The 43,598-nt window shown below is 70.1% G+C and carries 37 protein-coding genes, 5 tRNA genes, 1 pseudogene and 1 riboswitch (1 of these 44 only partly in view); of the genes and pseudogenes, 6 read left to right on the forward strand and 37 right to left on the reverse strand.

Features of this window, described 5'->3' with window-relative positions; genetic code table 11:
• From rpsA to B3G12_RS06825, 4 genes are all read right to left on the reverse strand, one after another.
• Positions 1-802 carry the 5' portion of a 30S ribosomal protein S1 gene (gene rpsA / locus B3G12_RS06810; protein ID WP_055084751.1) on the reverse strand. Its footprint begins 695 nt before the window's first position, so only the first 802 of its 1,497 coding nucleotides appear in the window; the start codon lies at positions 800-802; the stop codon falls past the left edge of the window.
• A gap of 201 nt (positions 803-1,003) precedes the next feature.
• The gene (locus B3G12_RS06815; RefSeq protein ID WP_145009206.1) at positions 1,004-2,401 is read right to left on the reverse strand and encodes a GNAT family N-acetyltransferase; all 1,398 of its coding nucleotides are present in this window, start codon (positions 2,399-2,401) and stop codon (positions 1,004-1,006) included.
• 136 nt (positions 2,402-2,537) lie between these two features.
• Positions 2,538-5,432 (reverse strand): DNA polymerase I, encoded by a 2,895-nt coding sequence (polA, locus tag B3G12_RS06820; protein WP_145009208.1) that lies wholly within the window; start codon positions 5,430-5,432, stop codon positions 2,538-2,540.
• Between the two features lie 59 nt (positions 5,433-5,491).
• Positions 5,492-6,046: an ANTAR domain-containing response regulator gene (locus B3G12_RS06825; protein ID WP_260983367.1), complete on the reverse strand. Its 555-nt coding sequence runs from the start codon at positions 6,044-6,046 to the stop codon at positions 5,492-5,494.
• A 238-nt stretch (positions 6,047-6,284) separates the two neighbouring features.
• Between B3G12_RS06825 and B3G12_RS06830 the strand changes: the two genes are divergently transcribed.
• Positions 6,285-6,369, forward strand: a tRNA-Leu gene (locus B3G12_RS06830).
• A gap of 269 nt (positions 6,370-6,638) precedes the next feature.
• On the opposite strand, the gene pyk is transcribed toward B3G12_RS06830, so the two are convergent.
• The 20 genes from pyk to arsB form a co-directional block, all read right to left on the reverse strand.
• Positions 6,639-8,147, reverse strand: a complete 1,509-nt coding sequence (gene pyk, locus B3G12_RS06835; protein WP_144942637.1) for a pyruvate kinase — start codon at positions 8,145-8,147, stop codon at positions 6,639-6,641.
• Positions 8,148-8,376: 229 nt separating this feature from the next.
• Positions 8,377-9,843, reverse strand: a complete 1,467-nt coding sequence (locus B3G12_RS06840; RefSeq protein WP_144942636.1) for a glutamate synthase subunit beta — start codon at positions 9,841-9,843, stop codon at positions 8,377-8,379.
• On the reverse strand, positions 9,836-14,548 hold the full coding sequence (gltB, locus tag B3G12_RS06845) for a glutamate synthase large subunit (protein ID WP_258924117.1): 4,713 nt from the start codon (positions 14,546-14,548) through the stop codon (positions 9,836-9,838). Before gltB ends, B3G12_RS06840 begins: the two co-directional genes overlap by 8 nt.
• Before the next feature lie 333 nt (positions 14,549-14,881).
• Positions 14,882-15,739, reverse strand: a complete 858-nt coding sequence (gene lgt, locus B3G12_RS06850; RefSeq protein WP_055084760.1) for a prolipoprotein diacylglyceryl transferase — start codon at positions 15,737-15,739, stop codon at positions 14,882-14,884.
• Complete coding sequence (gene trpA / locus B3G12_RS06855) at positions 15,736-16,593, reverse strand: tryptophan synthase subunit alpha (RefSeq protein WP_144942634.1); 858 nt, start codon at positions 16,591-16,593, stop codon at positions 15,736-15,738. Before trpA ends, lgt begins: the two co-directional genes overlap by 4 nt.
• Entirely contained in the window at positions 16,590-18,767 is a 2,178-nt protein-coding gene (locus B3G12_RS06860; protein ID WP_344203858.1) for a bifunctional phosphoribosylanthranilate isomerase/tryptophan synthase subunit beta, read from the reverse strand. The genes trpA and B3G12_RS06860 overlap by 4 nt, the downstream gene beginning before the upstream one ends.
• A 117-nt stretch (positions 18,768-18,884) precedes the next feature.
• Positions 18,885-19,130: an HGxxPAAW family protein gene (locus tag B3G12_RS06865; RefSeq protein ID WP_055084765.1), complete on the reverse strand. Its 246-nt coding sequence runs from the start codon at positions 19,128-19,130 to the stop codon at positions 18,885-18,887.
• Positions 19,131-19,257: 127 nt separating this feature from the next.
• A complete protein-coding gene (locus tag B3G12_RS06870; RefSeq protein ID WP_055084767.1) occupies positions 19,258-19,926 on the reverse strand; it encodes a Trp biosynthesis-associated membrane protein in 669 nt (222 codons plus the stop codon).
• 32 nt (positions 19,927-19,958) lie between these two features.
• Entirely contained in the window at positions 19,959-21,518 is a 1,560-nt protein-coding gene (locus tag B3G12_RS06875; protein ID WP_144942632.1) for an anthranilate synthase component I, read from the reverse strand.
• The gene (gene hisI, locus B3G12_RS06880; protein ID WP_144942631.1) at positions 21,519-21,899 is read right to left on the reverse strand and encodes a phosphoribosyl-AMP cyclohydrolase; all 381 of its coding nucleotides are present in this window, start codon (positions 21,897-21,899) and stop codon (positions 21,519-21,521) included. It abuts the gene before it with no gap.
• A complete protein-coding gene (hisF, locus tag B3G12_RS06885) occupies positions 21,899-22,663 on the reverse strand; it encodes an imidazole glycerol phosphate synthase subunit HisF (protein ID WP_144942716.1) in 765 nt (254 codons plus the stop codon). The genes hisI and hisF overlap by 1 nt, the downstream gene beginning before the upstream one ends.
• Positions 22,664-22,714: 51 nt before the next feature.
• Entirely contained in the window at positions 22,715-23,560 is an 846-nt protein-coding gene (gene hisG, locus B3G12_RS06890; protein WP_144942630.1) for an ATP phosphoribosyltransferase, read from the reverse strand.
• A 106-nt stretch (positions 23,561-23,666) separates the two neighbouring features.
• Entirely contained in the window at positions 23,667-23,930 is a 264-nt protein-coding gene (locus B3G12_RS06895) for a phosphoribosyl-ATP diphosphatase (protein ID WP_145009215.1), read from the reverse strand.
• Between the two features lie 49 nt (positions 23,931-23,979).
• The gene (gene ribH, locus B3G12_RS06900; protein WP_290499781.1) at positions 23,980-24,459 is read right to left on the reverse strand and encodes a 6,7-dimethyl-8-ribityllumazine synthase; all 480 of its coding nucleotides are present in this window, start codon (positions 24,457-24,459) and stop codon (positions 23,980-23,982) included.
• Positions 24,456-25,268, reverse strand: a complete 813-nt coding sequence (locus B3G12_RS06905; RefSeq protein WP_290499782.1) for a GTP cyclohydrolase II — start codon at positions 25,266-25,268, stop codon at positions 24,456-24,458. Before B3G12_RS06905 ends, ribH begins: the two co-directional genes overlap by 4 nt.
• Positions 25,265-26,560 carry a 3,4-dihydroxy-2-butanone-4-phosphate synthase gene (gene ribB / locus B3G12_RS06910; RefSeq protein WP_290499783.1) on the reverse strand — a complete coding sequence of 432 codons (1,296 nt, stop codon included), beginning with the start codon at positions 26,558-26,560 and terminating at the stop codon, positions 25,265-25,267. The genes B3G12_RS06905 and ribB overlap by 4 nt, the downstream gene beginning before the upstream one ends.
• A 28-nt stretch (positions 26,561-26,588) precedes the next feature.
• Positions 26,589-27,971, reverse strand: coding sequence for a bifunctional diaminohydroxyphosphoribosylaminopyrimidine deaminase/5-amino-6-(5-phosphoribosylamino)uracil reductase RibD (gene ribD, locus B3G12_RS06915; RefSeq protein WP_290499784.1), 1,383 nt, complete (start codon positions 27,969-27,971; stop codon positions 26,589-26,591).
• On the reverse strand, positions 27,968-28,675 hold the full coding sequence (pnuC, locus tag B3G12_RS06920; protein WP_145009219.1) for a nicotinamide riboside transporter PnuC: 708 nt from the start codon (positions 28,673-28,675) through the stop codon (positions 27,968-27,970). Before pnuC ends, ribD begins: the two co-directional genes overlap by 4 nt.
• 143 nt (positions 28,676-28,818) lie before the next feature.
• Positions 28,819-28,990, reverse strand: a riboswitch (FMN riboswitch).
• 57 nt (positions 28,991-29,047) lie between these two features.
• Positions 29,048-29,488 carry an arsenate reductase ArsC gene (locus B3G12_RS06925; RefSeq protein WP_144942625.1) on the reverse strand — a complete coding sequence of 147 codons (441 nt, stop codon included), beginning with the start codon at positions 29,486-29,488 and terminating at the stop codon, positions 29,048-29,050.
• Positions 29,485-30,618 (reverse strand): ACR3 family arsenite efflux transporter, encoded by a 1,134-nt coding sequence (gene arsB / locus B3G12_RS06930; RefSeq protein WP_414672731.1) that lies wholly within the window; start codon positions 30,616-30,618, stop codon positions 29,485-29,487. The genes B3G12_RS06925 and arsB overlap by 4 nt, the downstream gene beginning before the upstream one ends.
• 55 nt (positions 30,619-30,673) lie before the next feature.
• Here arsB and B3G12_RS06935 point away from each other — a divergent pair, with 55 nt between their 5' ends.
• The gene (locus B3G12_RS06935) at positions 30,674-31,030 is read left to right on the forward strand and encodes an ArsR/SmtB family transcription factor (RefSeq protein ID WP_052160694.1); all 357 of its coding nucleotides are present in this window, start codon (positions 30,674-30,676) and stop codon (positions 31,028-31,030) included.
• A gap of 46 nt (positions 31,031-31,076) precedes the next feature.
• Here B3G12_RS06935 and rpe read toward each other — a convergent pair whose 3' ends face one another.
• From rpe to B3G12_RS06965, 6 genes are all read right to left on the reverse strand, one after another.
• Positions 31,077-31,742 carry a ribulose-phosphate 3-epimerase gene (gene rpe / locus B3G12_RS06940; protein ID WP_144942623.1) on the reverse strand — a complete coding sequence of 222 codons (666 nt, stop codon included), beginning with the start codon at positions 31,740-31,742 and terminating at the stop codon, positions 31,077-31,079.
• Between the two features lie 158 nt (positions 31,743-31,900).
• Positions 31,901-33,508 (reverse strand): RsmB/NOP family class I SAM-dependent RNA methyltransferase, encoded by a 1,608-nt coding sequence (locus B3G12_RS06945; protein WP_290499785.1) that lies wholly within the window; start codon positions 33,506-33,508, stop codon positions 31,901-31,903.
• On the reverse strand, positions 33,505-34,428 hold the full coding sequence (gene fmt / locus B3G12_RS06950; RefSeq protein ID WP_144942712.1) for a methionyl-tRNA formyltransferase: 924 nt from the start codon (positions 34,426-34,428) through the stop codon (positions 33,505-33,507). Before fmt ends, B3G12_RS06945 begins: the two co-directional genes overlap by 4 nt.
• Before the next feature lie 23 nt (positions 34,429-34,451).
• Complete coding sequence (gene def, locus B3G12_RS06955; RefSeq protein ID WP_145009223.1) at positions 34,452-35,099, reverse strand: peptide deformylase; 648 nt, start codon at positions 35,097-35,099, stop codon at positions 34,452-34,454.
• A gap of 59 nt (positions 35,100-35,158) precedes the next feature.
• A complete protein-coding gene (locus B3G12_RS06960) occupies positions 35,159-36,079 on the reverse strand; it encodes a cytochrome (RefSeq protein WP_290499786.1) in 921 nt (306 codons plus the stop codon).
• 159 nt (positions 36,080-36,238) lie between these two features.
• A tRNA-Val gene (locus B3G12_RS06965) sits at positions 36,239-36,310 on the reverse strand.
• A 261-nt stretch (positions 36,311-36,571) separates the two neighbouring features.
• Between B3G12_RS06965 and B3G12_RS06970 the strand changes: the two genes are divergently transcribed.
• The 3 genes from B3G12_RS06970 (at position 36,572) to B3G12_RS06980 (ending at position 36,876) form a co-directional block, all read left to right on the forward strand.
• Positions 36,572-36,644 (forward strand) — tRNA-Gly (locus B3G12_RS06970).
• Positions 36,645-36,701: 57 nt separating this feature from the next.
• Positions 36,702-36,772: transfer RNA gene (locus tag B3G12_RS06975), tRNA-Cys, on the forward strand.
• A gap of 29 nt (positions 36,773-36,801) precedes the next feature.
• Positions 36,802-36,876: transfer RNA gene (locus tag B3G12_RS06980), tRNA-Val, on the forward strand.
• Between the two features lie 52 nt (positions 36,877-36,928).
• Here B3G12_RS06980 and B3G12_RS06985 read toward each other — a convergent pair.
• On the reverse strand, positions 36,929-37,609 hold the full coding sequence (locus tag B3G12_RS06985; RefSeq protein WP_290499787.1) for a MerR family transcriptional regulator: 681 nt from the start codon (positions 37,607-37,609) through the stop codon (positions 36,929-36,931).
• Positions 37,610-37,688: 79 nt separating this feature from the next.
• Here B3G12_RS06985 and B3G12_RS06990 point away from each other — a divergent pair, with 79 nt between their 5' ends.
• Entirely contained in the window at positions 37,689-38,042 is a 354-nt protein-coding gene (locus B3G12_RS06990) for a hypothetical protein (protein WP_290499788.1), read from the forward strand.
• 42 nt (positions 38,043-38,084) lie between these two features.
• Here B3G12_RS06990 and B3G12_RS06995 read toward each other — a convergent pair whose 3' ends face one another.
• From B3G12_RS06995 to B3G12_RS07020, 6 genes and pseudogenes are all read right to left on the reverse strand, one after another.
• The gene (locus B3G12_RS06995; protein ID WP_290499789.1) at positions 38,085-38,393 is read right to left on the reverse strand and encodes a hypothetical protein; all 309 of its coding nucleotides are present in this window, start codon (positions 38,391-38,393) and stop codon (positions 38,085-38,087) included.
• Positions 38,394-38,431: 38 nt separating this feature from the next.
• A pseudogene (locus B3G12_RS07000) lies at positions 38,432-38,602 on the reverse strand (ornithine cyclodeaminase family protein); the annotation flags it as partial.
• A 97-nt stretch (positions 38,603-38,699) separates the two neighbouring features.
• A complete protein-coding gene (gene nrdE / locus B3G12_RS07005; protein WP_144942618.1) occupies positions 38,700-40,859 on the reverse strand; it encodes a class 1b ribonucleoside-diphosphate reductase subunit alpha in 2,160 nt (719 codons plus the stop codon).
• A complete protein-coding gene (nrdI, locus tag B3G12_RS07010) occupies positions 40,856-41,350 on the reverse strand; it encodes a class Ib ribonucleoside-diphosphate reductase assembly flavoprotein NrdI (RefSeq protein WP_244944659.1) in 495 nt (164 codons plus the stop codon). Before nrdI ends, nrdE begins: the two co-directional genes overlap by 4 nt.
• A 133-nt stretch (positions 41,351-41,483) precedes the next feature.
• Positions 41,484-41,720, reverse strand: coding sequence for a glutaredoxin-like protein NrdH (gene nrdH / locus B3G12_RS07015; RefSeq protein ID WP_144942617.1), 237 nt, complete (start codon positions 41,718-41,720; stop codon positions 41,484-41,486).
• A 776-nt stretch (positions 41,721-42,496) separates the two neighbouring features.
• Positions 42,497-43,567: an App1 family protein gene (locus tag B3G12_RS07020; protein WP_144942616.1), complete on the reverse strand. Its 1,071-nt coding sequence runs from the start codon at positions 43,565-43,567 to the stop codon at positions 42,497-42,499.
• Positions 43,568-43,598 lie beyond the last annotated feature (31 nt).

Here is a 43,598-nt window from a genome sequence, read left to right on the forward strand (position 1 = left end):
GCTCGCGGTCCATGTCGACGTCCAGCACCTCGACGGTGACTTCCTGACCGACCTCGACGACCTCGGAGGGGTGGTCGATGTGCTTCCAGGACAGCTCGGAGACGTGCACCAGGCCGTCGACGCCGCCCAGGTCCACGAACGCACCGAAGTTGACGATCGAGGAGACGGTGCCCGTGCGGACCTGGCCCTTTTGCAGCTGCTGCAGGAAGTTGGCGCGCACCTCGGACTGGGTCTGCTCGAGCCAGGCACGGCGGGAGAGGACCACGTTGTTGCGGTTCTTGTCCAGCTCGATGATCTTGGCCTCGAGCTGCTGACCGATGTACGGCGCAAGGTCGCGGACACGGCGCATCTCCACGAGGGAGGCGGGCAGGAAGCCGCGCAGGCCGATGTCCAGGATGAGGCCGCCCTTGACGACCTCGATGACGGTGCCGGTGACGACGCCGTCGTCCTCCTTGACCTTCTCGATGTCGCCCCAGGCGCGCTCGTACTGAGCGCGCTTCTTGGAGAGGATCAGGCGACCTTCCTTGTCCTCCTTGGTGAGGACCAGAGCCTCCACCTCGTCACCCACGGCCACGACATCGTCGGGGTTGATGTCGTGCTTGATGGACAGCTCACGCGAGGGGATGACACCTTCGGTCTTGTACCCGATGTCCAGGAGGACCTCGTCGCGGTCGACCTTGACGACGGTGCCTTCCACGAGGTCGCCGTCGTTGAAGTACTTGATGGTCGCGTCGACAGCGGCGAGGAAGTCCTCTTCCGTTCCGATGTCGTTGACGGCAACCTGCTGGGTGGTGGTGGTCATGTAGTAGGGACTCCGATGGAATTGGTTTGATGGTTTGCCGTTCCCGGTTCCGCCCGATGGGACGTGGGCCGGGAACTCATGTGGTGCTTCGGGCGTGCGAATACACGCACCGCTCCAGTCTAGAGCCCGACCACGTCGGGTTCAAGCCTGGAACGGCGCGTGCATGCGGAGGCGGGGCGTCGCCCGGCAGCGCCGATCGGCTCAGAACGGGGAGATGCAGTACGGGTCGGTGGGCGTGGACATCAGGGCCTGGATGTCCCGCAGCGCGTCCGCGTCCCGCACCTTCAGCAGACCCCCGTGGTACAGCGTGGAGGCCTTCACCGCGCCGAGGTAGAGGGAGCCCAGGCTGTCCACGTTCAGCGCGACGTCCGCGCCCTCCGGCAGATCGACGGCGGGCATCGACTTGCCCTCGAGGTCGTCCTGCGTGCGGGGCCGCTCCCCCACACGCTCGACCCGGGTCTCGGTCCCGGTGGTGTCGATCTCGTAGAGCCCGTCCGCGAAGCCCATCGAGTCCACGATCGAGACCGTGATCCGGCGGTGGGAGGTGTAGTGCCGCGCGGACAGCGCCGCCACGGGATCCAGGACGCGCAGCCACACGCGCTCGAAGCGCTTGCGCACCGTGTACTTGGACATGTCCACCATGCTCCACATCAGCGGGTCCTCCATGGGGGCGCTGCCATAGCGCACCTCCGTGACAAGGTCCAGGTTGCACAGGTATTCCCACAGGGCGATCCGGCCCTGCCAGCTGGGGGAGACGAGGTCCACGACCTTGAGGGCCCCCTCGAAGCCCTGAGTGGGCAGAAACTTGTAGCTCACGTAGCCGTCCGCCTGCCCGGCGTCGTCGTAGTGCACCGCGGTGCGGATCTCGGGATCCGCCTTGCCCGCGTGCCAGTCCCACGCGCCAGAGACCAGGCCCCACCACTTGTCCTGGCGGGTGACTGAACCGGCCGTGCCCTCGTGGAACCGCGCGAAGATCTCCGGGGCGAGCCGGGCCACGGCCTCGTTGTCCGCCATCTCCACCGCGCCCACCGTGGGCGCCTTGAGCTGCAGCCGCGTGTGGGCGTCCACAGTGATCTCGGTGTTGAACGTGCTCGCACCGAAGCCGAAGCGACCGTAGATCGTCGCCTCGGACGCCGTCAGGGCCGCCACGGGGAAGCCCCGCTCGTGGGCCTCGGTGAGGTCGTCCGTCATCAGCCGGCGCAGCAGCCCCCGCCGGGCGTGCGTGGGGCGCACCGTGACCTCGGAGATCAGCCACGCGGGGATGCCGACACCGGGGCACACCGTGAGTTCCGAGTCCCATGAGCAGAAGGTGGCCACCGGGCGGTCCGCGCCCAGGGCGGCGGCCGGGACGGGGTCCGCGGTGTAGGCGGCCCGCAGCCGGACGCCAGAGTTCCGCATGGAGTCCAGGATGTGGCCGGTGGCCTCCCGTGTGGGCTCCGGCCCGTGGAAGCCGTGGTCCACCGCGCGGTTCCACTGCTCGGCCTCGGGGTTGGCATCAACACCGCCCTCCCTCACGAAGAACTTGCGGAGCACGTAGTTGCTCCCGCGCGCGCTGTAGGTCGTCTCACTCGGCTGGTCGGTCGGGGGTGTGGTGGTCATGGTGCTCCTCCTTGTACGGGATCGTCTCGCGGGTGGAGTCCGCGGGACGGCCGGGGGACGTGCGTGGAACGGTGTGCGGACCGCGCTGCAGTGCTCGCGCCGGTCAGCACCGGGCGGGCCGGTGCCGGGGTGTGCGTCAGTGGGCGGCCTGGTGCCAGGTGCGCCCGGTGCCCACATTCACGTCCAGGGGGACGGTGAGGTCCGCAGCGCCGGCCATCTCGGTGCGCAGAATCGCCTCGACGGCCTCGGACTCGCCGGGGGCCACCTCCACGATCAGTTCGTCGTGGACCTGCAGCAGCACGCGGGAGCGCAGCCGGGCCTCGCGCAGTGCGCGGTCCACGCCGATCATGGCCTTCTTGATGATGTCCGCCGCCGAGCCCTGGATGGGCGCGTTCAGTGCCATGCGCTCTGCGGCCTGGCGGGCCTGGCGGTTGTCGCTCGTGAGGTCCGGCAGGTAACGGCGGCGCCCGTCGATGGTCTCGGTATAGCCCTTGGAGCGGGCCTCCTCGACGACGCCGCGCAGGAAGTCCCGCACACCGCCAAAGCGCTCGAAGTACCCGCTCATCATGGTGCGGGCCTCGTCCACGCCGATGTGCAGCTGCTGCGAGAGGCCGTAGGAGCTCAGGCCGTAGACCAGCCCGTAGCTCATGGCCTTGACCTTGGAGCGCATGGCCGGGGTGACCTCCTCCGGCGCCACCTCGAACACACGGGAGCCCACGAAGCGGTGCAGGTCCTCCCCCGCGCGGAACGCCTCGATCAGTCCCTCGTCCCCGGAGAGGTGGGCCATGATCCGCATCTCGATCTGGGAGTAGTCCGCCGTCATGAGGCACTCCAGAGGCCCCTGGGCGTCCTCCCCCACCACGAACACGTCCCGGATGCGCTGGCCCTGTTCGGTGCGCACCGGGATGTTCTGCAGGTTGGGCCCGGTGGAGGACAGCCGCCCGGTGGCGGCAACGGTCTGCTGGTAGGTGGTGTGGATGCGGCCGTCCTCGGCGATCGCGTCCCTCAGTCCGGCCACGATCTGCTTGAGCTTGGAGTACTCGCGCCAGTTCATCAGCGCCACGAGGAAGCGTGAGCCCTGCGTCTCGGGGTCCACCCGGCCCAGCAGGTCAGCCACGGCCGAGGCGTCCGTGGTGTAGCCGGTCTTCGTCTTCTTGGTCTTGGGCAGGCCCAGCTCGTCGAACATCACGGCCTGCAGCTGCTTGGTGGAGCCCAGGTTGATCTCGTGGTCGATCTGCGCCTGGGCGAGCTCGAAGGCCTGGTCGATGGGCTGCTGCAGGTCCTCGTGCAGCCGGTCGATCCCGTGCCGGTCCACGGCGATCCCCGCCGCCTCCATGCGGGCGAGGATCACCGCGAGCGGCATCTCCAGCTCCGTGAGCAGCGGCAGCTGCCCGTCCGCCTCGAGCAGTCCCCGCAGGTGCTCGCTCAGGGAACGGCACGCACCACCCAGGGTAGCCTGGCGCACGAGCTCCGCGTCCGGGGTGCCGTCGAGCTCGTCCTGCTCGCCGGCGGTGTCGAGGTCCAGTGCGGTCTGTCCCTGGTCCTTCGCGCCGGACGTCTCCGCCGCGGCCACCGCTGCCACCTCGACGTCGAGGTGCTGGGCCAGCTGCGCCTCCAGCTCGTAGCTGCGCAGTGCCGGGCGCACCAGGTACCCGGAGAGCTGGACGTCGTCCACCACTCCGGCGAGCTCGATCCCGCGCTGGGCCAGGCCACGGTAGAGGTCCTTGAGACCGTCCACGATCTTGGGCGCCGCCGGGTCTGCGAGCCATTCCTCGACGGCCGTCGAGAGGGACGGGTCCGCGGTGACCAGGTCCACGGCCGCGCCGTCCGCCCCCGTGAGCATGAGCGTCGTGACCTCCCTGCCGGAGGGGGCTTTGGGATCGAGCGCCAGTCGCCGCACGACGGCGGCCGCGCCGTCCGCGAGCCCGTCCCGCCACGCGGTGAACTCCGCGGCGGTGCGCACCCGGGTGACGTCCGTGACCTCGGGGACCGTGGCGACGTCGTCGCCCTCCGAGGCGGTTCCGAAGGCGTCCAGCAGGCGCCCGCGCAGCTGGGAGCCGAACTCGAGCTCGTCGAAGATCTCCGCGACGCGCTCCGGCTCCGCGTGCGGCAGGGCGGCGTCCGCGAGGTCGATCTCCAGCGGCAGGTCCGTGAGCAGCCGGTTGAGCTTGCGGTTGCGGCGCACGAGGTCCTCGTTCTCGCGCAGCGCTTCGCCCTTCTTGCCGGTGATCTTCCCGGCGTGCTCCAGCAGGGATTCCACGGGTCCGTAGGCGGTGATCCACTTGGCGGCGAACCCGGGGCCCACGCCCGGCACACCCGGTAGGTTGTCCGCGGTCTCCCCCGTCAGCGCGGCGAGATCCGGGTAGTTCTGCGGGGCGACCTTGTACTTCTCGAAGACCGCCTGCGCGTCCATGCGGCGCAGGTCCGACGGCGTGCGGCCCGGGTAGACCACCGTCACGTGATCCGTGATCATCTGGAACGCGTCCCGGTCACCCGAGAACACGAGCACCTCGAAGTCCTCGGCTGCGGCCGTGGTGGCGAGCGTGGCCAGGACGTCGTCCGCCTCGTGGCCCTCGCTCGTGACGATCGGAATGCCAACAGCCTCGAGGATGCGGCGGATGTTGGGGACCTGCCCGTGGAACTCCTCCGGGGTCTCGTCCCGGCCGCCCTTGTACTCCCCGTACTCCCGGGAGCGCAGGGTAGGGCCCTCGAGGTCGAAGGAGACGACCAGGTGGGTGGGCTTCTCCTCGCGCACGAGCTTGACCATGGTGTTCACGAATCCGTAGACGCCCTCGGTGTGGACACCCTCGGACGTCACGAAACCGGGGCCCCCGCCGTACTCGGCCGCGCGGGAGAGCGCGAAGAACGCGCGGAACGCCAGGGAGTGCCCGTCGATCAGCAGCAGTCGCTTCTCCGGCCGCGAGACGGGCTCCGGCAGCGGGACCTCCCGCGGGGAGTCGGTCTTCTCGCCGATCACCACGGTGCGGATGGCGGGATCGTCCTGGGCGGCCTGCTGCTTCGTCTCAGTCACGGGTCCATCCTAGGGCCAGCCCCCGACGCGCGCGGGTCGCACCGGCGGTGGACGCCGGTTCAGGCTACCTGGCTGATGATGGCCTCGGCCACTTCGCGCATGGACAGGCGCCGGTCCATCGAGGTCTTCTGGATCCAGCGGAACGCCTCGGGCTCGGACAGGCCCATCTTGGTCTGCAGCAGGGATTTGGCCCGCTCCACGAGCTTGCGAGTGGCGAACTGCTCCTTCATGTCCGAGACCTCGTCCTCGAGCGCCCTGATCTCCTCGAACCGGGAGATGGCGATCTCGATGGCCGGGACCACGTCCTCGACCGTGAACGGCTTGACCACGTACGCCATGGCACCGGCCTCGCGGGCGCGCTCCACCAGTTCCCGCTGACTGAACGCGGTGAGCAGCACGACCGGTGCGATCCGCTGGCCAGCGATCTGCTCCGCGGCCGTGATTCCGTCCATCACAGGCATCTTCACGTCCATGAGCACGAGGTCCGGGCGGTGCTCGGTGGCCAGGGCGACGGCACGCTCACCGTTCTCCGCCTGCGCCAGGACCCGGTAGCCGGCATCCTCGAGCATCTCGACGATGTCCATTCGGATCAGTGCCTCGTCCTCCGCCACCACGACCGTCCTGGCCGCGGTGCTGGCGGCGGCGGGCTCCTCGGCCCCGGCCTCCGGGGCAGTGGGCTCCGGGGTGTTCGGTGCATCCGTCACGGGATCTCCTTGGTTCGGGATGGGGTGGTCTCGGTGGTTCCGGGCCGCTGCACGAGGAGCGAGGCGACCGGCTCCAGCCTAACCCCCATCGTGTATGCTGTGAGCCGCACCGGCGGCGGTCGCCCCATGTCAGGAGCCCCGCGGTCAGGCCCAAGTGGCGGAATTGGCAGACGCGCCGCACTCAAAATGCGGTATGGAAACATGTGTGGGTTCGAGTCCCACCTTGGGCACCACAGAAACCGCTCTGCGGAGCGGTGCGGGAACGGCCTCGTTGACGCGGGGCCGTTTTTTCGTGGGTACGTCCTGTTCCTCGCCTACGCCGCGACGTTGCTGTGGCGCCCCCTGTCCCCCGTTTTGATGGCCACCGGTGTCTCGCGTTCCCCGCTCGCGCCGGGCACGACGACGGCGCGGGGCCCGGATCCTCTCGATCCGGCACTCCGCGCCGTCGGCCCGGTGCTCCCGCCGCGTGTCAGCCGCGGCGGGTCACCACTCGGTCAGCGGCTCACGGCTCACGCCAGGACGCGGAGCCCTGGAGCTTGTCGATCCCCCACGGGCGCACCTTCTCGTGCTCCTCGCGCTGCGGGGCCTCTCCGGCGTCCTGCAGGTCGCCCACGCGGTGGACCTTGACCAGGTTGGTGGACCCGGCGTGTCCGGGAGGCGATCCGGCGCAGATGACGACCATGTCCTCGGTGCTCGCGAGCTCGTGCTCGAGCAGGTAGTGGTCCACCTGGCGGGTCATGTCGTCCGTGTGCTCCACGCGCTCCACCCGGATGGGCTGCACGCCCCACAGCAGCTGCAGCCAGGACTGCACGCTGCGCTCGGGGGTGAAGGCCAGGATCGGGCGGTCCGGGCGCAGCCGGGACAGGCGGCGCGCGGAGTCACCGGACTGGGTGAACGTGCAGATGTAGCTCACATCCAGCTGCCGGGCGATGGTCACCGCCGCACGGGTGATGGCGCCGCCGCGCGTGCGGGGCTCGGTGCCCAGCGGGGGCATGCGGTCCATGCCCTGCGTCTCGGTGGCCACAATGATGTTCGACATGGTCTCGAGCGTCTTGATGGGGTACTTGCCCACCGAGGTCTCGCCCGAGAGCATCACGGCGTCCGCGCCGTCGAGCACGGCGTTCGCGCAGTCGGAGGCCTCGGCGCGCGTGGGGCGCGGGTTGTCGATCATGGACTCGAGCACCTGGGTGGCCACGATCACGGGCTTCGCCCAGCGGCGGGCGAGCTCGATCGCTCGCTTCTGCACGATCGGCACGGCCTCCAGCGGCAGCTCCACGCCGAGGTCGCCGCGGGCGACCATGATGCCGTCGAACGCGTCGATGATCTCGTGCAGCGCGTCCACGGCCTGGGGCTTCTCGATCTTGGCGATCACGGGGAGCGTGACGCCCTCCTCCGCCATGATCTCGTGCACGCGGTCGATGTCCTTGGCGTCGCGCACGAAGGACAGCGCGATGATGTCGACGCCGCGCTTCAGGGCCCAGCGCAGGTCCGCCTCGTCCTTCTCGCTCAGCGCGGGGACGTTGACGGCCACACCCGGCAGGTTGATGCCCTTGTGGTCGGAGACGGGACCGGGGACGACGACCTCGGTGGTCACGTCCGTGTCGGAGACGGCGGTGGCGCGCAGCGCGACCTTGCCGTCGTCGATGAGCAGCGGATCCCCCACGTTCACGTCTCCGGGCAGGCCCTTGTGGGTGGTGGAGCAGATCTCCTTGGTGCCGGGGATGTCCCGGACCGTGATGGTGAACGTGTCGCCAACCGCGAGGTCGTGGGGACCGTCCGCGAAGTTGCCGAGACGGATCTTGGGGCCCTGCAGGTCCGCGAGGATCGCCACGGTGGTGTCGAGCTCCTGGCTCGCGCGGCGCAGGTTCTCGTAGGAGGCGTTGTGGACGTCGTGGTCGCCGTGACTCATGTTCAGGCGAGCCACGTTCATCCCGGCCTCGATCGCCCGGGTGATGTTTTCGTACGAGGAAATGGCGGGGCCGATCGTGGCCACGATCTTCGCTCGACGCATGGGGTGACTCCCTTTCGAATGGCGGATGGTTGGCGCACATGACAAAGCGGCCGGGCCCTGCAACGAAGTGCTGCATGGCCGCGGCCGCTCCGCCGATGACTTCCCCCACTCTAGCAACGCGCGCCGGGAAAGGGTACGACCTCATTCACGGGCCCGTGCACCGTGCGTCACTTCCCCCCCCGGGCGCGCAGCCACTCAGCCGGGCTGCCCGCACACGAGGGCCGGCGTCTCACACGCTGAGGTCGATGGCGCGCTCCGAGGGCTCCACGGGCTCCGGCAGCCGGGTCTGGCCGGTCAGGTGGCGCTCCACGTGGGCTGCGCACGCGCGGCCCTCCGCAATGGCCCACACCACGAGGGACTGCCCCCGCCCGGCGTCACCGCACGAGAACACCCCGTCCACCGCGGTCATGTAGGTCTCGTCCCGGTCCACGTTGCTGCGCCGGTCCAGGGCCACGGGCAGCTGCTCGGTGAGCTCGTCCGACTCGTTGCCGGTGAAGCCCAGCGCAAGGAACACGAGGTCCGCCGGCAGCACCTTCTCCGTGCCGGGCGCGGGCACGCGGGAACCGTCCTCGCGGTACTGGGTCTCGGCGACCTTCAGGCCGGTGAGCCTGCCCTGCTCGTCGCCCACGAACTCGACGGTCGAGGCCAGGTACGTGCGCTCACCGCCCTCCTCGTGGGACGTGGAGACCTCGAAGACGCGCGGCATCATGGGCCAGGGCTCCTCGTCCGCCCGGTCCACCGGGGGCTTGCGCCCGATCGCAAGCGACGTCACGGACGCCGCACCCTGGCGCAGGGCCGTACCGATGCAGTCGGAACCCGTGTCTCCGCCGCCCAGGACGATCACGTTCTTGCCCCTCGCATCGATCAGGTCCGGGACCTCCCGGCCCGCCACGTGCTTGTTCGAGCGCACGAGGTAGTCCATGGCGAAGTGCACGCCGTCCAGCTCGCGGCCGGGGATCTCGAGGTCGCGGGGCCGCGTGGCACCGGTGGCGACGATCACGGCGTCGTAGCGACGGCGCAGCACGTCCCACGTGATGTCCCTGCCGATCTCCACGCCGGCGCGGAACTTGGTGCCCTCCTGGCGCATGATCTCCAGGCGGCGCTCCAGGACCGACTTCTCGAGCTTGAAGTCCGGGATGCCGTAGCGCAGCAGACCTCCGATGGCGTCGTCGCGCTCGTAGACCGCAACGGTGAACCCGGCCTGGGTGAGCTGCTGCGCGGCGGCGAGGCCTGCCGGCCCGGAGCCCACCACGGCCACCGTCTTGCCCACGAGACGCTGCGGGATGTACGGGGTGATGAGGTCGTCGTCGAACGCCTTCTCGCCGATCGCGTACTCGACCTGTTTGATGGTCACGGCCGGCTGGTTGATGCCCAGCACGCACGAGGACTCGCACGGCGCGGGACACACGCGGCCCGTGAACTCCGGGAAATTGTTTGTCGCGTGCATGCGCTCGGAGGCCTCGGCCCACTGCTCGCGCCACACGAGGTCGTTCCACTCCGGGATCAGGTTGCCCAGCGGACAGCCCTGGTGGCAGAACGGCACGCCGCAGTCCATGCAGCGCCCGGCCTGCTCGTGCATGGTGCCCGCCTCCTGTCGCTGCTGCACCTCTTTCCAGTCCATGAGCCGGACGGGGACCGGCCGCTTGGGGCGGTCCTCACGCGTGCGGACCTTGAGAAAACCACGGGGATCAGCCACGGCTGGTCACCTCCAGAATCTTGTGCCAGGTGCCGTCGCCGTCCGGGTCGTCCCCAGCGGCTTCGGCCTCGTTGCGCAGCGCGAGCACCGCGGAGTAGTCGCGCGGCAGCACCTTGGTGAAGCGCTCCGCGATCGCCCGCGGATCGGCGAGCAGCTCGCGGGCGAACTCCGAGCCGGTCTCCTCCCCGTGGCGCTTGACCAGCGCGGTCAGCAGCTCGCGGTCCTGCGCGTCCAGGTGCTCGAGCTGCAGGTCACCGCTCTCCCGCGCCTGCTTGTTGACGTCCAGCTCGTCCAGGTCCAGGACGTAGGCCACGCCACCGGACATGCCCGCGCCGAAGTTGCGCCCGGTCTCGCCCAGAACAACTGCGACGCCACCGGTCATGTACTCGCAGCCGTGGTCCCCGATGCCCTCGACGACCGCCGTGGCACCGGAGTTGCGGACCAGGAAGCGCTCACCGACCACGCCGTTGAAGAACATCTCGCCGCTCGTCGCGCCGTAGCCGATCACGTTGCCGGCAATCACGTTCTCGTGGGCAACGAACCCGGCGTCCCGCGGCGGGCGGACGACGATCCGCCCGCCGGACAGGCCCTTGCCCGTGTAGTCATTCGCGTCGCCCTCCAACCGGAGCGTGATCCCGCGCGGGATGAACGCCCCGAGGGACTGCCCGGCCTCACCGGTCAGGGTCACATCGATCGTGTCGTCCGGCAGCTCCTGCAGGCCGAGCGCATTCGTGACCGTGTAACCGAGCATGGTGCCCACCGCACGGTCCGTGTTGATGACCCGCTCCTGGATCCGCACGGGCTCCGCGGACTCGATCGCCGGTCCCGCCAGCGGGATGAGCCGGTTGTCGAAGTGCTTGTCGAGTTCGTGGTCCTGGGTGGTCGTGTTGCGCAGCCCGTCCTTGACGCCCTCGGCGCGGAAGGAGTCCAGCACCGGGCTGAGGTCCAGGCCCTTGGCCTTCCAGTGCGCCACGGCCTCCTGGGTGCGCAGCACCTCGGCGTGGCCCACGGCCTCCTCGATGCTGCGGAAGCCGAGCTCCGCGAGCAGCTCACGAACCTCCTGGGCGATGAACTCGAAGAAGTTCACCACGTGCTCGGCCTTGCCGGTGAAGCGCTGGCGCAGCTCCGGGTTCTGGGTGGCCACGCCCACGGGGCACGTGTCCAGGTGGCACTTGCGCATCATGATGCAGCCCTCCACCACGAGCGGCGCGGTGGCGAAGCCGAACTCCTCCGCGCCGAGCAGCGCGGCCACGACGACGTCGCGCCCCGTCTTCAGCTGCCCGTCCGCCTGCACGACCACGCGCTCCCGCAGCCCGTTGAGCCGCAGCGTCTGCTGGGCCTCGGCAAGGCCCAGCTCCCAGGGCATCCCCGCGTGCTTGAGGGAGTTCAGGGGTGCCGCGCCGGTGCCGCCGTCGTGGCCGGAGACCAGCACGACGTCGGCCTTGGCCTTGGTCACGCCCGCCGCGACCGTGCCGATCCCCCGCTCTGAGACGAGCTTGACGTGCACGCGCGCACGGGGGTTCGAACGCTTGAGGTCGTAGATCAGCTGCGCGAGGTCCTCGATCGAGTAGATGTCGTGGTGCGGGGGCGGAGAGATCAGTGACACACCCGGGGTGGAGTGGCGCGTGCGCGCGATCCACGGGTAGACCTTCTGTGCCATCAGCTGACCGCCCTCACCGGGCTTCGCGCCCTGGGCCATCTTGATCTGGAGGTCGTCCGCGGAGGCGAGGTAGAGGCTCGTGACACCGAAGCGCCCGGAGGCCACCTGCTTGACCGCCGAGCGGCGCTCGGGGTCCACGAGCCGTTCGGGGTCCTCACCGCCCTCGCCCGTGTTGGACTTGCCGCCCAGCCGGTTCATGGCGATCGCGAGCGTCTCGTGGGCCTCCATGGAGATGGAGCCGTAGCTCATGGCACCGGTGGAGAACCGCTTGACGATCTCGCTCACGGGCTCGACCTCGTCGATGTCCACGGGCTCGCGCGTGGAGGCGAAGCTCATGAGCCCGCGCAGGGTCGCGATCTCCTTCGCCTGACTGTTCACGCGGGACGTGTAGGACTTGAAGATGTCGTAGCGCCCGGTGCGCGTGGCGTGCTGCAGCCGGAAGACGGTGTGCGGGTCGAAGAGGTGGCGCGGCCCCTCGCGGCGCCAGTCGTACTCGCCGCCGGTTGCCAGGTCACGGTGGGGCTCGGTGACCCCGTCCTCCGGGTAGGCCAGCCGGTGGCGGGACTGGGTCTCTGCGGCGATCACGTCCAGGCCGACGCCCTCGATCTGGGTGCGGGTGCCCGCGAAGTAGTCCTCCACAAGCTCGCTGGAGAGTCCCAGCGCCTCGAAGGTCTGCGCGCCGCAGTAGGACTGCACCGTGGAGATGCCCATCTTGGACATGATCTTCTGCACGCCCTTGCCCAGGGCCTTGAGGAGATTGGCCACGGCCTGCTCCTCGGTGACGCCCTTGACCTGACCGCGCCGCACGAGCTCCTCGGCGGACTCCATGGCCAGGTAGGGGTTCACCGCAGAGGCCCCGTAGCCGAGCAGCAGGGCCACGTGGTGGACCTCGCGGACGTCGCCGGACTCCACGATCAGCGCGACCTTCGTGCGGGTCGCCGAGCGCAGCAGGTGGTGGTGCACGGCGGAGGTCAGCAGCAGGGACGGGATCGGGGCCCAGACGGCGTTGGAGTCACGGTCGGAGATGATCACGAACTGAACGCCGCGGTTGACCGCCGCGGAGACCTTCTCGCAGATCTCAGCGATCCGGCTCCGCAGGGACTCCGCCCCGTCCATGGGCCGGTAGAGCCCCCGCACGCGCAGGCTCAGCGGCACGCCGTCCTCGTCGTCCAGGTGCACGAACTGGTCCAGCTGGTCGTTGTCGATCACCGGGAAGGTCAGGTGGATCTGACGGGTCCGCGTCTGCTGCGTGGAGAGCATGTTGGCCATGGGCCCCACGGACCCGGCCATGGAGGTGACCAGCTCCTCGCGGATGGCGTCCAGCGGCGGGTTGGTGACCTGCGCGAAGGACTGCACGAAGTAGTCGTAGAGCAGCCGGGAGCGGTTGGAGAGCACGGCCACGGGGGTGTCGGTGCCCATGGCGTAGATCGGCTCGGCCCCGGCCAGCGCCATGGGGCCGATGATCATCTTCAGCTCCTCCTCCGTGTAGCCGAAGGTCTTCTGGCGCAGCCGCACCGAGTGCGCCGGGTGGGTCATGTGCTCGCGCTCGGGCAGCTCGGCGATCGGCAGCACGGACTCGCGGACCCAGTCCTGCCAGGGCTTCGCGGCAGCGAGCTCGGCCTTGATCTCGCTGTCCTCGATGATCCGGCCCTCGTCCGTGTCCACGAGGAACATCGTTCCCGGCGAGACGCGGCCCTTCCGCACGATCCGGCGGTCCCCCACGTCCACCACGCCCACCTCGGACGCGAAGATCACCAGACCGTCCTCGGTCTGCCAGAACCGCCCGGGGCGCAGCCCGTTGCGGTCCAGCACGGAGCCCACGCGCACGCCGTCCGTGAAGGACACGCACGCCGGGCCGTCCCACGGCTCCATGAGCGTGGAGTGGTACTGGTAGAACGCCTTGAGCTGCGGGTCCATGGTGTCGTGGTTCTGCCACGCCTCCGGGATGAGCATCAGCATGGTCTCGGTCACGGGACGGCCCGAGAGCTGCAGCAGCTCCGCGACCTCGTCCAGTGACTGCGAGTCGGAGGCGCCCTCCGAGCAGATGGGGAACAGGTCCTCGGGCTGGCGGCCCAGCACCGCCCCGGACATCGACGACTGCCGGGCGCGCATCCAGTTTCGGTTTCCCACCACGGTGTTGATCTCGCCGTTGTGGGCCAGCGTGCGCATGGGCTGCGCGAGCGGCCAGGACGGGAACGTGTTGGTGGAGAACCGTGAGTGCACCACAGCCAGCTTGGTCGTGTAGCGCGGGTCCGAGAGGTCCGGGTAGAACGGCTCGAGCTGCGCGGTGGTCAGCATGCCCTTGTAGACGAGGGTGCGCGAGGAGAAGGACGGGAAGTACACGCCGAACTTGTTCTGTGCGCGCTTGCGCACGCGGAACGCCTTCTGGTCCAGCTCCCGCTGCGCGGCCACGGGGTCGTACGACGTCGCGTCGCGGGCGAACAGGGATGCGGCGCGCTCGTTGTGGCTGCGGTCCGAGACGAAGAGCTGCACGAACGTGGGCATCACGGCGCGCGCGGAGGCGCCGATGGCGTCGTCGACGATGGGGACGTCGCGCCAGCCGAGCACCGTGAGCTGCTCCATGCGCGCGAGCTCCTCGAGGGAGCGCTTGAGGTCCTCCAGGTGCTTGCCCCCGGCAGGCATGAAGGCTGTGCCGACCACGTAGGCACCCTGCGGCGGCAGGGGGAAGTCGACCTCCTGGCGCAGGAACTCGTCCGGGATCTGCGTGAGCATCCCGGCGCCGTCGCCCGTGCCCTCGTCACCGCCCACAGCACCGCGGTGCTCGAGGTTGCGCAGGGCCGTCAGGGCGGCGTCGACGATCTCGTGCGAGGCCACGCCGTCGAGGGTCGCGACCACAGCGAGGCCGCACGCGTCCTTCTCGTCCTCGCGGTGGTACAGGCCGCTGTCCTGGGGGACGGCGGAGAAGCGCTCGAACGGGGAGACGACCGGCGCGCCGCCGTCCGTGGGCTCTGTGGGCACGTCACGGGACTCGTCCGTGACAGGTGCGCTCTCGGGTCCCGTGGTCCGGGTGTGCTGGCTGCTCATGTGGGAGCTCCTCACCGAGGGGTGGGCAGGTCTGGTGCGTCGACAAAGCCCGGGGAACACTCGGTGGGTGTGCAGCGGACGTCGTGAGATCCGTGTGACGCGCGGTGTCCGCCCCATTGCGGAAGGAGACGGCTCTGCGACGAGCCGAGGATCGTGCCGGGGAACCATGCGGGTGAGCGGTTCCGGCGGGCGCGTGGGTAATTTACCACGTTAACCGGGTCACTCTGTGCGCCCGCGGGCCGCCCCCGGCCACGGCAGGAAGACCCCGGGCCGGGTCCCGGGGTCTTCCTCGGCGCGTGCTGCCAAGCGGTGGTGCGCCGTCGGCGCCTTGTCTCAGGCGGCCGCCCCGACGGCGGGGACTTCCCGCTCCCGCCGTGTGTGACGTCCCGCGACCACGAAGATCGCGATCCCAGCCAGCACGATGAGCAGCGAGGTCCACACGTGCACGCGCACCCCCGCGACCATCAGTGCGGGGTCCACTCGCAGGAACAGCTCGATCATGAGCCGCCCGAAGCCGTAGAAGACCATGTACAGCGCGAACAGCTGACCGTGGCGCAGCTGGAACCGGCGGTCCAGGGCGAGCAGCAGCACCACGCCCAGCAGGTTCCACAGGCTCTCATAGAGAAATGTGGGGTGGAAGAGGGTGTCCGCGGGCAGCCCCGCCGGGAAGTTGGGCGAGGACGGGGAGATCTCCAGGCCCCACGGCAGGGTGGTGGGCCTGCCGAAGAGCTCCTGGTTGAACCAGTTCCCCCAGCGGCCAACGGCCTGGGCCAGCAGCAGGGCCGGGGCCACGCAGTCAGCGAAGACGGACAGGGACAGCCCGTTGCGGCGGGAGACGAACCACGCCGCGCCCGCCCCGAAGAGCACCGCGCCCATGATGCCGAGGCCGCCCTCCCAGATCCGGAACACCGCGAGCGGGTCCGCCCCGACGCCGAAGTACCCCGCGGGGTCGGTGATCAGCACGTGGTAGGCCCGCGCGCCCACAATCCCGGCGACGACCGCCCAGAAGATGATGTCCCACAGCACGTCCGGGTCCTGGCCCCGCGCACGCCAGCGGCGGGACGTCAGCCAGATGGCCAGGGCGATGCCCAGCAAGATGCACAGTGCGTAGAAGTGCAGGGTGAAGAGGCCCAGGTGGATGCTGCTGACGCTCGGGGACGGGATGGACGCGGGGACCACGAGCGCGGTCACTCGCGTCCAGCCAGGTGCGCGGCCAGGCGGCCGACGGCGTCGGGCCCGCCCTCGCCCAGGGCGCGAACGAGGGCCGTGCCCACGATCACGCCGTCCGCGTAGGCCCCGATCTCCAGCACGTGCTCCCGGGAGGAGACTCCCAGGCCCACGCACACGCGCTCGGCACCAGCCTCGCGCGCCCGCCGCACGACGTCCTCGGCGGCGGAGGAGACCTGGTCGCGGGTGCCCGTGACGCCCATGACCGAGACGGCGTACACGAAGCCCGATGCCGCGCCGACCGTCATGTTCATGCGCTCGCGCGTGGTGGAGGGCGCCACCAGGAAGATCCGGTCCAGGCCGTGCGCCTCGGATGCGGCAAACCACTCGGAGGCCTCGTCCGGGATGAGGTCCGGGGTGATGATCCCCGCTCCCCCGGCCTCCGCCAGCCGGCGGGCGAACTCGTCCACGCCGGTCTGCAGCACGGGGTTCCAGTAGGTCATCACCACGGGCACGGCGTCCGTCTGCTCGGCGACGGCACGCACCACGGTGAACACGTCTGCCACACGGAAGCCGTTGGCCAGCGCCTTCGTGGTGGCGGCCTGGATCACGGGACCGTCCATCACCGGGTCCGAGTACGGGATGCCGATCTCGATGATGTCTGCGCCGTTCTGCCCGAGCGCGACGGCGGCCGCGACCGACTCCTCGACGGTCGGGAAGCCGGCCGGCAGGTAGCCCACGAGGGCGGGCCGCCCCTGCGCACGGCAGTCCTCGATGCGGCGCGAGAGTGCGGAGTCACCGTTGCGGGAGAGCCCGGCGGGGACGATGCGCTCGGTCAGCGTGGCGGGCGTGGTGGCGTTCGTTCCGGTGGTGCTCACAGTTGTTCGCCTTTCTGGGCCACGCGTTCCTCGTGGCTGTCCTGCGGGAGCATGTCGAACCACTCGGCGGCGGCGGCGACGTCCTTGTCGCCGCGCCCGGAGAGAGAGACCATGATGATCTTCTGGGCGGCGACCTCCGGACCGAGCTCGCGCACCCAGTTCGCGGCGACCTCGCGGGCCCCCGCCAGCGCGTGGGAGGACTCGATCGCGGGGATGATCCCCTCGGTGCGGCACAGCAGCTGGAAGGCGTCCATGGCCTGGGCGTCCGTGACGGCCTCGTACTTCACCCGCCCAATCGAGTGCAGATAGGAGTGCTCCGGGCCCACAGCGGGGTAGTCCAAGCCGGCGGAGATCGAGTGGGACTCCACCGTCTGCCCGTCCGTGTCCTGCATCAGGAACGTCCTGGAGCCGTGCATCACGCCCGGACGCCCGAGCGTGATGGTCGCCGCGTGGCGGCCGGTCTCCACGCCGTCGCCGCCTGCCTCGTTGCCGTAGAGCTCCACCGAGGCGTCATCCAGGAAACCGTGGAAGATGCCGATGGCGTTGGAGCCACCGCCCACGCACGCCGTCACGGCGTCCGGCAGGCGCCCGGCCTTCTCGAGGATCTGGGCGCGCGCCTCCTCGCCGATCTGCTCGTGGAAGTAGCGGACCATCGCCGGGAACGGGTGCGGGCCGGCCGCTGTGCCAAGCAGGTAGTGGGTGGTGTCCACGGAGGCCACCCAGTCCCGCAGCGCCTCGTTGATCGCGTCCTTCAAGGTGCGCGAGCCGTTGGTCACGGCCACCACCTCGGCGCCGAGCAGCCGCATCCGCGCGACGTTCAGCGCCTGGCGGCGGGTGTCCTCCTCGCCCATGTAGACGCAGCACTTCATGCCGAACAGCGCGGCGGCGGTGGCGGTGGCCACGCCGTGCTGGCCCGCGCCCGTCTCCGCGATCAGGCGCGTCTTGCCCATGCGACGGGCGAGCAGCGCCTGGCCGAGCACGTTGTTGATCTTGTGGGAGCCCGTGTGGTTGAGGTCCTCGCGCTTGAGAAACACTCGCACACCGAGCTCGGCGCCGAAGCGTTCGGCCTCGGTGAGCATGGAGGGCCGGCCCGCGTAGTCGCGGGAGAGCCGCGCGAACTCCTCGAGGAACTCCTCGTCCGTGCGGGCCTTGTCGAAGGTCTCGGTGAGCTCGTCCAGTGCGGCCACGAGGGACTCGGGCATCCAGCGCCCGCCGAAGTCCCCGAAGTACGGCCCCGGGGCCTCGCGCAGCGACGACGCCGTGCCCTGGGCGGTCTCCCCCGCCACCTGGGCGGCGGCGAACGCGGCCTGAGCGGCCGGCGGGGTGGCGCCATCCAGGTGCTCGGCCCGCGCGAGGGCGCCGACCTCACGGAAGCGGGAGATGCTCTGTGCGGGATCGTCGGAGGTCACGAGGACCTCCCCGGCGAGGACGGCGTTCGCACCGTGACCGGCGTAGAGCCGAATCTGCTCCTCGCCCAGCACACCGGACTCCGCCACGACCACGACGTCCTGCGGCATGGCTCCGGCGAGCCGGCCGAAGGTGTGGACATCCACCTCCAGGGTCTTGAGGTTGCGCGTGTTCACGCCGATGATCCGCGCGCCGGCGGCCACCGCTCGCTCGACCTCCTCCGCCGTGTGCGTCTCCACGAGGGCGTGCATGCCGAGCTCGTGGGTGAGCTCGAGCAGGTGGCGCAGTGCGGCGTCGTCGAGCGCGGCGACGATGAGCAGAACGAGGTCCGCTCCGTGCGCGCGGGCCTCCCACACCTGGTAGTCCTCGACCACGAAGTCCTTGCGAAGCACGGGGATGCCCACCGCGGCGCGGACGGCGTCGAGGTCAGCGAGCGAGCCGCCGAATCGGCGCTGCTCCGTGAGCACGGAGATCGCCGAGGCACCTCCGCGCTCGTAGCTCGCGGCCAGCTCCGCCGGGTCCGTGATCTCGGCGAGCGCCCCCTTGGAGGGGCTCGAGCGCTTGACCTCCGCGATCACCTGCACGCTCGCGGGCTCCGAGCCGCGCAGGGCGGCCTCGGCATCGAGCGCGGGACCGCGCTGGGCCACGGCACGCTGCAGCTCCTCGAGGCTCACCGCGGCCCGGCGGGTCTCGAGGTCCTCACGCACCCCCTCGATGATCTGGTCCAGCACCGTAGCGCTGTGCTGCTGCGTCATGCGTCTCCTCATTCGTCGGTCCGCAGGCCGGTGCCGCAGCACCCGGCGTGCGGAAGACGATGACCAGTTCCGCGGTGCGTGGAACTGGTCATCGTCGATGGTTGTGCGTGCTGGTCCCGGACTCGGGGATCAGTGGGACGCGGTCTTTGAACCGCCCTTGCCGTAGCCCATGGCCTTCAGGACGATCCCCACGATCACGCCCACCACGATCAGGCCGACACCCACCACGGTGACCGGGGTGGAGGCCATCACGAAGCCGGTGCAGCCGACGATGACGCCCACGGTCATCACGGCCACGCAGGCCCACCCGGCCACGGTGTTGCCGTGGCCCACCGCGGCGGTGTGGTCCAGGATGATCTGATCGGTGTTCGACATTCGTGTCCACTCTCCCGTGCCGGTTGAGCCTGTGGCCCATAGTGTGCTGCGCCCGCGTGGTGTGCGGGTCGGATTCTCTGGCTCCATTGTGCCACTATCCGGCGTCTGCCCCGGGCAGCCACGCGACTCAGTCTCCGGTGGGATCCTCGCCGCGGGTCAGGGCGTCCCAGGTGTCGATGTCGTCCGCGTGCTCCGCGGCCTGAGCCTGCCCCACCGTGGTCGGGGTGCCGACGTCGCCCGGCGCGGGGGTGCCCGACGTCGCCGTTGCCGACGCCTCGCCGTTGCCACCCTGGGCCCCCGCGCCCGTGACCGCCGCGCGGTCGTAGCGCTGAGAGGCCTGGCGGCGCACGCGCTGGGCGACCAGGACGAGCCACACCCCGCACAGCCCCAGCAGCACCGCGGCGGCCACTGCGCCCCAGGGCCACCCGGTGAGGGCGTAGTCGCCGCCCTCGTTGATCACGCCGGTGCGCGTGCCCACGGTGGGCTGCGCCGCGGCGCGGGCGTCGGTGGTGACGGCCAGGACCGCCACCACCGCCCCCGCACCCGCCAGTGCCACGACGACACCGACGACGCTGCGCAGCCACCGGCCGCCGAGCACGGACGCCACCGCCGCGACGGCGGCCACGAGGCCCAGGGCGGTCACGGCCGGAGCGGCGTCGGAACCCGTCACATCCACCGTGACCGGCTGCAGGGACGTGGTGACCCCGGCGTGGATCCAGGTCTGTGTGGTGGTGCCGAACAGGGCCAGGGCACACAGCAGCGTGACCAGGACGGCGGGTGCGGTACGGCGCAGCAATCTCAGCTCCTCGCGGGATGCGGTGGGGGTTCTCAGCGCTGCAGGGAGCGCAGGGACTCGGCGATCAGCGCCGCGCGCAGCGGTGCCGTGGCCTTGTTGAGGGACTCGAGGGCTTCCGTCTCCGGATCCGAGTCCGCCACGATACCCCCGCCCGCCTGGACGTACGCCGTGCCCTCGAGAAGCAGCGCGGTGCGGATGGCGATGGCCATGTCCATGTTGCCCGCGAAGTCCATGTACCCGACCACGCCGCCGTACACCGCCCGGCGCAGCGGCTCGTACTCGTCGAGCAGCCGCAGGGCGCGCGGCTTGGGCGCACCCGAGAGGGTCCCGGCAGGGAAGGTTGCGGCGAGCACGTCGTACGCGCTGACGTCCTCGCGCATGCGGGCCACCACGGTGGAGCACAGGTGCATGATGTGGCTGAAGCGCTCGATCTCCATGAACTCGCTGACGTCCACGCTGCCGGGCTCGGCGATCCGCGAGAGGTCGTTGCGCGCGAGGTCCACGAGCATGAGGTGCTCCGCGCGCTCCTTCTGGTCCGCGAGCAGCTCCTGGCCCAGGGCCACGTCCTCGTCCACCGTGGCGCCCCGCGGCCGTGAACCGGCAATGGGGTGGGTCACGGCCTCCCTGCCGGTGACCGTCACGAGCGCCTCGGGCGAGGACCCCACGATCGAGTAGGGCCGCCCGTCCGCGTCCTGGAACGAGTACAGGTACATGTACGGGCTCGGGTTGATCCGCCGCAGCGTGCGGTAGACGTCCAGGGAGCTCGCACCGCACTCGGCCTCGAAGCGGCGGGAGACGACCACCTGGAAGATGTCCCCGTCCACGATCGCCCGCTTGCCGCGCTCGATGGCGGACATGAACAGCTCGCGGTCCCACGACTGACGCACGGCGGACTCCACGTCCCCGGAGTCGAGGTCCTCCCGGTCCGTGACCGAGACGGTGGTGTGCCCGAGCGGGGTGGCCAGCCGGTCCACCATGGAGCGCAGCCGGCGGACGGCGTCGTGGTAGGCGGCGTCGGCGTTCTCGTCGGTGCCGTTGACGTTCACGGCGTTGGCGACGAGCATCACGGTGCCGTCCTTGCTGTCGTGCACCGCCATGTCCGAGACGAGGTTCATGGCGAGCTCGGGCATGTGCAGGTCATCCTCGGGCGGGTCCGGCAGCTTCTCCCAGTGCCGCACGGCCTCCCAGCCCACGAAGCCGACCATCCCGCTCGTCAGGGGAGGCACGCCCTCGAAGGGCTCGGTGTGCAGCAGCTCCATGGTGGCACGCAGGGCCTCCATGGGGTCGCCGTCCGTGGGAGCGCCCGCCGGCGCCTCGCCAAGCCAGTGGGCCTGGCCGTCCTTCGACGTCAGCGTGGCCACGGAGCCGGCACCCACGAACGAGTAGCGCGACCACACGCCGCCCTCGGCCGCGGACTCCAGCAGGAACGTGCCGGCTGCGGGGTCACCGTCGCGGGTGACCAGGCACCGGTACAGGCCCACGGGCGTCAGGGCGTCCGCGAGGACGGTGGTGCGCACCGGGATCACACGGCGCGTGCGCGCGTACTCCCGGAACTCCTCGAGGGTGGGTGTGATGGTGCCGAGGTCCCGCATTCAAACCGCCTTTTCCGCGTGGAGGTCCCGCTCGTCGAAACATGTGCGCGCGCCCGTGTGGCACGCCGCGCCGGTCTGGTCGACGCGCACCAGCAGGGCGTCCCCGTCGCAGTCCAGGTGGACGGAGTGCACCGTCTGGACGTGCCCTGAGGTGTCCCCCTTGCGCCAGTACTCCTGGCGGGAGCGGGACCAGAAGGTCACCCGGCCCTCCGTGAGGGTGCGCCGCAGCGCCTCGTCGTCCATCCAGCCCAGCATGAGCACCTCGAGGGTGTCGTACTGCTGCACCACGGCCGCCACGAGCCCCGCCGGGTCCCGTTTGAGCAGCTCGGCGATCCGGGGGTCCAGTGCACCCGTGACGCCGGGTTCCTGCGCCCCGTTCATCAGCGCACCTCGCAGCCGGCCGCCCGCAGGGCGTCCTTGACCTGGGCGATTGCCTCGTGCGGGCCGAAGTGGAAGATCGAGGCCGCCAGCACGGCGTCGGCACCGGCGGCGACGGCGGGCGGGAAGTGCTCGGGCGCCCCGGCGCCCCCGGAGGCAATCAGGGGCACGCCCACACGCTCGCGCACCGCGGAGATCATCTCCAGGTCGAAGCCGTTGCGCGTGCCGTCCGCGTCCATGGAGTTCAGCAGGATCTCCCCCACGCCGCGGTCCTCGGCCTCGCGGGCCCACTCCAGCGCGTCGAGGCCCGTGAGGGTGCGACCGCCGTGCGTGGTGACCTCGAAACCGGACGGGGTGTTGCCCGTGCGCCTGGCGTCCAGGGAGAGCACGAGCACCTGGTTGCCGAAACGGTCCGTGATCTCGTCGATCACCCCCGGGCGCGCGACCGCCGCGGTGTTGATCGAGGCCTTGTCCGCCCCGCAGCGCAGCAGCCGGTCCACGTCCTGGGGCGCGCGGACCCCGCCGCCGACGGTGAGGGGGATGAAGACCTCCTCCGCGGCACGGGAGACGACGTCGAACATCGTGTCCCGCTCGCTCGAGGACGCGGTGACGTCCAGGAACGTCAGTTCGTCCGCCCCGGCCAGGTTGTACCTGGCGGCGAGCTCCACCGGGTCCCCCGCGTCGCGCAGATTCTCGAAGTTCACGCCCTTGACCACGCGCCCGGCGTCCACGTCCAGGCACGGTATGACCCGTACGGCCACTCCCATCACGCCACCGTCCTCACTGTTGCGATCAATGCTTCCTGCCCGCGTGGATGCTCAGATCCGCGCGGCCTGGATGGGTGAGACGAGGATCGCCCGCGCACCCACCTCGTAGAGGGCGTCCATGACGTTGTTCGTGTCGCTCTTGCGGACCATGGCGCGCACGGCCACAGCGCCGTCGCGGCCCAGCGGGGAGATAGTGGGCCCCTCCATGCCGGGGGTGATCTCGGTGGCCGCGGGCAGCAGGTCCTCGCTGATGTCGTAGTCCATCATCACGTACTGGCGCGCCACGAGGACGCCCTTCAGACGGCGTCGCAGCACCTGCAGCCCCTCGGGCTCCGGCTCGTCCCCGCGGCGGATGAGCAGGGCCTCCGAGTGCATGACGGGCTCGTCGAAGATCTCGAGGCCTGCGGCGCGCAGCGTGTTGCCGGTCTCCACGACGTCCGCGATGGCGTCCGCGACCCCCAGGCGGATGGAGGACTCCACGGCACCGTCCAGGCGGACCACCTCGGCGTCCACGCCCTTCTCCGCAAGGTAGCGTCCGAGCAGCAGCTGGTAGCTCGTGGCGATCCGCTTGCCCTCCAGCTCTCGCAGGTCCTGGAACTGGCCGCGGGGACCGGCCAAACGGAACGTGGAGCGGGCGAAGTCGAGACCGAGCTCCTCGTGGGCCTCGGCTCCGGAGTCCAGGAGCAGGTCCCGCCCGGTGATACCGAGGTCCAGGGTGCCGCTCCCCACGTAGATCGCGATGTCACGGGGGCGCAGGTAGAAGAACTCCACGTGGTTCTCGTTGTCCACGAGCACGAGTTCACGGCTGCTGCGCCGCTGCCGGTACCCGGCCTCGGTGAGCATGGTGATGGCGGCTTCCGACAGCGCACCCTTGTTGGGCACGGCTACTCGCAGCATGGTGTTCCTTTCCGCGACGCGGACTCTGTGATGAGAACTCGGTGACGTGGTCTCCGTGGGGAGGCCTTGGTGACGTGGTGGGGGCTTCGCGCGGGCGGCGCGCGGCTCACAGGTGCTTGTAGACGTCCTCGAGGCTCATGCCCTTGGCGATCATCATGACCTGCAGGTGGTAGAGCAGCTGGGAGATCTCCTCCGCGGCCTCGGCCTCGGTCTCGTACTCGCACGCCATCCAGACCTCGGCAGCCTCCTCGACGACCTTCTTGCCGATGCCGTGGATTCCCGAGTCCAGCTCCGTGACGGTCTTGGAGCCCTCCGGGCGCCGCGCGGCCTTGTCGCTGAGTTCGGTGAAGAGGTCTTCGAAGGTTTTCACCGTTCCAGGGTAATGGGTGCGCACGCCTCCCCCGAACCGCCGGCCGCGCTCACACGCCCAGTCCCTGCAGGGTCAGGGCGGTGCTCACGGCGGCGTGGGCGGCCTCGTAGCCCTTGTCCTCGGTGGAGCCCTCCAGCCCGGCGCGGTCCAGGCCCTGCTGCTCGGTGTCGCACGTGAGCACGCCGAAACCCACCGGTGTGCCCGTGGCCACGCTGACGTCCGTCAGCCCCGTGGTCGCCGCGCTGCACACGTAGTCGAAGTGCGGTGTGCCGCCGCGCACGACGACGCCCAGGGCCACGACGGCGTCCGCGGACTCCGCGAGCCGGCGCGCCGCCACGGGCAGCTCGAAGCTTCCGGGGACGCGCACCTCGAGGACCTTCCCCGTGTGCGCCTCCTCCAGGGCACGGCGGGCCCCGGCCACCAGCCCGTCCATGATGGTGGTGTGCCAGCTCGCCGCCACGACGGCAATCGTCAGCTGCGAGGCGTCGAGGTCCGAGGCCTGGATGGTGGGGGCGCCGTGTCCGCTCATGAGTTCTCTCCTGGGATGAGGTGGGTCAGGTGGTGGTGCATGCGATCGCGCTTGGTGCGCAGGTAGTCGATGTTCTCGTGCCGGGCGTGGACCTCGTGGGGCACCATCTGCGTGACCGTGATCCCCAGGGCCTCCAGCTTGGCGACCTTGTCCGGGTTGTTGGACAGAAGCCGGATCTCGGTGAGTCCCATGGCCGTGAGGATCCGCCCGGCAGCGGTGTAGTCGCGGGCCTCCGCTGGCAGCCCCAGCAGGGTGTTGGCGTCCACGGTGTCCGCGCCGCCGTCCTGGAGCTTGTAGGCCCGCAGCTTGTTGATCAGCCCGATGCCCCGGCCCTCGTGGTTGCGCAGGTAGAGGACCGCCCCGCCGTGACGGGCCACCCGCTCCATGGCCAGGTGCAGCTGGGGACCGCAGTCGCAGCGCCACGAGCCGAGGACGTCCCCGGTGAGGCACTCCGAGTGCAGCCGCACGAGGGGTGGCAGGTGCGCCTCCTCCGGGGGCGGCGGTGCCGTGAGCGAGAGGTGCTCGGCCGCGGGAACGCCGGAGGGCACGGGCACGCGCCACCCGATGGTCGAGAACGTGCCGTGCTCGGTGGGCACGACCACGGGCTCGCTGTGCTCGAGCTCCCCCACGGAGGACGCCGCCGCGGTGTCCGTCCCGGGGCCCGCCCGGTCCTCCGGGGCCGCGGTGCTCGCCGCTGGACCTGTGCCGTACCCGTGCACCGGTACGGCGTCGACGGCGTTCGTGCCGCGCTCGGGGCCGACGTCGTCGGCCCCGGTTGACGTGCCGTCGCCTCGTTCGCGTGCGCTCATGCGGGCAGCCCTCCCTTCCGCTGCCCGGTGGGAGCGTCCGGCGTGGCCGCGGCCGTGCCGTCCAGGTGCTCCACCAGGTCTGCGATGCTGATCATCACCAGACCGTGCTGGTCCGCGAAACGGCGCAGGGCGGGCGCGCGCAGGGGCTGGCCGTCGTCGTCCACAACCTCCGCTATCGCTCCCACCGGTTCGCACCCCGCCAGGCGGGCGAGCTCCACCGCGGCCTCGGTGTGCCCCGCGCGTTCGCGGACTCCCCCGGCCGCGGCGCGCAGCGGCAGGATGTGGCCAGGTCGGGTCAGGTCCGCGGCGGACGTGGTGGGCAGGGCGAGCAAACGGGCGGTCAGGGCGCGGTCGCGGGCGCTGATGCCGGTGCTCACGCCCACCCGGGCGTCGCACGTGAGGGTGTAGGCGGTGCCCTTCGCGTCCTCGTTGTGGGAGGTCATGGGCGGCAGCCCCAGCCGGTCCGCGGTCTCCTGCGGCATGGGAACGCACACCACCCCGGAACTGTGACGCACGGTGAAGCCCATGAGCGGCTGGGTGGCGTGCTGCGCGGCGAATACCAGGTCCCCCTCGTTCTCGCGGTCCTCGTCGTCCACGACCAGCACCGCGGCGCCGGAGGCGATGGCGGCCACGGCGTCCAGCACCACGCCCCGGTCGGTGGAAGCCGCCTGCGGGGCGGTGAAGACCCCGAGCCGCTCCGCGTACTTGGCCATTACGTCCACCTCCAGGTTCACGCGCGCACCGGGCCCGCGCACACCCAGCGTCGTGGTGCGCAGGGTCTCGGGGATCAGCCCCACCTCGAACCACGCCGCGGCCTCGTCCACCCCGGAGACGGCGGTGACCGTGAGGGACACGCCGTCCACGGCCACAGAGCCCTTGACGGCCACGTAGCGTGCGAGCTCGCGTGGCAGGCCCACGCGCACCGTCTCCCAGCCCGTGTGCGCGGTGCGCTGCAGCACGGTGCCGACACCGTCCACGTGGCCCTGCACCACGTGTCCGTCCAGCCGCTGCCCGACGGCCGTGCAGCGTTCCACGTTGACCGTCTCCCCGCCGCTGAGCTCGCCCAGCGTCGTCAGGCGCAGTGTCTCCCCCATGACGTCCGCGGTGAAGTCCCCCGGCACGGACGCCGGGGCGGGCACTGCTGTGAGGCACACGCCGTTGACGGCCAGGGACCCGCCCTCCGGCAGGTCCGCGACGAGCGCTCCGGCGGACACGTGCAGGCGGGCGGCGTCCTCCGCGAGCCGTTCGACGCGCTCGACGGTGGCCTGGGATTCGACAATTCCGGTGAACAACGGGTCTCCTCAGTGACGGGGGTGCAGGTCAGGCGCCGCGCGGCGCGCACGGGTGGGCGTACGGTTGCTGAGCAACGGCGGATGCTGGGCGGGGCGGGGCGGCACAGTGCTGTGCCGCACCGGGCAAGTCCGCGTGGGATGGGCCAGGGTCGTGAGGCGCCGGATCAGGCGTGGTCAAATCCTGCGGCGCCGGGGTGCCGGTCACCGTCCTGTCGAACGTCGCTGCGTGCAGGCCTCGGTACTGGGACACCGTCTCCCGGGGTGCGGGCCGCAGGTGCCAGCGGACATCCTCGCCGAGCCCCGCCACGGGGCGCTCCCCCTCTGGAAGCCCCACCGGATCGCTCCGCCAGCGCGAGGCGTCCGTGAGCGTGCCGATCCCGAGCGGGGCCACGGATGCGGAGCCCTCCCCCAGCAGCAGGGGCGCCTGGTAGAGCCACAGCTCGTCCACGAGGTCCGCGGCGAGGAACGCTGCGCTCACGGTGGGCCCGCCCTCCACGAGCACGTGGGCGGCGCTGAGCTCGCGAAGAGTCTGCAGCGCCTCGGCGGGGTCGTGGGTCGGCAGGTGGGCGAACCTCCCGTCGTCACCGGAGGCCCCGGGCCGGGCTGCGCTCTGCCCCGCCGCGACGCCGCGACGTACGCGCGCCTGCTCCGGTACCGGCCCCGTGGACATCACTGCGCGCAACGGCTGACTCTCGACCGGAGTCCCGTGGGCGTCCCGGGCCGTGAGGGACGGGTCGTCCGCACGCAGCGTGCCACCGCCCACCAGGATCGCGTCCGCCCGCGCGCGCAGGGCGTGGCCCTCGGCGCGGGCGGGGGCGCCGGTGATCCACTGGCTCGTGCCGTCCGCGGCAGCCGCCCTGCCGTCGAGGCTCTGGGCGAGCTTGAGGGTCACGAACGGCCGACGACGCCGCTGCGCCAGGAACCAGCGGTCGTTGAGGTCACGCGCCGGGTCCGCGAGCAGCCCGTGGCGCACGTCCACCCCGTGCGCCGCGAGGTGGGCCCCGCCGCCGCGTGCGGTGTCCGTGGCGTCCGGCACCGCGAAGACCACCCGGGGAATCCCGGCCGCAAGGATCGCGGCGGAGCACGGGCCCGTGCGCCCGGTGTGGTGGCACGGTTCCAGGGTGACCAGCAGAGTGGTGTCGCCCAGCGGCGTCCCCGCTGCGCGGGCCTGCCGCAGCACGTCCACCTCGGCGTGGTCCGTGCCTGCGCCGCGGTGGTGGCCCACGTGCAGCGGGGTTCCGGCGGCGTCGATGAGGGCCGCACCAACCACGGGGTTCGCGCCGCGCACGCCCCGCTGCGCCGCGGCGAGGGCCGCCCGCATGGCAGCTTCCTCCGCGGGGGTGAAGGCCTCGCCGACCACCGCTCGGTGACCGTCGTGGGGACGCGGCCGCGCGGCGTCGTCGGGCGTCACCGCTCCTCCTCGCCCACGGAGAGGTGGAGGTCCGGGAAGCCCGTCCCGATAGTGGCGCTCCTGCGCTGCTTCGTGTTCACCCGCCACCACACGAAGAATCCCGCAAGGGTGAATGCGCCGTAGAAGATGTACATGAGCCCGGAGGCGTAGTAGCCCGCGGAGAAGAGCAGCGGGACGCCCACGAGGTCCACCGCGACCCAGAACAGCCAGAACTCAACCCACCCCTTGGCCATGCCGAGGGTGGCCAGCAGGGAGCCCATGAAGATCCACGCGTCCGCCCACACCGGCTCGTAGGAGCCCAGCATGCGGAACACGGGCGTCAGCACCGCGGTGCCTGCCACCAGCGCGACGACCAGGAGGACGCGCTGCCGCAGACCCGCCCACTGCGGCGAGACGGCCTCCTGCTCCGCGCCCCGCGACCGGCGCCACTGCACCCAGCCGTAGACCGAGACGGCGATGAACATGACCTGGCGCCCCGCCTGGCCCAGCAGGTTTACGGGATTGGGGGTGTCGAACACGGCGCCCAGGAAGACGGTCAGGAGGATCGCGTTGCCCACGATGCCCACGGGCCACGCCCAGACCTTCCGGCGCATCCCGCCCAGGGCGGAGAGCAGGCCGAACACGTTGCCGAGCACCTCGCGCCACAGGATGAACCCGTCACCCACGCGGATCTGTGCATCGAACAACCACCGCAGGACATCCATGGAGTCTCCTCTCACCCGCCACGACCAGTGGTTCCGGGGAGAAGGACGCACGCCGACCGGTCAGGGTCGTGCGGCGGAAGGCGTCACGACGGGACCGGGTGCTCCCCCGTCAGCGGATGAGCACGGCGGAACGCCGGAACGCGCACGTGTGCCTACCATCCAGACTGTACTGTCGGCACCGGAATTCCACCGGTTCGGCCGTGGTTCCGTGCACTGCCCGGCCGGCCACAGGGGCCGGGGCGAGGTGGCGCACGGTGTTCACGGTTCGCGGACTGTCACCGCCGGTTCGGAATTGCACCGACCCCGGAACACGTTGCTGCGCTCATTATGCCACGCGGCCGCACCATGCCCGTGATCGGGGGCACCGGGCGGTTACGTCCTGGTTTTCCGGCCGTTCTCACGGCCCTGCAGATCCGAGAGCAGTCCGGTGACGCGGGCCTTGATGTCGTCGCGGATCCTGCGCACGTCCGCGAGGGGCTGACCGGCCGGGTCGTCGAGGTCCCAGGCCTCGTAGCGCTTGCCCGGAAACACGGGGCAGGTGTCCCCACAGCCCATGGTGATGACGACGTCGGAGGCCCTGACCTGCTCCGTCCGCAGGATCGTGGGCACGGCTGCGGTGATATCGATGCCCTCCTCAGCCATTGCCTCCACGGCCACCGGGTTCAGGCTCTCTGCCGGTTCGGACCCGGCCGAGCGGACATCGATGCTCCCGCCTGACATCGAGGCCAGGTAGCCCGCCGCCATCTGGGAGCGGCCCGCGTTGTGGACGCAGACGAAGAGCACGGTCGGTTTCGTGGGTGATGGTGCGCTCATGATGCGGTCTCCCGGGTTCGGTCGGTGGGGACAGAAGGATCGTTCGGGAACACGCGCTGGCCGGCCCACAGGGCCACGTAGACCAGGCCAATCAGGACGGGCACTTCGATCAACGGCCCCACGACGCCGGCCAGTGCCTGCCCGGAGGTGACGCCGAAGGTGCTGATGGCCACGGCGATCGCCAGTTCGAAGTTGTTGCCCGACGCGGTGAAGGCCACCGTGGCCGACTTGCCGTAGTCGAGCCCCACTGCTTTCGAGGCGAAGAGGCCGATGACGAACATCAGAGCGAAGTACACGAGCAACGGCAGCGCGATCCTGACCACGTCGAGGGGCTGTGAGGTGATGGCGTCCCCCTGGAGCGCGAAGAGCATCACGATGGTGAACAGGAGGCCGTACAGGGCCCACGGGCCGATCGCGGGGAGGAACTTCTCCTCGTACCAGTCCCGGCCCTTCGCCCGTTCACCCAGGACGCGAGTGAGGAAGCCTGCGAGCAGCGGGATGCCGAGGAACACCAGGACGGATCCTACGATCGCCCCCGCGGAGAATTCGGCCGTGGTGGTGGGCAACCCCAGCCACGACGGCAGGACCTGGAGGTAGAACCACCCCAGAGCGCCGAAGGCTACGACCTGGAAGACGGAGTTGATGGCCACGAGCACGGCCGCACTCTCCCGGTCACCGCATGCGAGATCGTTCCAGATCAGGACCATGGCGATGCACCGGGCCAGGCCCACGATGATCAACCCGGTGCGGTACTCGGGCAGATCGGGCAGGAACACCCAGGCGAGCACGAACATCAACGCCGGTCCCACGACCCAGTTGAGCACGAGCGACAGGCCAAGCAATCGCTTGTCGCCGGTCACGCGGCGGGTCTCGTCGTAGCGCACCTTCGCCAGGACGGGATACATCATCACCAGCAGACCGACTGCGATCGGCAGCGACACCTGTCCGATCGTCATGGCTTCCAAGGCCGTGTTCAGCCCCGGCACCAGCCGGCCCAGCAGCAGGCCCACGCCCATGGCCAGCAGGATCCAGGCCGGCAGCCACCGGTCCAGGAACGACATGCTCTGCCTCACCGGTGCGGGGGCGATGGTGGTACTCACGGGCGGCGAGCTCCTCGTATCGACGGTCATCTATGGGACATACGCTACGAGGTCATATAGATTTCCGTCAATGTAAAATGTCGGTATGAAAGCACCCGCGCAACGACCCGAGCTGATCGATGAGAAAGCAACCGAGTGCTGCTCGCTCGCCTCCTCGCCGCTCGGGGCCGGCGAGGCCGAGCGCATGACCGCGAAGCTCAAGGCGCTCTCCGACCCGACGCGCCTGCGGTTGCTCTCCCACATCGCCGCGCAGGGCTGCGACGCAGTGTGCGCCTGCGACCTGCTGGACGTCCTCGACATCAGCCAGCCCACCGTGAGTCATCACCTCAAGAAGCTGGTGGACGCCGGACTGCTCACACGCGAGCAGCGCGGCAAGTGGGCGCACTACACCGTGGTGCGGGGCGCCTTCACGGAACTGCGTGAACTCCTGGACCTGCGCTGACAGGCAGGGCGTTCTCCGCTGACCCGTCATCGGGGCCCGCATAAATTCAGGCCCGGTGCTCCCGCGCGGTCCTGCGGAGCGCCTCAATCGCGACGGCGGGGTCGTCCTGGCCGTAGACCGCGGAACCGGCGACGAACGTGTCCGCGCCGGCCTCCGCGGCACGGGCAATGGTCTCCTCCGTGATCCCGCCGTCCACCTGCAGGGCCACCGTTCCACCGTGGTCCTTCACGGCGGCGGCGGCCCGGCGCAACTTGGGCAGCGTCACGTCCAGGAACTTCTGACCACCAAAGCCGGGCTCCACAGTCATGATCAGGAGCATGTCCAGCTCGGCCAGCAGGTCCAGGTAGGGCTCGACCGGGGTGGCGGGTCGCACTGCGAGACCCGCCTTGGCCCCGGCGGCCCGCAGCTCCCGGGCCAGCTTGACGGGCGCTGCGGCGGCCTCGGCGTGGAACGTAACGGACGCGCAGCCGGCCTCCGCGTACGCGGGAGCCCACCGGTCCGGGTCATCGATCATCAGGTGCAGGTCCAGGGGAATGGGCGAGACCGCCTGGAGTCTCTCCACCGCCGGCAGACCCAGGGTCAGGTTGGGGACGAAGTGGTTGTCCATCACGTCCACGTGCGCGGCGTCCGCACCGGAGATGCGCTGGAGCTCCTCCGCCAGGTGCGAGAAGTCTGCGGAGAGGATGGACGGGTGGATGTCGCAGCGTGACATGGGTTCCTCCTGGGAGCCGGTGGGCGGCCGGTGTGGCCGGGATGTACGTGCCGGGGGTCTGTCTGCACATTCCCGTACGTGAGGGGCGGGCGGCGGCGCCCGCCGGGCGTCTGACTCGCGCACGGACGCCGGGTTTCCGCCCGACGTCGGCGCGAGTCTCAGGACCGCCGGCGCAGAGCGACCATGAACATGGCGTCCGTACCGTGCACGTGCGGCCACAGCTGGACGCTCGTGCCACCGCCGGGCACCTCGTGGCCCACGGCGCGCTCCCCGTCCAGCGCACCGGGCAGGGCCGCGGAACGGGCAAGTTCCGCCGTGTCCAGGACCTCGACGTCCCCGCGGGCGTCCAGCACCTCCTGGAGCACGTCGTGCGTTTCCGCGGTGTGCGGCGAGCACGTGGCGTAGAGCGCCACCCCTCCCGGGCGGGTCACGTCCAGTGCGGCGTCGAGAAGCTGCCGCTGGATGCTGGCGAGATTCCCCACGTCCGACGGCGTGCGCCGCCACCGCGCCTCGGGCCGGCGCCGCAGCGCCCCCAGGCCGGTGCACGGAACATCCACGAGGACACGGTCGAACCGGGCGGGCTCCGCACCGGGGACGTCCCGTGCATCTCCGACCCGCACCTGCCACGCGTCCTCCGGGACGGGGGCGAGGGCATTGCGGACGAGGTCGGCGCGGTGCTCGCCGACCTCGTTGGCCAGCAGCGTGGCCCCGCGCTCGTTCGCGAGCGCCGCCAGCAGGGCCGCCTTGCCACCGGGACCGGCGCAGAGGTCCGCCCACCGGCCGGCGTCATCCTGCACGGGGGCCTTGGCGAGGACCCGCGCTACGAGCTGGGACCCGGCGTCCTGCACCCTTACCACACCCTCGCGGGTGCCGGGGATCCGGTGGACGTCCCCGCCCGCGCTCACGGCGCTGTCCGGCACGAGGTCGCCCGGGCGTGCGCCGTCGTCGATCGCGGCGTCGAGGGAGCCCAGACCCGGCAGCGCGACGAGGTGGACGCTCGGCGGTTCGTTGTCCGCCTCGAGCAGCGCCTCGATCTCCCCCGTGTCCCGGCCGTTCACGCGCAGGGCACGCCGCATGGCACGGATCTCCCACGCGGGGTGCGCGTGCCGGACGGCCATCCGCCGCAGCTCGTCCGACTGCTCGGCGGCGAGCTGGTCCAGCCACTCCTCCCCGCTCTGGCGCGCGACCTTGCGCAGCACCGCGTTGACGAGCCCTGCCGGGCCCTGCCCCACCTCGCCGCGCACGAGGCCCACGGTGGCGTCGAGGGCCGCGTGGTCGGGCACGCGCATGGCGAGCAGCTGGTGGGTACCCAGTCTCAGGGCATCCAGCACGGCGGGATCGAGCTGGTCGAGCGGGCGGTCCACGCATGTCTCGAGCACGGCGTCCCACGTTCCCTGCCAGCGCATGGTCCCGTAGGCGAGTTCCGTGGCGAAGGCGGCGTCCCTCCTGTCCAGGCGGTTCTCACGCACCAGGCGGGGCAGCACCAGGTTGCCGTAGGCGTCCTCGGAGTTCACCGCCCGCAGCGCCTGGAAGGCAGTCAACCGTGCGGGGTCGGAGTTCCGACGCCGCTGGGCCGGGGCCTGCGCGGAGTAGGAGCGCTCCTGCTGGGACCGGCGGTTGCGCTCGTGCCCACGGGCGTTGCGGCGGGAGCCGTCACGCGACGCGCCGCGGCTGTTTCCGGGACCCCGTCGGTCTCCCGGCCCCTGACTGCGGCGCTCGTTGCGCCCGTCGGACGCGCCACCCAGCTCGTGCTGATCCCGGCTCATGCGAACGCCACCTGCTCCCTGTTCTGCTGGCCGCGCGCCCAGTCGAGCGCCGCCATTGCTTTCTTGCCGGAGGGCTGCACACGGGTCAGCTCCACCGCTGAGGACCCGGTCCCCACGTACACGTGCTTCTCGCGGATCTCCACGTGACCGGGTGCGATCCCCGTGACCTCCGGGGCGGGGACCACGCGCTCGAGCTTGAAGCGCTGGCCCTGGTACTCGGTCCACGCTCCCGGTTCGGGCGTGACACCGCGGACCCGGTGGGACACCGCGGGGGCGGGATCCTCCCACCGCACGCGGGCCTCGGCGCCGCTCAGCTTGGGGGCCGGGCTCGGTTCACCGCGCTGCGGTTCGGGCCTCACCCGGCCGGAGGCGACGTCGAGCAGCGAGTCCGCGAGCAGCGGCGAGCCCTCGTGGGCGAGCCGCTCCAGCACGGAGCCGGAGGTGTCCTCGGCGCGCACCTCGTCCATGACCGTGGCGACCACGGGCCCGGTGTCCATGCCCTCGTCCAGGACGAACGTGGTGGCACCGATCGTGGTGTCCCCGGCCATGAGGGCGCGCTGGACGGGTGCGGCTCCGCGCCAGCGCGGCAGCAGAGAGAAGTGGAGGTTGATCCAGCCGTGCTCGAAGACCTCGAGCGCCGGCGCAGGCAGCAGGGCGCCGTAGGCCACGACAGCCGCGATGGACGCGCCCGTGGCACGGAGATCGTCCAGCAGGTCATCGGTGACGCGGTTGGCGGTGAGCAGGGGCAGTCCGAGCTCCTCGGCGCGGCGTCCGACGGCCGACGGCGTGAGAACCTTCCTGCGTCCCACGGGTGCGGGTTCCCGGGTCAGCACGGCCACCACGGTGATGCGGGGATCGGCGTGCAGCGCCTCGAGCGGGGGGACGGCCGTCTCGGGCGTGCCCGCGTAGAGGACCTTCAAGGGTTCGCTGGGAGCGTTCGTCGTCATCGTGCACCTCCGTGCCCGAACGCGGAACCTCCCGCACCGCGCGAGGACCCGGCGTGAGCCGCGCGGTCGGCGTCGTCCTCGGACGGTGCGGACCCGGTGCCCGGGCCGCCGCCGATGCGCTGCTCCTCCCGCTCACGGGTGATGCGCGCGGCCGTCTCCTGGAAGGTGGCCCGCCGCAGCTGCCGCATGGCGTCCTTGCGCTCCTCCCCCACGAGCCGGTCCACGTAGAGCTTTCCGGACAGGTGGTCGGTCTCGTGCTGGAAACACCTCGCGAGCAGTCCCGTGGCCTCGCGCCGCACGGGCTTCCCGTGCTGGTCCACGCCCGTGAGCACCACGGAGTTCCGGCGCGGCGTCTCGTAGGACAGACCGGGGACGGAAAGGCAGCCCTCGCCGCCCTCCTGCGGGTCCTCACCGAGGCTCACCTCGGGATTGACCACGTGCCCCTCGTCTCCCTGGACGCCCCACGTGAAGACGCGCAGGCCCACGCCCACCTGGGGCGCGGCGAGGCCCACTCCACCCACGGCGTACATGGTCTCGAACATGTCACGGATCAACGTCTCCAAGGACTCGTCGAACTGCGTGACCTCCTGGGCGGGGGTCCGCAGCACGGGGTCCCCGATCGTGCGGATGCGCAGAATACTCACCGGGCGATGCACTCCTCTAGCTGGGTGTCGTGGGACGTGGGACGTGGGGCGGGCGGGTCTCAGTCTACGGCCGGGCCCTCGACCGTCCGGGCCGTGGCGCTCTGCGGAACACCGCCCGCGCGCCCGGTGGGGTTGTCCTCGAGGGGCGGCGGCGCGAGGGGCCGCAGCTGGGCGCCGGCGGCCTCGAGGTCCGCGGAGCGCACCCACACCTTGGCAAGGGCGCAGAACTTGAACCAGTGCACGGGCAGGTGGTCCGGCACCGCCTGCACGGTCAGGGCCTCCGTCTCCCCGATGGCCACGGCCATGAGGACCTCGGCATCCCCGTAGGCCCACGGTTCCCACCGGCCGGTGGCGGCGTCCACGAGGGACTCCTCCGCCTTGAGCCCGGCCACGAGCTGCGTGACGACCTTCGGGTCCGGGGCCTTAACACGCCCCGAACGGTCCGTGCCGCGGGTCTTGTAGTCGATCAGGCACACCTTGCCCCCGATACGGGCCACGAGGTCCAGCGTGCCCGCGTAGCCGACAGTGGTGTTCCACACGGTGATCTCTGCGGCCAGTGGCTCGGGGCGGTAGAGCTCCCACCACTGGTCCGCGCTGTCCGCAAACCGGGACTCGTGGTGCTCGGCAAGGTCCCGCCGTGCCTCCTCCGCCCGGTGCTCCCGGCCCATGGCGCGCAGCGCGAGCTGCTCGCAGTAGTCGTGGACGCGGTCACCGCGCCGGGCCGCCTGATCCCGGTGGCGCTCGGCGGCCTTCGCCGCGTGGTTCACCAGGGCACGACGACGTCGCGAGTCCCGCAGCGCATCCGGCAGCTGGGGGTCGGAGGCCAGCGCCTGGGCCGCGCTGTAGCCGTACCAGCCACCGAGGTCGTTCGCCTCGCAGCCGATGATCGTGGTAATGGACGGAACCTGCAGGTCACCGCCCTCCTCGCGCGCATACATGCGACCGGTGGCGGTTTGGCGGGCCAGGCGAGGTTGGGTCATGGGCTCAGCGTAGGAAAGGGCTCAGACACGGACAGTGGAGCGCGTGGGCGTCGATGCCAGTGCCTGTGCCGCATGGTTGGTGGCGTTCGGCAAGCCGACCGAAAAGGTCTCGGACGCAAAGGAACCCGGCCCCTCCCGGGACCGGGTTCCTCGTTACAGTGCGCGATACTGGGATCGAACCAGTGACCTCTTCGGTGTGAACGAAGCGCGCTACCGCTGCGCCAATCGCGCTTGCAACGTTGAAAACTCTAGAGCACGTCCCCGGGGATCGGCAAATTGAGCTCACCCCCCGCCCCCACGGGCCCGACCACCCGATTTGCCCCCGCCGGATCGTGTCGGTAATGTTTCTGCTCGTTGGCAACGCCCCGATGCAACGCACCGAAGGAACTCAGGTTCCCAAGGCACAGCGGAGGACAGCGCGAGAACCTGTGATAAAGTTTCCGCTCGGAAGAACGGAGCACTGCAGAAACAGGGTCCCGATCGGCCAACAATGCGGACGTAGCTCAGCTGGTAGAGCATCACCTTGCCATGGTGAGGGTCGCGGGTTCGACTCCCGTCGTCCGCTCGCAGTTTTCGACCCTGGTCGAGACCTGAGACCTTGTCCTCCAAGGATCTGGTCCCCGGTGGGGTGGCCGAGTGGTTAGGCAGCGGCCTGCAAAGCCGTCTACGCGGGTTCGAATCCCGTCTCCACCTCGGTGCAACCACCTCGTTCAAGAGATTGAGCGCGATTGGCGCAGCGGTAGCGCGCTTCCCTGACACGGAAGAGGTCACTGGTTCGATCCCAGTATCGCGCACCAGACAAGGCCCCGGAACACTACGTTCTGGGGCCTTCCGCGTGCCACCGCTGACCTACGACCCGGCGCTGCGCACCGAGTGGGAGACATGGCCCAGGGCCCGCAGCACCCGGGTCAGCCGATCGCAGGAGACCATTCCCCAAACCGCGCGGGCCACGATGACGTCCCGGGACGGTGTCTCCCCCGCTCCACCGGTGTCGCCGGAGAGGGAATCCACCGGAGGCTGCGCGGGCTCGAGCATACCCGCGATGTCCACGCGAGTGAGCTCATCGAGCGCGCGGCCGTATCGCAGCAGGACGCCCCTGTCCACGGGTGAACCAGCGGCCCGCATGCCCTCCAACAACTCACCGAGCGCCCGGCGCGGCCCGCTGGCCACGTCCGGCCACCCCAGCTGCGTGAGCAGGTCCCGGATCATCGGATCCTCCCGGTGCTCCGGGGGCCCGCCTGCCTCGGAAGGTGACAGGCCCTCGGCGAGCGACTGGGCGATCTCGAGGGCATTCACGAGGGGCCGCCGTGGATCGTCGATCACGGTGACCAGCGCACGGATGTCGGGGATCGTGGCACCGGCCTCCTCCCTCAGTACCCGGATGAGCTGCAGGCGTTCCACGTGACCCTGACCGTAGTCCTGCCGCGTCGCGGTGAGCCTGGTACCGGCCGGCAACAGTCCCTCCCGGCGGTAGAACTTGATGCTGGCCGTGGTGGTGTTGCTGACCTCGGCCAGGGCATTGAGCAGCATGACGCAGCCCCCTCGGATAGTCGTCCGCGCGCCAGTTGTCCTGATGGCGCGCGCTGGATACCGCAACTATCTTAGCGGTATGGAGCACTTCACACCGATCATCGCCGTTCACGCGTCGTGCGCGTTCTCTGTTCTGCTGCTGGGACCGGTGCAATTGCTGCACGGACTCGCCGCATTCACCCTCTTCTCGGTGGGGTCGGCCATGTGGGGGATCCTGCACGGCGACGTCCGAATGCACCGGCGGAACATGCTCGGTTGCTACCTGGGCACCCTGGCCGCCTTCGGTTTCGCCGTGGGTGTGCCCACACGGGCCATTTCCCAGACCTTCGCCTCGAGCCCGGTGACCCTCCTGGGCGCGGCGCTGGGGATCACCCTCCTGGTGGCCGCGTGGAGCGGGACCATCATCCGTACGCAGCGCACGCCGTCGCCCTGATGTGGCCGTTGACGAAGCAAGACGACGGCGCCCTCTCCCCTCTCACGCGTTCGGATCGACCACCCCTACGGCCACGACCAGGTCCTGCCGGCTCATGCCCACGCACTTGAACACGCGGGGCCGCGCCGTATCAGGGGCCACCCCGCCCGTGACGACGTCCGCGAGGTCCACGAGTGAGTCCTCGTGCAAGGAACTGTCGGCGACGGCCTGGATCACGTCCCCGGCTTCACGCATGGCGGTGGCCCGGTCCTCCACGACCACCTGGGCGCGACCCGTGAGCGCGGAATCGAGCTCGCGGAACTGTGGCTCGTGGGATCCCTTGGCGACGACGCACGCAGCGTCCGGCCGCACACCACCACCTCCGTGAACGAGCGGATCTCGGCGAATGCCGCGCCGTGGGCGAGCGCCTGCGGCCCCGTGCCGAACACCACGAGCTTGGTTGTCTCCTTCGGGGCCAGGTAGTCGGTGGCCACGGCCGAGAAGGCGGGGGTCCGCAGGGTGGTGAGGACGTTGCCTTCCAGCAGAGCTCGAAGACTCAGGGTGGCCGAGTCCATGAGCATGTAGGTGGGTGGAAAACTCCCGCCCCGCCCGGGTAAGAGACCCGGGCGGGGCGGGAGCTGCGTCGGCCGACGCGGTGCCGTCAGGAGACGGCGGAGGTCACAGCATGCAGGAGACGCAGCCCTCGACCTCGGTGCCCTCGAGCGCCAGCTGGCGGATGCGCGAGTAGTACATGGTCTTGATGCCCTTGCGCCACGCGTAGATCTGCGCGCGGTTGATCTCCCGCGTGGTGGCGGTGTCCTTGAAGAACAGCGTCAGGGACAGGCCCTGGTCCACGTGCTGCGTGGCCGCGGCGTACGTGTCGATGATCTTCTCGTAGCCGATCTCGTACGCGTCCTGGAAGTACTCCAGGTTCTCGTCATCCATGAAGGGCGCCGGGTAGTACACGCGCCCCAGCTTGCCCTCCTTGCGGATCTCGATGCGCGAGGCGATCGGGTGGATCGAGGAGGTGGAGTTGTTGATGTACGAGATGGAACCCGTGGGCGGCACGGCCTGCAGGTTCTGGTTGTACATCCCGTCCGCCATGACCTTCTCGCGCAGCTCACGCCAGTCCTGCGCGGTGGGCAGCGCCACACCGGCGCGCGCGAAAAGCTCGCGGACGCGGGCGGTCGCCGGCTCCCACGTGCCGTCGATGTACTTGTCGAAGTACGTGCCCTTCGCATAGTCGGACTTCTCGAAGCCCACGAAGGACTCCCCGCGCTCCTTGGCGATCAGGTTCGACGCCCGGATCGCGTGGTACGTCACGGCGTAGAAGTACATGTTCGTGAAGTCCACGCCCTCCTCGGAACCGTAGAACACGTGCTCCTTGGCCAGGTACCCGTGCAGGTTCATCTGGCCCAGGCCCACCGCGTGGGACATCTGGTTGCCGCGGCGGATCGAGGGCACGGAGTCGATGTTGGACATGTCCGACACGGCGGTGAGGCCGCGAATCGCGGTCTCGATGCTCGCCCCGAAGTCCGGGGACTCCATGGCCATGGCGATGTTCATGGACCCCAGGTTGCACGAGATGTCCTTGCCCACCTCCGCATAGGTGAGGTCCTCGTTGTAGACCGAGGGCTCGGAGACCTGCAGGATCTCGGAGCACAGGTTGGACATGATGATCTTGCCGTCGATCGGGTTGGCGCGGTTCACCGTGTCCTCGAACATGATGTACGGGTAGCCGGACTCGAACTGCACCTCAGCGACGGTCTGGAAGAACTCGCGGGCGTTGATCTTGGTCTTCGTGATCCGAGAGTCGTCCACCATCTCGTGGTACTTCTCGCTCACGTTCACGTCCGCGAAGGGCATTCCGTAGATGCGCTCCACGTCGTACGGCGAGAACAGGTACATGTCCTGGTTCTTCTTCGCCAGCTCGAACGTGATGTCCGGGATGACGACGCCGAGCGAGAGGGTCTTGATGCGGATCTTCTCGTCCGCGTTCTCGCGCTTGGTGTCCAGGAAATTGAGGATGTCCGGGTGGTGGGCGTGCAGGTACACAGCACCCGCGCCCTGACGGGCCCCCAGCTGGTTCGCGTAGGAGAACGAGTCCTCCAGCAGCTTCATGACCGGGATGACGCCCGAGGACTGGTTCTCGATCATCTTGATCGGCGCACCGGACTCGCGCAGGTTCGTCAGCGCGAACGCCACACCGCCGCCGCGCTTGGACAGCTGCAGCGCCGAGTTGATGTTGCGCCCGATGGACTCCATGTTGTCCTCGAAGCGCACCAGGAAGCACGAGACCAGCTCGCCGCGCTGCTTCTTGCCCGCGTTGAGGAACGTGGGAGTGGCCGGCTGGAAGCGACCGGAGATGATCTCGCCCACCAGACGCTTCGCCAGGGTCTCGTCCCCGTCCGCGAGGTAGAGGGAGACCATGACCACGCGGTCCTCGAAGCGCTCCAGGTAGCGCTGTCCGTCGAACGTCTTCAGCGTGTAGGACGTGTAGAACTTGAACGCGCCCAGGAAGGTCTGGAAGCGGAACTTGTAGCCGTACGCCTGCTTGGATAGCTCCTTGATGAACTCCATGCTGTACTTCTCGAGCACCTCGGCCTCGTAGTACTGGTGGTCCACCAGGTACTGCAGCTTCTCCTCGAGGTCGTGGAAGAACACCGTGTTCTTGTTGACGTGCTGCAGGAAGTACTGCCGTGCCGCCTGGCGGTCCGCCTCGAACTGGATGTTGCCATCGGCATCGTAGAGGTTCAGCAGGGCATTGAGCTCGTGGTAGCCCAGGCCCCGGTACTTCTCGGGGCAGGTGGGGTCCTCGTGGCCGGGCTCAATGCTCACTCCCGGGGTTGCGTGAATGCTTGCCAAAACTCTTCCAATCCTTGGGTGACTTTTTCGACGTCCTCGTCCGTGCCCATCAGCTCGAACTTGTAGAGCAGGGGCACCTGGCACTTGGCGGCCACCTTCTCCGCCGCCACGCAGAACAGGGGGCCGAAGTTGGTGTTGCCCGCGCCGAGCACACCCTTGAGCTGCTGCCGTGAGGGGGCGTCGTTGAGGAACTTGACGACTTGCGGGGGAACGGATCCCGCTCCCCCGGGCCTGCCGTAGCTGGGCACGGCCAGCACGTACGGTTCCGTGAGGCGGGGAACGGGATCAGAGGTCTTCAGGGGCAGCCGAAGGGACCGCACGGGAAGTTTGGCGACGAACCGGTCCGTGTTGCGGGTGACGGAGGAGAAGTACACCACCAGGGGTGCTTCCTCCCCCACGACGACGGGGGTGTTGCGTTCTTCCCATTCCTTCGCCTGGGCGAGAACGGAGGCCAGGGCACTCATGCCGGGTCACTTCGATTCTGGGGGAACGTTGGTGGGTGGCGAGAACCGGTGGCCGCCGGGACGCTCGCGCTCCCAGGACCACCGAGTGCGGGCTGCGTCCGCCGTGGCACCCTCGGGTGCCACGGCGTGGGGCTCATGCCGAGCGCAGCAGCGCCAGGCTGTTGATCTTGTCCGGGCGGAACCCGGACCAGTGCTCGCCGCCGGCCTCGACGACCGGGACCTGCTGGTAGCCCAGGCCCACCACGTGGTCGTACGCGGCGGTGTCCTCGGTGACGTCCACGACGGTGTAGTCGATGCCCTTCTTGGTGAGGGCGCGGTAGGTGGCGTTGCACTGGACGCACGACGGCTTGGAATACACGGTGACTGACATAGCCCATCTCTCCTTGCGGGAAGTACCGATTCTCCGGCGCCTCCGGGGCTTTTCAGCTCGTGGTCCGGGTGGTGCGCCAGGTGGTTGAAGATCTGGATCAATACTACATCTTGTGGCGCGTACCGGGACATAGCCCTAGATGATGTGGTTGCCCGATCCACAGGGCCTCGGAGGTTATCCCCCGGTTTGTCCACAGGACCCCCGGTGGCCGGTGCCCGGCAGCACGCGGTTTTTCGCCGCCGGGGTGTGGATAAGCGGCGTTCCCGACGTCACGGAAAAACTTTTCGCACCGCGTGTCCCGACCACTGCCGAGCCGTGTCGCCCGGGCGGGAGGGCACGGGTCACCGCTGGCGCAGGACTCGCGTGCGGCCTCGACCGTCTCCGTCTCGTAGCGGTACTGCTCCCCGGTCATGCAGGTGAGGACCTGGGCGACCTCGGTCATCGTGAGCGACTCGGGACCCGTGAGGGTTTAGGCGCCGCGCGTGTGCGGCTACGGGTCCAGCAGGACCGCCACGACGGCGTCGGCGACGTCGGCCCGGGCCACCGCGGCCACGCGGCCGTCCCCGGCGGGTCCGCGCAGCACACGGTCCCCACCCGCAAACAGGGGCAGGACGTCCAGGTAGAAGTTGTCCCGCAGGAAGGTGTGCTCCAGTCCGGCGCGCTCGATCGCCTGCCCCGTGGCGTCCGAGGGTTGCGCACCAGCAGCCGGTGCTGAGGAGAGGGGGCAAAGATGGCCGGGGAAGGTCAGGGAGGGTCGGAGCTCGTGTCAGGGCACGTCAGAGCAGTCCTGCGGCCCGCAGCTGGTCCGAGATGGAGGCGCCGTCGTTGGCCTCGATCCACAGCACGCCCTCCGGGGCGATCACCCGGTGACCGTCCGGCACACGCGCACCGTTGGCGAGGACGGCCTCGGTGGGTGAGAGGTTGCGGATGACGACCGCCGCCACAGAGTCTGGGTAGCGCTCGGCGAAGCCCGCGTAGATCTGCGGGTCGTGCTGGCCGTCGTCTCCGATCAGGATCCACTTCACGTGCGGGAAGTTGGTGGCCAGTCGCTGCAGGTTCTGGACCTTGTGCTGGGCGCCCGAGCGGAACCAGCGCTCCGTGGTGGGACCCCAGTCGGTCAGCAGCAGCGCACCAGAGGGGTAGGCGTTGCGGGTGAGGAAGCGGCGCAGCGTGGGTGCCACGTTCCACGCCCCGGTGGAGAGATAGAGGAACGGTGCATTCGGGTGCTTGCGCCGCAGCCGGTCCATCATGGTGGACATCCCCGGCGTGGGGATGCGGGCGTGCTCGTTGGCCACGAAGGAGTTCCAGGCGGCGAGCATCGGCCGGGGCAGCGCGGTGACCATCACGGTGTCGTCCACGTCGCACACGACCCCCAGGTACTGCTGGTCCGAGACCACGGTGACTTTGGCCTCCGTGACCTCCGAGCCCTCGGCCTGCATGTAGATGGAGTGCACCCCCGGGGCCATGGACACGTTGAGGTCCGCGTCGATCACGCCGCCCTTGTCCGCGACGAGGTGGAACTCGTGATCCCCCAACCAGATGTTCACGTGGGCGAACGCGAAGGGCACGGACGAGAAGGAGCGCCAGCCGCGGATCGACTCGTCGGCGTCGTCCGTGTCCTGGATCAGCGAGCGCGTCTTGAGCAGCACGCGGCCCAGTGCCCGGACGTAGCGGGGGCTGCCGTAGCCGTCGAAGGCGAGCATGGTGGGGATGTCCCCGCGCTGGGTTGCCCTGCCCTGCCGCCAGCGCTGTAGCTTCTGGTCGAAGCGGTAGCCGATGTTGATCGCTTCCTCGGTGACCTGGTCCACGGTCGGCAGCAGATCCCCTCCGCCACTGTCTTTCGCCATGGTCCTCAGTCTCCCACAGGCGGGGGTGGGC

Source organism: Kocuria sp. UBA5001, from assembly GCF_002398425.1.
Lineage (GTDB): Bacteria > Actinomycetota > Actinomycetes > Actinomycetales > Micrococcaceae > Kocuria > Kocuria salsicia.

Coding starts and splice junctions, on each gene's coding strand:
- B3G12_RS06815 (WP_145009206.1), bottom strand. CDS start 2,401: ATGACCACCACACCCCCGACCGACCAGCCGAGTGAGACGACCTACAGC.
- pyk (WP_144942637.1), bottom strand. CDS start 8,147: ATGCGTCGAGCGAAGATCGTGGCCACGATCGGCCCCGCCATTTCCTCG.
- gltB (WP_258924117.1), bottom strand. CDS start 14,548: ATGAGCAGCCAGCACACCCGGACCACGGGACCCGAGAGCGCACCTGTC.
- B3G12_RS06860 (WP_344203858.1), bottom strand. CDS start 18,767: ATGAGGAGACGCATGACGCAGCAGCACAGCGCTACGGTGCTGGACCAG.
- B3G12_RS06865 (WP_055084765.1), bottom strand. CDS start 19,130: ATGTCGAACACCGATCAGATCATCCTGGACCACACCGCCGCGGTGGGC.
- B3G12_RS06875 (WP_144942632.1), bottom strand. CDS start 21,518: ATGCGGGACCTCGGCACCATCACACCCACCCTCGAGGAGTTCCGGGAG.
- hisI (WP_144942631.1), bottom strand. CDS start 21,899: ATGAACGGGGCGCAGGAACCCGGCGTCACGGGTGCACTGGACCCCCGG.
- hisF (WP_144942716.1), bottom strand. CDS start 22,663: ATGGGAGTGGCCGTACGGGTCATACCGTGCCTGGACGTGGACGCCGGG.
- hisG (WP_144942630.1), bottom strand. CDS start 23,560: ATGCTGCGAGTAGCCGTGCCCAACAAGGGTGCGCTGTCGGAAGCCGCC.
- ribH (WP_290499781.1), bottom strand. CDS start 24,459: ATGAGCGGACACGGCGCCCCCACCATCCAGGCCTCGGACCTCGACGCC.
- B3G12_RS06905 (WP_290499782.1), bottom strand. CDS start 25,268: ATGAGCGCACGCGAACGAGGCGACGGCACGTCAACCGGGGCCGACGAC.
- pnuC (WP_145009219.1), bottom strand. CDS start 28,675: ATGGATGTCCTGCGGTGGTTGTTCGATGCACAGATCCGCGTGGGTGAC.
- B3G12_RS06925 (WP_144942625.1), bottom strand. CDS start 29,488: ATGAGCGCACCATCACCCACGAAACCGACCGTGCTCTTCGTCTGCGTC.
- arsB (WP_414672731.1), bottom strand. CDS start 30,618: ATGACCGTCGATACGAGGAGCTCGCCGCCCGTGAGTACCACCATCGCC.
- B3G12_RS06935 (WP_052160694.1), top strand. CDS start 30,674: ATGAAAGCACCCGCGCAACGACCCGAGCTGATCGATGAGAAAGCAACC.
- rpe (WP_144942623.1), bottom strand. CDS start 31,742: ATGTCACGCTGCGACATCCACCCGTCCATCCTCTCCGCAGACTTCTCG.
- B3G12_RS06945 (WP_290499785.1), bottom strand. CDS start 33,508: ATGAGCCGGGATCAGCACGAGCTGGGTGGCGCGTCCGACGGGCGCAAC.
- B3G12_RS06960 (WP_290499786.1), bottom strand. CDS start 36,079: ATGACCCAACCTCGCCTGGCCCGCCAAACCGCCACCGGTCGCATGTAT.
- B3G12_RS06985 (WP_290499787.1), bottom strand. CDS start 37,609: ATGCTGCTCAATGCCCTGGCCGAGGTCAGCAACACCACCACGGCCAGC.
- B3G12_RS06990 (WP_290499788.1), top strand. CDS start 37,689: ATGGAGCACTTCACACCGATCATCGCCGTTCACGCGTCGTGCGCGTTC.
- nrdI (WP_244944659.1), bottom strand. CDS start 41,350: ATGAGTGCCCTGGCCTCCGTTCTCGCCCAGGCGAAGGAATGGGAAGAA.
- nrdH (WP_144942617.1), bottom strand. CDS start 41,720: ATGTCAGTCACCGTGTATTCCAAGCCGTCGTGCGTCCAGTGCAACGCC.
- B3G12_RS07020 (WP_144942616.1), bottom strand. CDS start 43,567: ATGGCGAAAGACAGTGGCGGAGGGGATCTGCTGCCGACCGTGGACCAG.